Below are 55,715 nucleotides of genomic sequence, written 5' to 3' on the forward strand. Positions count from 1 at the left end.
TGCCGGCGCCAGTGGCCGTGCCCATGGCGGGCGCCGTGTCCGTGACGGTCGCCGACCCCCCGCCGTCCCCCGGCCCGCCGCAGGCCACCGCGACCCCCGCCAGCAACACCGCCCCCGCCAGCGCCCGCAGCCGCTCTCCGTGCATCCGCATGCCCCTATGGTCCCCCAGGCGATCCCGCGCGCGGCCGGTCAGGGCAGCGCAAGGCAGGTCAGGTCAGGTCAGGTCCCATGAGTGACGCGGATCTTGGACTGGCCGTGCGGGAGTTCCTCCCAGTCGTCCATGAAGTCGGCTCGCAGGCCGTGCTTCTCGGCCAGGGCCACGAGGGTGTCGGTGCGGTAGTAGAAGTCCTCGCGCAGCACCTGGTGTTCCTCGCCCTCCGTGCGGTCGAAGGTGAAGTCGAACCAGCCGCCCGGCGCGAGCACCCGCCCCACGTTGGCCAGGCACTCGTCGATGACCGGGAGCGGCGAGTGCGAGAAGACGCTGTGCGCGTGCACCACGTCGAAGTGGGCGTCGGGCAGGAACCGCAGTGTCAGGTCGCGCACCGGCGTCAGCGTCGGCAGCCGTTGCTGCAGCCCCATCTCCACGATCGTGTCCTGCGCTGCCACCAGAATGTCGGGCGAGATGTCGATGCCGTGGTAGTTGCCGGGTTCCAGGTGCCGGATGAACCGCCAGCCGCCCCGCAGGTTGCCGCAGCCTATCTCCAGCATGCGGTGCTCCGGACGCAGACCGTGTCCGAGCAGGTAGTCGAACTGCATGGCCCCGAGGGCGAGCCAGCGTTCACGGCTGCGGCTGCCGACCGCCGCGTCCGGATCGGCGCGGGTGTCGGAGCGCATGACCGCGCGGTAGTAGGAGACGTGATCCTGATGGCGGCGGCTCAGCCACAGGTCCCGCGCGGCGCGGGCTACATGGCGGGGCACCCGGTCCGGGTGGCGCAGGGCGTACCCGATGCGGTGACCGAGGGCCGCGCGGTTGACGGTGAGCTTCTTGGCAGGCATACGATTCCCGGCCTTTCCGAGCGGTGTTCTCGAGCTGCGTGACGTTCGTGACGTTGTCGGCGATCGCGCCGTCCCGGGCTGTGGCGCAGTCCCGGCAGAGGCGCGGTTCCCGGCGGTCGCACGGTTTCCGGCGGTCGCGCGGTCCTCGAACGGCGCCTCCCGCACGGTGCGGGATGCCTGTTTCCAGCCTCGCGTCGGTCCGGCGTGTCCGCCTCGTTCGACCGTCTCGGCCGGCCGGCCGGTTCGGGCGATCCGGATGTCAGCCGATCGGTTGATGCGATCGGGCGTCCGTCGCGTTAGACACGGAGGATGAGACACACCGATCCGGACGAGCGCTGGCTGGGCACCGTCGTTCACCTCGCGTTTTTCGTGCTGCTCGGCTCGTCGTTCGTCCGCTTCCTGAGCCGCGACCGGGGCGGAGCGCACACCGGCTGGGTGGTGGCGCTGTACGCGGCCTTCTGCCTGCTCTACGTCCTCGGACGGGTCCTGGCCCCGGCACCCCGGCCCGGTTCCGCGCCGTCCTCGCGCCATCTTGCGTGGCTGGGCTCGGTCTCGGCCGTCTGGGTGATTCTCCTGGTGCTCGCGCCGAGCGCGACCTGGTGCGCCATGCCGCTGCTCTTCGCCGGCCTGCACGCGTTGCCGACCCGGATCGCGGTGCCGCTCGCCGCCGTGCTCACCGCGCTGGTCGTGGTCTCGGAGGTGCGTGTGGCCGACGGCGCGCTCAATCCCAACATGGTCCTGGCCCCGCCGGCGGTCGCCGCGGTGGCCACCGCCGTGATGGTGCATCTGCAGCGCCAGGGTGCCCGGCAGCGGGTGCTGATCGACGATCTGGTCCGTACCCGCCGCGACCTCGCGGCCTCCGAGCGGCAGGCGGGTGTCCTCGCGGAGCGTCAGCGGCTGTCCACGGAGATCCACGACACCCTCGCGCAGGGCCTGTCCAGCCAGCGGATGCTGCTGCACGCGGCGGAGCGCGTCTGGGAGTCGGACCCGGACTCGGCCCGGAAGCACGTGCGCGAGGCCGCCGAGATCTCCTCCCGGGGCCTCGCCGAGGCCCGCCGGTTCGTGCACGACCTGGCGCCGGCCGACCTCGCCGCGCACACGCTCCCCGACGCGCTCGCGCTGCTCGCCGCACGTGAGAGCGGACCGGGTCTGGCCCTGGAATTCCGTCTCGACGGCGACCCGGGCCCGCTGCCCGAACGGGTCGAGGCGGCGCTCCTGCGCATCGCCCAGGGGGCGTTGGCCAACGTACGCGAACACTCGGCGGCGACCCGGGGTGTCCTGACCCTTACCTGCCTGGACGACCTGGTCTCACTGGACGTGGCCGACAACGGGCGCGGATTCGGGCCGGGACCGGGGCCGGGGCCGCAGCCGGGACCGGGGCCGGGGCCGCAGCCGGGACCGGGGCCGGGTCCGCAGCCGGAGCACGGTCCGGGGCCAGGCCCCGGCGAACCGGCCTGCCCACGCGGTGCCGTCGCCGGAGCGCCTGCCCCGGAACCCGCTCCGGTGCGGGAACAGGACGGCACGCGTGGGCACGGGCTGCCGGCCATGCGGATCCGGGCCCGGCAGGCGGGCGGCACGCTCAGCGTCGAGTCCACCCCGGGCGAGGGCACCGTCGTCACCGTCGCCGTGCCCTTGATCTCGTTCGTCCCCGATCTTCGCGAGGTGCCCATCCCGTGAGCGCGTCCGTACCCCCGCCGCCCGTCCGGCTGCTGCTGTGCGACGACCATGCCGTCGTCCGGGCCGGACTGCGTGCCCTGCTGTCCAGTGCCGACGGCATCGACGTGGTCGGGGAGGCGGGCACCGGCGAGGAAGCACTCGCCCTGGCCGCCCGGCTGCGCCCCGACGTGGTGCTGATGGATCTTCAGCTCGACGGCGGCATGGACGGCGTGGCGGCCACACGGCGCCTGACCGGCGGACCGGAGGCGGGTCCCCGGGTCCTGGTGCTCACGATGTTCGACACGGACGCCGACATCACCCGCGCCATCGAGGCGGGCGCCACCGGTTACCTGCTCAAGGCCGAGCGGCCGGACGAACTCTTCGCGGCGATCCGCAGCGCGGCGGCCGGCCGGACCGCACTGTCGGCGCCCGTCGCCGACCGTCTGCTGACCAGGATGCGCAGTCCGCGCCCCACCCTGTCCGCCCGTGAGCACGAGATCCTCGCCCAGCTGGCCCGCGGCCTGGGCAACCGGGAAATCGCCCGGGCGCTGTTCATCAGCGAGGCGACGGTCAAAACCCATCTCGGGCGGATCTACGGCAAGTTGGGGGTGGAGACGCGGTCGGGCGCGGTGGCGGTCGCCAAGGAGAGACGGCTGCTGTCGTGACGACGCGGCACGGCGAGGCCGGGATGCCCTCACCCGGCCCGCGCCATCGGCCGGGCACGGTCGACCACCCGCCGTCGACGCACCACCCTCCAAGGCCCGTCACCGGTCTGGCAGGTGACAAGCCTTGCAAGCTCTCATGTCACCTGTCAAGATGGTGACGTGAATCTGGACCATGTCTTCGTCTGCGGGAACCCGGCCCTCGACTTCGCCGCGACGCTCCGCGCGCGGCGGTCGCTCCGGTTCGAGATGTTCGCGACGCCGAGCCGCCTGGAGGCCTGGTACGTCGAGTCCGCGGTCGTCGACGCGGTGACCCCCAGCAGCGAGGCCGACGTGGCGCAGGCGATCGCGCTGCGGGAAGCCGTCTACGACCTGGTCACCACCCGCCGCCTGGGGGAGGCCTACCACCCCGAGGCGCTCGCCGCGGTGAACGGCGCGGCCCGCGGGACTCCCGCGACGCCCCAGCTCACCGAGACGGGGCGGTGGACGAACGCGACCCCGGAACAAGCGCTGGCCACCGTGGCGCGGCACGCCGTCGAGCTCCTGAGCGGGCCGGATGTGCCCCTGCTCAAGGAGTGCGGCAACCCCGAGTGCACCAGGATCTACATCGACCGCTCGCGCGGCATGCGCCGGCAGTGGTGCGGCATGGAATCCTGCGGCAACAAGCTCAAGGCCGCGGCCTATCGCGCCCGCAAGAAGCAGCCGCAGGCGACCGCCTCCCACTGAGCCGAACCGCCCCACCCGGTTGCCACGAGTCGCACCCGCCCCAACCGGTCGCACCGAGCGGACTCCGCACACACCGCGCACACCGAGCCTTCCCCGAGGCCCGCCACAGGCGCTCACCGGACCTCGCCGGACCTCGCCGCGAGAGCGTCGGCAGAGCCACTTCGACGTCGTGACCCACGTCATCCGCGCCGTCATCCGCGTCGCCATCCACCTCGTACCCGAACCCCAAGGGCCCGCCACCGGCGGGCCTTTCGTCATGCACAGGATCCTGCGTCACCGGTTTGACAGGTGACGCACGCCGTGTCAGTGTCGTGCCACGTTCGTGCCGCGTCCGACCGACGGAAAGGCTCCAGATGTTCACGAGGCGAGGTTTCGGCAAGGCCGTGGGGGTGGGCGTGAGCGCCGCCGGTGCGTCGATGGCGGGGCTGCCCACAGCCGCCGGGGCGGTCCCCACTCCCGGATCGCTTCCCACGACCGGGGGAACCTCCGCAGCCGAGGCGGCCTCCGGCCCCGGGGCGCCGGGCGGTTTCGGGCGGCTGAAGCAGGTCCGCGCCGGTGAGTTGGACATCGGCTACGTGGAGACCGGCCCCGCCCACGGACCCGCCGTCGTCCTGCTGCACGGCTGGCCCTACGACATCCACAGCTTCGCCGAGGTGGCCCCGCTGCTGGCGGCGCGGGGCCACCGGGTGATCGTCCCGTACCTGCGCGGTCACGGCACGACGACCTTCCTGTCGAGCACGACGTTCCGCAACGCGCAGCAGTCGGTGGTGGCGCTCGACATCGTCGCGCTGCTGGACGCACTGCGGATCGAGCGGGCGGTCCTCGCCGGTTTCGACTGGGGGTCACGGACGGCCGACATCATCGCCGCGCTGTGGCCGGAGCGCTGTCGGGCGCTCGTCTCCGTGACCGGCTATCTGATCACCAACCGCGAGCGCCAGCGGCTGCCGCTGGCCCCCAAGGCCGAGTGGGCGTGGTGGTACCAGTACTACTTCGCCACCGAGCGGGGCCGGCAGGGACTGCACGACAACACACGGGACCTGGCCCGGCTGGTGTGGACGTTCAACTCCCCGACCTGGCACTTCGACGAGGCCACCTTCGAGCGCACCGCGACCGCCTTCGACAATCCGGACCACGTCGACATCGTGATCCACAACTATCGCTGGCGGCTGGGCCTGGCCGAGGGGGACGGTCGCTACGACGGGCTGGAGCAGCGGCTCGCCGCAGGACCCGCCATCGCCGTACCCACCGTGACCCTCGACGGCGAGAAGGACCCCTTCACCCCCGCGGGCGACGGCACGGCCTACCGCGACAGGTTCACCGGCCCCTACGCGCACCACACCCTGACCGGGATCGGCCACAACGTGCCCCAGGAGGCCCCCGGGGCATTCGCCGAAGCCGTCCTCGAGGCGAACCGTCTCGCGGGCGCCTGACGCCGGGATCCCGGCACCCCCTCCGCCCTCCTCTCCCCTCTCCTCCCTTTCGGCAGACAGGACTGCAAGTGATGGACATGAAACTCGAGGTCGTCGTCGTGCCGGTCTCCGACGTGGACCGCGCCAAGCGCTTCTACCGGCAACTGGACTGGCGGCTGGACGCCGACTTCACCACCGACGACGGCCTACGGGTCGTCCAGGTGACCCCGCCGGGCTCCTCGGCGTCGGTCATCTTCGGCGCCGGGCTGAGCGCGGCCGCGCCGGGGTCCGCCGAAGGCCTGCATCTGGTCGTCCGGGACATCGAGGCGGCCCGGGCCGAACTGGTCGAACGGGGTGTGACGGTGAGCGAGGTGTTCCACGACGCGGGCGGCGTGTTCCACCGCGCCGGGACCGAGGGACGGGTGCCAGGCCCTGACCCGGAGCGCCGCAGCTACGCGTCGTTCGCCTCGTTCAGCGACCCGGACGGCAACGGCTGGGTGCTCCAGGAGATCACCACGCGCTTTCCGGGCCGGTGACGGAGACCGGCGCCCGCCGGACACAGGCAGGGGCGGCCTTGTTCGGTTCCGGACCACCACCTAGCCTGATTTTGTGCCGCAAATAAACAAAACCCGAACACGCGACGCGGCGCCGGGTCACGGCAACGACCTCACCCGGCTCCGTATCGCCCTGACCACGTTCTTCGCCCTCGACGGCTTCGTATTCGCCGGATGGGTCGTCCGCATCCCGGCCATCAAGGAACAGACCGGCGCCTCCCCCAGCACCCTCGGTCTCGCGCTCCTCGGGGTCTCCGCGGGCGCCGTGATCACGATGATGTTCACCGGGCGCCTGTGCAGCCGCTACGGCAGTCACCCGGTCACCGTGGTCTGCGCGGTGCTGCTCTCCCTCAGCGTGACCCTCCCCCCGCTCACCCACTCCGCCACCGCGCTCGGCGCCGTCCTGCTGCTGTTCGGCGCGGCGTACGGCAGCATCAACGTCGCCTTCAACAGCGCCGCCGTCGATCTGGTCGCGGCGCTGCGCAGGCCGGTCATGCCCACCTTCCACGCGGCCTTCAGCCTGGGCGGCATGATCGGCGCGGGTCTCGGCGGGCTGGTCGCGGGATCCCTGTCCCCCACCCACCATCTGCTGGGCCTCGGGATCATCGGCCTGCTCGTCACCGCGCTCACGGCACCCACACTGCTCCGACTGGAGCCGCCCCGGTCGCCGGAGCACACCCCGGCCGGGCATGAGCACACCCCGGACGGGCCCGAACACGCCACCGCCGGGCGCCGGCCCACCGCCGCCGGGCCCGAGCACTCCCCCGTCGATGACGAACACTCCACCCCCGAGCGCGCACCCTCCACCCCAGGTCTCGCCGATCCGGCGCCCGCGAAGGCGACCGCGCACCGGCTGACGCCCCGCACCCGTCGTCTCGTCGTCGTCTTCGGCCTGATCGCCCTCTGCACCGCCTACGGCGAAGGAGCCCTGGCCGACTGGGGCGCCCTGCACCTGCGGCAGGACCTGGGGTCCTCCGCAGGGGTCGCCGCGGCCGGGTACTCGTGTTTCGCGCTCGCCATGACGGTCGGCCGCCTCACCGGCACCACCCTCCTCGAACGGCTGGGCCGCACCCGTACGGTGGTCATCGGCGGCGGGGTGGCGGCTGCGGGGATGCTGCTCGGCGCGCTCGCCCCGGCCCTGTGGGCGGCGCTCGTCGGCTACTCGGTCGCGGGACTCGGACTGGCCAACCTCTTCCCGGTGGCCGTGGAACGCGCGGGCGCACTGGCCGGCCCGAGCGGCGTCGCCACCGCCTCGACGCTCGGTTACGGCGGCATGCTCCTGGGCCCGCCCGCCATCGGCTTCATGGCCGACTGGTTCTCCCTGCCCGCAGCCCTCACCAGCGTGGCCGTACTGGCCGGGGTGGCCGCGGCGATCGGCTTCGCCACCCGTCGCGCGACCGCCGGCTGACGACCTCCACCCTCCCCTCGACCGCGCTCCATCCGGCAGACTCCCCTCTCATGAAGACTGCCGAGTTCATCCACGCCCTCGACCGGGAAGGCCGGTCGCTCGCCGCCGCGGCGGCGGAAGCGGGCCCCGACGCGAAGGTGCCGACCTGCCCGGAGTGGCAGGTCAGGGACCTCCTGCGGCACACGGGCGCGGTGCACCGCTGGGCGACGTCGTTCGTCGCCGACGGCGACCCTTCGTTCCATCCGTTCGACGAACCGCCGGAGCTCGACGGCGACGCGCTGCTGGACTGGTTCCGCGAGGGCCATCTGCGGCTCGTCGACACCCTGTCCTGCGCCCCGCCCGACCTGCGGTGCTGGCACTTCCTGCCCGCGCCGTCACCGCTCGCGTTCTGGGCCAGGCGGCAGGCGCACGAGACGGCCGTACACCGCGTGGACGCGGAATCGGCCCGTGGCCGGGCTCCCGAGGAGATCGCCCGGGACATCGCCACCGGTTTCGCCGCGGACGGCATCGACGAGCTGCTGCGCGGGTTCCACGCCCGCGCCAAGAGCCGGGTGCGGACCGACCGGCCCCGGGTCCTGCGGGTGCGCGCGACGGACACGGCCGACGCCGTGTGGACCGTACGTCTGTCGGCGGAGCCGCCCGTGACGGAGCGGAACGGCGAGGCGGACGCCGACTGCGAGGTGTCCGGTCCCGCAGCACAGCTCTACCTGGCGTTGTGGAACCGGTTGCCGCTCCCGGCCGTCACCGGGGACGCCGCACTGGCGACACTGTGGCGGGAGAAATCCGCGATCGGCTGACAGGCCGTCATCGGCCGGCAGGCCCACCGCCAACCGGTGGGCCGTCTTCACCTCGCGGGCCGTCATCGGCCGACAGGCTCGCCGTCAACCGGCGGGCTGTCTTACCTCGCGGGCCGCCGTCCACCCGAAGACCGTCGTCAGCCCGCGGACCGTCGTCGACCGACAGTCCGCCGCGGTCAGTCCGTGAGCATCCGGGTCAACACCGCGCGCTGCACCGGCCGTACGTCACCGTGCAGCGCGCGCCCTTTCCCGGTGAGCGCGACCCGGACACCCCTGCGGTCCTCCGCGCACATGCCGCGCTCGACCAGACCGTCCTTCTCCAGACGGGCGACGAGCCGTGACAGCGCGCTCTGACTGAGGTGGACCCGCTCGGCGATCTCCTGGACCCGATAGCTGCACGAGCCGTCCGGCGCCGCCGACTCCGCGAGGACGTCCAGCACCTCGAAGTCGCTTCCGCACAGGCCGTGTTGGTGCAGTGCCCGGTCGAGTTCGCACTGGGTCCGCGCATGCAGCGCCAGCATGTCCCGCCACTGTTCCACGAGCGCCTGCTCGGCCTCGGCCTCACCCTTCTTCGCCGCCATGGGGCGCACCGTAGCAGAGAACACCAATTATTGCATCGGAATTAAATGCGCTTGCATTCGATGCACGCGCATGTAGTCTCTCCGTCATGACCTCTCCGCTCCCCTCCCCCGCGTCCCCTCTCGCCGAGGGCCGCTGGACCTCGCGGCTGTGGGGCACCCTGTTGGTGCTGTGCGCCGCGATGTTCCTGGACGCGCTGGACGTGTCGATGGTCGGCGTCGCCCTGCCGTCCATCGGCTCCGACCTCGGCCTCTCCACCTCGACCCTGCAATGGATCGTCAGCGGTTACATCCTGGGATACGGCGGCCTGCTCCTGCTCGGCGGTCGCGCGGCCGACCTGCTCGGCCGCCGTCAGGTCTTCCTGATCGCCCTCGGTGTCTTCGCGCTGGCCTCGCTGCTCGGCGGGCTGGTCGACTCGGGCCCGCTGCTGATCGCGAGCCGCTTCATCAAGGGCCTCAGCGCCGCCTTCACGGCCCCGGCCGGCCTGTCCATCATCACCACGACGTTCCCGGAGGGCCCGCTGCGCAACCGGGCGCTCTCCATCTACACCACCTGCGCCGCCACCGGATTCTCGATGGGACTGGTCCTCTCCGGCCTGCTCACCGAGGCGAGTTGGCGCCTCACCATGCTGCTGCCCGCGCCGATCGCCCTGCTCGCGCTGGCGGCCGGTCTGAAGCTGCTGCCGCGCAGCGAACGCGAGAAGGACCACAACGGCTACGACGTGCCCGGCGCCGTGCTCGGCACCGCGTCGATGCTGCTGCTGGTCTTCACCGTGGTCCAGGCACCGGAGTCCGGCTGGACCTCCGCCCGCACGCTGCTGTCGTTCCTCGCCGTCGCCGCCCTGCTGACCGTCTTCGTCCTCGTCGAGCGCCGCTCTGCCGGTCCGTTGATCCGGCTCGGCGTATTGCGCTCCGGCAGCCAGATCCGTGCCCAGCTCGGCGCGATGGCCTTCTTCGGCTCGTACGTCGGCTTCCAGTTCCTGGCCACGCTCTACATGCAGACGCTGCTCGGCTGGTCGGCGCTGCACACGGCACTCGCCTTCCTGCCGGCCGGCGCGCTGGTCGCGGTGTCCTCGACCAAGATGGGCTCGATCGTCGACCGGTTCGGCACTCCGCGGCTGATCGCGGCGGGCTTCGCCTTCATGGTCACCGGGTACGCGCTGTTCCTGCGCGTCGATCTCGACCCGGTGTACGCGGCGGTGATCCTGCCCACCATGCTGCTGATCGGCGCGGCCTGCGCGCTGGTCTTCCCGTCGCTCAACATCCAGGCCACCAACGGCGTGGCCGACCACGAGCAGGGCATGGTCTCGGGGCTGCTCAACACCTCCGTGCAGGTGGGCGGCGCGATCTTCCTCGCGGTGGTGACCGCGGTGGTGACCGCGGGCGCCCCGGCCGACCCCACCCCGCAGGCCGTCCTCGACAGCTACCGTCCCGGACTGGCGGTGGTGACGGCCATCGCCGCCGCGGGCCTGCTCATCACCCTCCCCGGGCTGCGCACCCGGCGCACCCGCGACTCGGTCGTGATCGCCAGGTCCACCGTGCCGGAGGCGGCAGCGGAAGCGGAGCCCGTGGGGGCCCGCGACTAGGGGCCCGATTCGACAGACGGGTCCTGAGGGGAAGCCGCCTCAGCAGTGCGCCCGGCGGGGCCGATTGCCCCGCCGGGCGCACACCTGTGAGACTCGCCGTATGAGCGGGTACGGGGGGCGGCGCACGCAGGCCGAGCGGGACATGATCACCGTCGAGATCGGATACGCGCTGTGCAGTGCGCTGTTCGCGGCGGCAGTACTCTTCGGGGCGGTGGCCGGTCCGGCGCTGCTCTTCGAACTGCCGGACCTGGCGGAGAAGTCGCTGCTCCGGGCGGGCCTGGCCCTCGCTCCCGTGGTGTTCGTGGTCCGGGTGGTCTCCGTCCTCCTCCGCCTCCGTAGGGGCGCTCAGCCCAGCCAGCCCGGCCGGACCAACCCCGACTCATAGGCCAGGACGACCAGTTGGGCCCGGTCCCGGGCGCCCAGCTTCACCATCGTGCGACTCACATGGGTCTTGGCGGTGAGCGGGCTGACCACCAGCCTGCGCGCGATCTCCTCGTTGGACAGTCCGATCCCGACCAGCGCCATCACCTCGCGTTCCCGCTCGGTGAGCCGGCTCAGCGCGTCGGCCGCGGCGGGCTCCTTGGAGCGGGCTGCGAACTCGGCGATGAGGCGACGGGTGACTCCCGGCGAGAGAAGCGCGTCCCCGGCGACCACCGCCCGCACGGCACGCAGGAGTTCCTCCGGTTCGGTGTCCTTGACCAGGAAGCCGGAAGCGCCCGAGCGGATCGCCTCGAAGACGTACTCGTCGAGTTCGAAGGTGGTCAGCATGATGACCTTGACCTGGGAGAGCGCCTCGTCGTCGGTGACCCGGCGGGTGGCGGCCAGACCGTCGAGCAGGGGCATCCGGATGTCCATCAGCACGACGTCGGGCCGCAGTTCGCGCACCGCACGCACCGCTTCCTCCCCGTCGGCGGCCTCGGCCGCCACCTCGATGTCCGGCTGCGCGTCCAGCAGCGCCCGGAACCCCGCCCGGACCAACGACTGGTCGTCGGCGAGCAGTACGCGGATCACCGTGCCTCCTTCGTCCACCGGTCGCCTGTCGTCCACCGGTCGCGTCCACCGGTTGCCTGTCGCCCACCGGTCCTGCCCCGTAGACCATTCCCGCCCGTTCGCCGGTCGCTCCGCATCCGCAGGTGCCGCCGCATCCGCCCCGTCCGCCGGTCCCGCCCCGTCCGCCGGTCCCGCCGCGTTCACCGGGTCTCGCCGGCCCTGGTGGGCAGCACGGCGAGGACCCTGAACCCGCCGTCGGGCCGCGGTCCCGCCTCGATCGTGCCACCCAGGGCCGCGGCCCGCTCCCGCATCCCGGCCAGACCGTTGCCGCTGCCGCCCGCGTCGGCTCCGGTCGCCGGACCGTCGTCGTCGATACGCAGCCGTAGCGTCCCGCCCCCCTCTTCGAGCCGCACGCGCGCGTGGCGCGAACCCGAGTGGCGTACGACGTTGGTGAGGGCCTCCTGGACGATACGGAAGGCCGCGAGATCCGTGTGCGGCGACAACCGGGGCGGCCGGCCCGAGACATCGACCGTGAGGCCCGCGCGCGCCGCCTGTTCCACCAGTTCGGGCAGCCGGTCCAGGCCGGGTGCGGGGGTACGCGGCGCGTCCCCCGGCGTGCGGAGGCTGTCGAGCACCTGGCGCACCTCGCCCAGCGCCTCCTTGCTGGCGGACTTGATGGTGGTGAGCGCGGTGCGCGCCTGCTCCGGGTCGGAGTCGAGGAGCGCGAGGCCCACACCCGACTGCACGTTGATCACCGAGAGGCTGTGCGCGAGGACGTCGTGCAGTTCGCGGGCGATCCGCAGCCGTTCCTCGTCGGCACGCCGCCGGGCGGCCTGGGCGCGCTCGGCCCGCTCACGGGCCCACTGTTCACGCCGTATCCGGGCCAGCTCCGCGACCGCCACGATTGCCACGGCCCATCCCGCGACGACGATCTCCTGCCCGTAGGAGGCCGCGTCGTCACCGGCGGGCGGCAGCCACCGGTACAGCCAGTGCGCGACCAGCAGATGGACGGCCCACAGCAGGCCCAGCGCCGTCCAGGCGGCCCGCCTGTGCCCGGCGATCACGGCGGTGAAGCAAGCCACGGCCACGGTCAGGAAGACCGGTCCGTACGGGTAGCCGGCGCCCAGGTAGAGCGCGGCGACGGAGGCCGTGCCGAACACGACGGCCACCGGGTACCGCTGCCGCCACAGCAGCAGCCCGGAGGCGAGCACCAGCAGCACACGCGCGAAGGCGTCGAGCGGTGCCCGCTCCCCCTCCTGCGCATGGGCCGCGAAGTTCGAGCCGACGAGGACGAAGGCGGTGAGCAGCACGGTGGAGCGCCAGGGCCACCGCGCGGCACTCGGCTCCGGGTCCGCCCCGCCCTCCCGGCCGTCCCCGTCCGCCCCCCGGCGGCGCAGCCGGCGCGGCGGCCCCTGCGACCACCACTGTCCCGGGCCACCGCGCCCCTGCGTCCGCTCCTCTGCCATGTCCGCCACGCTAGACGCCGCCGGCCGCGCGGGACGTCCGCCGGGCGAGGTGATCAGCCGTACTCCCCTGGAAGTACGCGTCGCCTCCGAGGACGGCCCGGCCCCTGGACCGACGGCCTTGCCGGGCAGCACCGGGCAGCACCAGGCAGCCCCGGACTTCACCGGCCGTCCTGCCGGGCGCGGGGCGGCCGGGACGCCCGGCCGGTCAGGACGCGGGGGCGACGGGGCGACGGTCGAGTGGCGGGCCGTCGACCGCGACGCCCCGGCTCGTCCGATGGGCCGTCCCGTACGGGAGGCTCCTACGGGAAGGCACCGCACTGAGCGGCTTCGACACCCGGGCCACGGCACTTCCGGCCCTGATGACCAGGCCGCGGCACTTGCAGCCCTGACGACCAGGCCGCGGCACTTGCAGCCCTGACGACCAGGTCACGGCACTTCCGGCCGGGCGCCCCCACGCTCAGCGACGCGCCCTAGCGGAGTCCCACTCCTTGGGCGAGGCGCGTGACCGCGTGCCGGAAGAACGGCTCGCGTTCCTCCACGACCCGGTTGAACTGCCCGAACAGCTCGAAGCCGACCAGTCCGTACAGCTGGGCCCACGCGGCCACCAGCGCCGTGACCGCCCCCGGCGGGAGGTCGGGGGCGAGGTCGGCCGCCAGCCGGACCGCCTCGGGGACCAGCTCGTCCGTCAGGAGCGGTACCTCCAGCGCGTTGCTCCGGTGTGCGTCGCGCACGATGCCGATGAGGAGCAGGCCGACTCGGGCGGCGGCCGGGACGGTCGTCTGCGGCGCGCTGTAGCCGGGCACCGGCGAGCCGTAGATCAGCGCGTACTCCTGCGGATGCGCCAGCGCCCAGCCGCGCACCGCCTCGCCGACCGTGACCCAGCGCTCGACGGGAGCGGCGTCGGTCACGGCCGCGTGCGCGGCTTCCGCGGCCTCGCCGAGGGAGTCGTAGGCGTCGATGATGAGTGCGGTGAGCAGGTCGTCGCGGCTCGGGAAGTACCGGTACAGCGCGGAGGAGACCATGCCGAGCTCACGGGCCACGGCGCGTAGCGAGAGCCTGGACGCGCCGTCCGACGCGAGCTGTCTGCGGGCCTCCTCCTTGATGGCGGCGGTGACTTCGATCCTGGCACGGGCGCGGGCCCCTCGAACGATGCTGCTCATGCGGGCCAGTGTCCCACGAACACAGAGCAGCGCACCCGGTGAGGATCGGTGCACAAAAAAGAGAGCACCGCTCTTGCTATGGAGCGGGTGCACACGGCAGACTCATCTCAAGCGAGAGCAGTGCTCACACTTTCCGTCCCGTTTTCGTTCAGGAGGCAGCAGCCATGTCCACCCACGTGCAGAAGCCCGGCTGGTTCACCGTCAACGTCTTCAACCGCGCCGTGGCCTGGCTGACCCGCCGGGGTCTGAGCGTGTGGGGGTCCCGGGTGCTGGCGGTCCGCGGCCGCAAGAGCGGCCAGTGGCGGACCACCCCCGTCAACCTGCTGACGGTGGACGGGCAGCAGTACCTGATCGCACCGCGGGGCCACGTCCAGTGGACGCACAACATGCGGGCGGTGGGCGGCGGTGAGCTGCGCCTCGGCAAGAACGTGGAGGAGTTCACCGCGGTCGAGGTCGCCGACGACGACAAGACGCCGTTGCTGCGCGCCTACCTCAAGCGCTGGAAGGCCGAGGTCGGCGTCTTCTTCAACGGGGTGGGTCCGGACTCCCCGGACGCCGAGATGCGCCGGATCGCCCCTGACCACCCGGTGTTCCGGATCACCGTCACGAACCGACGGTGATCCGCTCCCTTCGGGTCAGGCGCCGCTCTCCTCGGCCGCCGGGGTCGCCGGGGCCGCTGTCGCCGCCTGCCGCCGGTCCACCGCGGCCAGTGCCCGCTGGGCCATCGGATGCGAGCGGATCAGCTCGCCCAGGGTCGTCCGGCCGCGGGTGATGTCGGTGAACGCCCGCCAGGCCGGGCGGACCCCGGTGAGGGCCGCGTGGAAGAGTCCGGGACGACGCTCGAAGAGGGCGAGCAGCCGCTTGCCGACGCTCATCTCCACGCCGAGGCCCGCCTTGATCGCGAAGGCGTAGTTCAGCGCCTGCCGACGGGCGTCCACGGCGTCGTGCGCCTCGGAGACGCGGACCGCCCACTCGCCCGCGAGCCGGCCCGAGCGCAGCGCGAAGGAGATGCCCTCGCGGGTCCACGGCTCCAGCAGCCCCGCCGCGTCACCGCACACGAGGACCCGCCCGCGCGACAGCGGGGAGTCGTCGGCCCGGCAGCGGGTCAGGTGGCCGGAGGAGATGCTCGGCTCGAACCCGGCGAGACCGAGCCGCCCGATGAAGTCCTCCAGGTAGCGCTTGGTCGCCGCGCCCTCGCCGCGCGCCGAGATGACACCGACCGTCAGCGTGTCCCCCTTGGGGAACACCCAGCCGTAACTGCCGGGCATCGGGCCCCAGTCGATGAGGACCCGGCCCTTCCAGTCCTCGGCGACCGTCTCCGGCACCGGGATCTCCGCCTCCAGGCCCAGATCCACCTGGTCGAGCTTCACCCCGACATGAGCCCCTATGCGGCTCGCGCTGCCGTCCGCTCCGACCACCGCGCGCGCCAGCAGCGTCTCGCCGCCCTGGAGGACGACCGCGACCGTGCGCCGGTCCGGCACCGCCGAGCCGTGCTGCTCGACCCGCTGCACGGTGACTCCCGTGCGCAGCTCGGCGCCCGCCTTCTGGGCGTGCTCGACGAGCTGATGGTCGAACTCGGGCCGGTTGATCAGCCCGAACAGCATCTGCCGGGAGCGGCGGGTGCGGGTGAAGCGCCCGTTGTTCGAGAAGGTCACCGCGTGCACCCGGTCGCGGAAGGGCAGTTCGAAGCCGGGTGGCAGCGAGTCGCGGGAAGGCCCGATGATGCCGCCGCCGCATGTCTTGTAGCGGGGCAGCTCCGCCTTCTCCAGCAACAGCACCCGCCGTCCCGTGACCGCCGCCGCGTAGGCGGCCGAAGCCCCTGCGGGGCCCGCGCCGACCACGACGACGTCCCACACCTGCCGTGCGTCGTCCGCCGAAGAGTTCTCGTCGTCCGCCGGAGAGTTCTCGCTGCTCACGATGGTCTACTGCTCCTGATCAAGCCGCTTGCCGCACCTGTCCCCCGCATCCTACGGCGGAGATCGCCACGGTCCGCTGTGGGAGGATCGGCGGCGCGCGCGCCCCACATTCCGGCAGGCGCGTACGCTCGCACGGTCACCCGTACGGACCAGTACACACCAGTACAACGTCGCACCCACAAGGAGCGTGCCCATGTCGTCGAATCCGGTCGCCGAGACCGTCGCCTCGCTGCTGCCCAGGGCACGGGCGGAGCTCACCGAGCTGGTGGCCTTCAAGTCGGTGGCGGACTTCGACCGGTTCCCCCGGAGCGAGAGCGAGGCCGCCGCGAACTGGATCGCGGACGCGCTGCGCGCCGAGGGCTTCCAGGACGTGGCCCTGCTCGACACCCCGGACGGCACACAGTCGGTGTACGGGTGCCTGCCGGGTCCCGTCGGTGCCAGGACGGTCCTGCTCTACGCCCACTACGACGTCCAGCCGCCGCTGGACGAGGCCGGCTGGACCACCCCGCCCTTCGAGCTGACGGAGCGCGACGGCCGCTGGTACGGCCGCGGCAGCGCCGACTGCAAGGGTGGCGTGATCATGCACCTGCTCGCGCTGCGCGCCCTGAAGGCCAACGGGGGCGTCCCGGTCACCGTGAAGATGATCGTGGAGGGCTCCGAGGAGCAGGGCACCGGTGGTCTGGAGCGGTATGCCGAACAGCACCCCGACCTGCTGGCGGCCGACACCATCGTCATCGGCGACGCGGGCAACTTCCGGGTGGGTCTGCCGACCGTCACCTCGACGCTGCGCGGTATGACCATGATGCGGGTGCGGGTCGACACCCTCGCGGGCGATCTGCACTCCGGCCAGTTCGGCGGAGCGGCTCCGGACGCGCTGAGCGCGCTGATCCGGGTCCTGGACTCGCTGCGCGCCGAGGACGGCTCCACGACCGTGGACGGCCTCACCGGCGACGCGCACTGGGAGGGCCTCCAGTACGACGAGGCGCAGTTCCGCCAGGACGCCAAGGTGCTGGAAGGCGTCGGTCTGATCGGCTCCGGCACGGTCGCCGACCGCATCTGGGCCCGCCCGGCCGTCACCGTCCTGGGCATCGACTGCCCGCCGGTCGTCGGCGCCACCCCGTCCGTGCAGGCGGGTGCCCGTGCGCTGGTCAGCCTCCGGGTGCCGCCGGGCGTGGACGTGGCCGAGGCGACGAAGCTGCTCCAGGCCCATCTGGAGGCGCACACGCCGTGGGGCGCGCGCGTGAGCACCGAACAGATCGGCCAGGGCCAGGCGTTCAGCGCGGACACCACCAGCCCGGCGTACGCGGCGATGGCCGACGCGATGGCGATCGCCTACCCCGGCCAGGACATGCAGTACGCGGGGCAGGGTGGCTCCATCCCGCTGTGCAACACCCTGGCCGCCCTCTACCCGCAGGCGGAGATCCTCCTCATCGGTCTGAGCGAGCCCGAGGCGCAGATCCACGCGGTCAACGAGAGCGTGTCCCCCGAGGAGCTGGAGCGGCTCTCGGTGGCGGAGGCCCTGTTCCTGCGCAACTACGCGGCCGGCTGACCCGCTCCGCCGTCGGCAGAGGGCCTCGTCCACCGGGCGGGGCCCTCTCCGCGTTCGCCCCGTGGACCTCGACGAACTCCTCCCCCGCCCGCACCCGCTCCGCCTCCCGGTCGGCCAGGTCTTCCGCTCCACCTCCGGGTCGGCCAGGCCTTCCGCTCCGCCCCAGGGTCGGCCAGTCCTGTCTCCGGCCCGACGGCGACGAGTCGGCCCCGTCGACGCGGGGCCGCCCGGCTCCCGCGGGGGCCGTCGCGGCGGCTGTCGGGGCGCTCGGCTGCCTGCCCGGGGCCGTACGACGGGTCGTACTGCCCGGGGCCGTACGGCGAGTGGCCCTCACCCGCTTGCCTGCGGATCACGCAAGCGGCGCGGCCGAGTTCGCGAGGTTCGCGGGGCCGGAGATCACGGCGCACACGGCGGAGGCGGCCCTCCCGCGCGGCGAAGTCCCGGGACGGTCACCGCTTCGGGAGGGGTACGAGCGGAGGTCGCGGGAGGCGAGCCGGTCCGCTGCCTTCCCTCGCCTCCCTCGCCATCCCTCGCCTTCCCTGCGGAGGCGCTGCGGCGGATCCCGTCCCCCTCGCGGCGCTCACTCGGTCGGCACGCCCGCCTCCAGATACAGCGCCGCCCCGCGCTCGCGGGCGCGCAGCGCCCAGCGCAGTCGCTCGTAGCGGATTGGCGGCAGGAGGTCGGCCGCCTCCTCCTCCGTGACGAAGCGCCAGGCCCGCAGTTCGGGGCCGGGCAGCAGCAGCCCCGCCACGGCGGCGGCGTCGAGCCGTCCGCCGTCGAAGAGGAGGCGCAGCCCCCCGTAGGCGGGTGGGGCCGGCCGTTCCCAGTCGACGACCAGCAGCCGGGGTACGTCGTCCAGCCGGATCCCGGTCTCCTCCTCGACCTCGCGCACGCCCGCGCGCGCGGGCGCCTCGCCGGGCTCCACCACCCCGCCGGGGAACTCCCAGCCGGGCTTGTACGTCGGGTCCACGAGCAGCACCCGGTCCTGCTCGTCGAAGAGGAGGACACCGGCGGCCACCGTCTCGGCGGTGGGCTCGGGGGTCTGCACGATGTCGCACGCGGCCACGGCGCCGCTGCCCACGGCCTCGGCTATCCGGGCGGCCGTCTCCTGCGGAGTGAGGAGTCCGTTGTCGACGGGATGGGCGTCGGCGGTGAGCCAGGAGGCGAGGGCGGCGCGGTACGGCTCGATGTGGTCGTACGACCACTGACGGATGCGTATCTCGCCGTCAGGGAGGTCCGGCGGGACCTCACGGGCGGCTATTCGCTCGCGCAGGATCGTTTCCCCCGGGGCGAGGAGCACATGGCGGACGGGGATCCGACGGGCGGCGAGACCGCCGAAGATCTCGTCGCGGTACTCCTGGCGCAGCAGGGTCATGGGGACGACGAGGGTGCCGCCCAGCTCGGCGAGCAGCGCGGCCGCCGTGTCGATCACGAGCCGCCGCCAGATCGGCAGGTCCTGGAAGTCGCCGACCTCGGCGAGACGTTTGGGCGGCAGCAGGTACGGGAGAGCTCCGCCGATGACCTCGGGGTCGAAGAGCGTGCTGTTCGGGATCAGGTCGATCAATTCCCGTGCGGTGGTGGTCTTCCCCGCACCGAACGCGCCGTTGATCCAGACGACGGTCACGGTTCCCCCTCTTCTGTTGGCCCCCTGTGGCTTGCCCGCTCCACCCTGCCACGGAAACCAGTTCCCGTTGAGGGCGCACGAACGCCGTGGCGCCGGCCCCCTCGCGGTGGGGTGCCCGTGCCACGGCGTTCGTGATCGGTGCCCGGTCCGTCAGTCGTTCTGCCCCAGGGCGTCGTCGTCGATGGCCAGGCTGTCGCTGGAGATGGTGTGGTCGAGGGTGCTGAGGGTGTCGCCCACGTTCAGCCCGTCGAGGTCGGCACCGCCCACGCCGTGCGAGGGGGTGATCGCCGCGACGACGAAGCCGGTGGCGAGGGAGGCGATGGCGAGCATGCTGCGCTTCTTCATGCGGGGATCAACGGCGCCGGCGGGCACGGGGTCACGCGTCACCCGTAATCCCCGCGCACGATCCACCGGTCTGCGGCGAGAATGCCGTGGTCACCGACGGTTCGGAGGAGATTCGCCATGATCGGCCCGCAGCACGCCCACGCCTGCCTGGACGGTCTGGTGACGGGCGACGCCTTCGGCGACAGCTGGTTCACCCGCTCCGACGAGCCCGCCGAAGCACTGTGGGCGGCGCGGGAGCCGCGTCCCGCGCCCTGGCCGTGGACGGACGACTCGGCGATGGCGTTCGTCCTCTTCGCCCATCTGACGGAGCACGGGGAGGTCCGTCCCGGCGACCTGGCCCGGCAGTTCGCCGCCGAGTACCGCCGCGACCCGGGCCGCAAGTACGGCCCGTCCATGCACAGCGTGCTGCGGCGCGTCGGCGAGGGCGAGGACTGGCGGGCGGTGACTACGGGACAGTTCGGCGGACAGGGTTCGTACGGCAACGGCGCCGCGATGCGGGTCGCCCCGCTGGGGGCCTGGTTCCGGGACGACCTCACGGCCGCCCGCGAGCAGGCCCGGCTGTCGGCCCTGGCCACCCATGCCCACCCCGAGGCGGTCGCGGGCGCGGTGGCCGTGGCGGTAGCCGCCGCGCTGGCGGCAGCGAGCGCGGGCCGGGAAGCACCTGCGCGCGGCGCGTTCCTGCGAGAGGTCGCCTCGTACCTGCCGGACAGCGACGTCCGCTCCGGACTGCTGGTGGCCGCGGGCCTCCCCGAGCGCGCCTCGGTGCGCCACGCGGCGTCCGTGCTGGGCTCGGGGACGCTGATCTCGGCTCCGGACACGGTGCCGTTCGCCCTCTGGTGCGCCGCGGGGCACCTGGACGACCTGCCCGAGGCACTGTGGCAGACCGTCGGCGGGTGGGGTGACCGCGACACGACCTGCGCCATCGCGGGAGGCGTGGTCGCGTCCCGGACCGGCACGGACGCCGTCCCAGCCGGCTGGCGGCGGTCCTGCGAGGCCATCCCGGCCTGGAGCGGCTGGGACGCCGCCACGGCGACCGGGACGGCGGCCCGGCACATGGTCGAGTGACCGTCACACGGCCGGCCACCGGGGCCGGTACGGAAACCATGACGACAACCGGGACGGCAACCGGTACGGCAGGCAGGCCGCCACCTCGCCGAGTCACCGTCACACACCGGACCCTGCGACGGCCGCGCCCCGCCCGAGCCCGCGCCCGCGCCCGCGCCCGCGGATACGCCGAAACGCCGCCCGGGACGGCAGCCGGGACGACGGGCCGACACCTCGCCGAGTAACCGTCACACAGTCGGCCGACGAGGCCGGGACAGCAGCCGGGACGGCGGACCGGTATCTCGCCGAGCGACCGTCACACACCGGGCCCTACGACGGCTGGGCGGCACCGCCCGAGCCCGCGCCGCCCCGGCCACCCGGCGCGAGGGGCGGGCGGCACCCGCACGCCCCCTCACCCGGCACGGGTACCAGCGCAACGAAAGCGCAAGCACAACCACGCCCACCGGCATCCCGGTCCGCCGCCGCCCCGCTGACACCGCTCCGAGGCCGGAAACGTTCCTTCGAAGGGCCGTCCGCCGGGCGTCAGACCCCCGCCCGCGGGGCCGTCCGCCGGGCGTCAGACTCCCGCCGCCGTGGCGCCCGCCCCCGCTCCGGCCCCCGTGCTCGCCGACAGCGCCGCCGCGGCCGCTCCCACCAGACCCGCGTCCGTACCCATCTGCGCCGGCGTCACGGTCAGACGCTGGACGAAGGAGAGCGTGGCGTAGTCCCGGAGCGCCCGGCGCAGGGGGGCGAAGAGCACCTCGCCTGCCTTGCCCACGCCCCCGCCGATCACCGCGATGTCGATCTCGACGAGGGTCGCGGTGGCCGCGATGCCGGCGGCCAGGGCCTGGGCGGCCCGTTCGAAGGACGCCACGGCGACCGGGTCGCCCGCGCGGGCGGCGGCGGCCACCGCGGCCGCGGAGGTGTCGCCGTCGGGTCCGGGCAGCCAGCCGTTCTGCAGGGCCCGCCGGGCGATGTGCGGACCGCTGGCGATGCGTTCCACACAGCCTCGCCCGCCGCACGGGCACGGGTCCCCGTTGAGTTCGACGCTGATGTGGCCGATGTGTCCGGCGTTGCCGGTGGGGCCGGGGTGCAGTCGGCCGCCGAGGACCAGGCCGCCGCCCACGCCGGTGGAGACCACCATGCACAGCGCGTTGTCGTGCCCGCGGGCGGCGCCCTGCCAGTGTTCGGCCGCCGTGATCGCCACGCCGTCGCCGATGAGTGCGACCGGGAGGTTCCCCGTCACCGCCCGCACCCGGTCGACCAGCGGAAAGCCGCGCCAGCCGGGCACGTTCACCGGGCTGACCGTGCCCGCCGAGGCGTCCACCGGACCCGCGCTGCCGATGCCGACGGCTCGGACGCGCCCCCACAGCGGAGCCGCGGTCAGCTCCGCCAGCGTCTCCTCGACGGCCCGCATCACGGTGTCGCCGTTCTCCTGGGCGGGCGTGGGGCGCTGCGCGCGGGCCAGGATCGTGCCGTCGCCGTCCACCAGCGCTCCGGCGATCTTGGTGCCGCCGATGTCGAGCGCGGCCACGAGGTCGGTGTACATCAGTCTGGTTTCTCCCGGTCCACCATGGAAGGGCTGGCCGGTCCAGCGATTGGGGGACGCGGGCCGGAGATGCGGTGGACAGTCTCTCCCGCATCTGACAACGTTGTCCAGGCTCTATGCTCGACGCCACATCCTCATACACACCCTGGGACCCACGCATCCCCGTGCGCAACATGTTGTGGACGGCGTGCCTGGCCGACCTCCCGTGGACGACAGGACAGGACACAGCATCGTGCCCGAGACGCAGCGCCGGCCCGAGAGCCGCTACGGCAACCGTCCCACCATGAAGGACGTCGCCGCTCGCGCCGGAGTCGGCCTCAAGACGGTCTCGCGGGTGGTGAACGGCGAGCCGGGCGTCACGCCCGAGACGGAACGCCGTGTCCAGGAGGCCATCGACGCGCTCGGCTTCCGCCGCAACGACAGCGCCCGGGTGCTGCGCAAGGGCAGCACGGCCAGCATCGGCCTGGTCCTGGAGGACCTCGCCGACCCGTTCTACGGGCCGCTCAGCCGCGCGGTGGAGGAAGTGGCACGCGCCCACGGCGCCCTGCTCATCAACGGCTCCAGCGCCGAGGACCCGGACCGGGAGCAGGAGCTGGCGCTGGCGCTGTGCGCGCGCCGGGTGGACGGTCTGGTGGTGATCCCGGCCGGTGACGACCACCGGTACCTGGAACCCGAGATCAAGGCGGGCGTCGCCACGGTGTTCGTGGACCGGCCGGCCGGGCAGATCGACGCCGACTGCGTCCTGTCGGACAACTTCGGCGGCGCCCACGAGGGCGTGACCCATCTGGTGGCGCACGGGCACCGCCGGATCGGCTTCATCGGCGACATGCCCCGCATCCACACCGCCGCCGAGCGTCTGCGCGGTTACCGGACGGCGATGGAGGACGCCGGCATACCGGTCGAGGACGCCTGGATGTCGCTGGGTGCCACCGATCCCCTGCGGGTGCGCCGCGCGGCGGAGGAGATGCTGTCCGGGCCGGCCCCGGTGACGGCGATCTTCTCGGGCAACAACCGGGTGACGGTCACCGTGATCCGGGTGCTCGCCGAGCAGGTCCGACGGGTCGCCCTGGTGGCCTTCGACGACCTGGAGCTCGCCGACCTGCTCCAGCCGGGGGTCACGGTGGTCGCCCAGGACGCGGCCACGCTGGGCCGTACCGCCGCGGAGCGCCTGTTCGGGCAGCTGGACGGCACGCTGATCACCCCCGAGCGCATCGAACTGCCGACCCGGCTCGTCACGCGCGGCTCGGGCGAACTGCCGCCGGCCGACTGAGACGCCATGGACCCCCGCGACGAGCACCGCACACTTCGGGCACTGGGCCTGGCCGACGCGCCGCGCGACCACCCGCTGAGCTATCCCGGCGCCTGGCCGGCCGCGTCCGGGCTGCTGCACGGGGACGAGCTGCTGCCGCTGGACCGGCTGACGCATCCCGGCCGCACTCCGGTCGTGGCCGTCGGCTCCAACGCCAGCCCCGCCCAACTGCGGCACAAAATGGCCGGGTTCGCAGTCACCTCACCCATCCCCATGGTGAGGGCCCGGGTGACGGGCATCGACGTCGGCGTCTCGGCGCACATCAGCCGCGCGGGCTATGTGTCCGCCTCCCCCGTCGACGCCCCCGCCGTCACCCGGGAGCTGTTCGTCATCTGGCTGAACCCGGAGCAACTCGCCCTGATCGACGGTACGGAGCCGCACTACGACCGGGTGCTGCTGCCCGCGCCGGGATTCCGGGTCGAGCTGGAGAACGGCGAGGCACTCCTCGACCCGTTCGCGTACGTGAACCACCATGGTGTGCTGCACAACGGGGACGGCATCCCGCGCAGTCATCCCGGGCAACGTCCTCTGCTCACCGAACTCCTCGCACGGTCACAGGCGTTGCGGGAGCTGTTCGGGGCGACACCGGAGGAGTTCTGTGCCCGCGCCCGGGCCGACGCGCGGCGGTGCGAGCGGGGCACCCAGCTGTTCGCGGAAGAGAATCTGGTGACCGCTTCCGGCCTGGAACACCTGCACGTCCGATAGAATGATCGAACGGCGTCGCGTGTCGGTCACCGGCCGGGTGAGGCATGGAGGCGCCCGTGAGTTTGCCTTACGGAGGCATTCCACACATGTCAGTCGAGTTGAATCACACCATCGTCCACTCCCGCGACAACCGCGAGTCAGCCGAGTTCCTCGCCCGCATCCTGGGACTCGAAGTCGGCCCCGAATGGGGCCCGTTCGTCCCGGTGAGCACCAGCAACGGCGTCACCCTGGACTTCGCGAGCATCCCGGCGGAGTCCATCGTCATGCAGCACTACGCGTTCCTCGTCTCGGACGAGGAGTTCGACGCGGCCTTCGAGCGGATCGAGCGGGCGGGGATCACGTATTTCGCCGACCCGCACGGCAAGCAGCCGGGCGAGATCAACCATCACCACGGCGGCCGGGGCGTGTACTTCATGGATCCCGCCGGTCACGGCATGGAGATCATCACCCGTCCGTACGAGCTCCCGCAGCAGTAGTCACCGCTGAACAGAGGCCGGCGGGGCAGGGGTTGCGCGGTATCCGCAAAGCGGTGCCGGTCCTCGGCGAGGACACCCCGCTCCTCCGGCCGGCGCCTCCCCGGAAGAGGAGGCGGGCACCGGGCGCGGTCCGAAGGGGGCCGGGCAGCCGAGGTCCGGGCCGTGGGACGGTCAGGCCCCGGGGCCACCGCTCACCGGCCGCCGTTCCTCCTGCCCGGAGACCGTCAGATCCCCTCGGCGCGGCGTCGCGAAGCCCTCCAGCGCCTCCCGGCCGAGCCCGGTCGCGCCGGTCACCTCGGCGAGGTCGAGGGCGCCGCAGTCCAGGCCGCGCAGCAGGTAGCCGCTGAGCGCCTTGGCGGTCGCGGGCTCGTCCATCACATCGCCGCCGGCCCGGTCGGCGTAGCGCGCGAGCCGCTCGGCGGCCTGGGCGAAGCCCTCCCGGTAGAAGGCGTAGACGGCCGCGTAGCGGGTGGGGATGTGGCCGGGGTGCATGTCCCAGCCCTGGTAGTAGGCGCGGGACAGGGCGCGGCGGGTGAGTCCGTAGTGCAGCCGCCAGGCGGCGTGCACCTGTTCGGTGGGGCCGACCGGCAGCACGTTGGTGGAGCCGTCCGAGACGCGTACCCCGGTGCCGGCCGCCGCGACCTGCATGATCGCTTTGGCGTGGTCGGCGGCGGGGTGGTCGCTGGCCTGGTAGGCGGCGGACACGCCGAGACAGGCGCTGTAGTCGAAGGTGCCGTAGTGCAGGCCGGTGGCGCGGCCGCCGGCGGCCTGGATCATGCGGGCGACCGTCGCGGTGCCGTCGGTGGCGAGGATGGACTGGCTGGTCTCGATCTGGATCTCGAAGCCGAGCCGTCCGGCGTCGAGGCCCCGGGCCCGCTCGAAGGCCTCCAGGAGCCGGACCATCGCGGTGACCTGCTCCGGATAGGTCACCTTCGGCAGGGTCAGGACCAGGCCGTCGGGCAGGCCGCCGTTCTCCATCAGGCCGGTGAGGAAGATGTCGAGGGTGCGGATGCCCCGGTCGCGCACCGCGGCCTCCATGCACTTCATGCGGATACCCATGTACGGGGCCGCGGTGCCCTTGGCGCCCGCCTCGGCGATCAGCCGGGCCGCGCGGGCGGCCGTGGCGTCCTCCTCGGCGTCCGGGCGGGGGCCGTAGCCGTCCTCGAAGTCGACGCGCAGGTCCTCGATGGGCTCGCGCTCCAGCTTGGCCCGCACGCGCGCGTACACGGGCTCGGCGAGGTCCCGGGAGAGGCCGAGACAGGAGGCGAAGGAGGCAGCGTCGGGCGCGTGCTCGTCGAGGGCCGCGAGGGCCCGGTCGCCCCAGGAGCGGATGGTGTCGGCGTCGAAGGCGTCGGCGGGGACGTAGACGGTGTGGACGGGCTGCCGGGTGCCGGGGTCGCCGGGGTAGCGGCGGTCGAGCTCGGCGTCGACCGGGGCGAGGGAGGCGCTGATCTCCTCGCTGACGGCGCCCGCGAGGCTCGTCGTGACCGTCTCCTGCTGGCCCTGACCCATTCCACACCCTCCGGTTTTTCCGCTGTACGGAATCAACAATCCGTAGAGCGAAGTTATCCGTGCGGCTTCCGGCAGGTCAACACCCTGTCCACGGCGCGGTCCCGCGCTCACCGCCACACCGTCTCCCTCTTCCGCACGACCGTCCTCACCTTCATCCTGTCTCACAAGGGAGGAAACATATGACCGGCACCACGGGGCCGACCCGGCGGGCGGGGCTGCGCACGGCCTTGGCCGCGCTGGCGACCGTGCCCGTGCTGGGCACGGCAGGATCGTCCGCCACCCGGCACGAGAGCCCGGCGCGCCGGGCGCTCCGGCCCGCGGCCGTGCCGCCGTTGAAGGTCATGACCTTCAATCTGCGCTACCCGGGCGCCAAGGACGCGCACACCTGGACGGTCCGCCGTCCGGTGATGCGGGCACTGCTGCGCCGGGCGGCTCCGCACGTCGTCGGCACCCAGGAGGGCCTGCCCGCCCAATTGCGCGACATCGAGGCCGACTTCGGTGCGCACTACGACTGGATCGGCAAGGGCCGCAGCGTGGAGGACCCGGAGGCGGTGGCCGTCTTCTACGACACCCGTCGGCTCGCCCCCGTCGAGCACGCGCACTTCTGGCTCTCCGACACGCCGGACGTGCTCGGCTCCAACACCTGGGGGGCGAACTACCCCCGCATGGTCACCTGGGTCCGCTTCCGTGATCTGCGCGCGCGGCAGGAGTTCTACGTCCTCAACACCCATCTCGACAACGCCAGCCAGTACGCGCGCGTGCGCTCCGCCGACCTGATCGCCGCCCGGATCGCCCGCCTGGACCGCTCGCTGCCGCTGCTGCTGACCGGCGACTTCAACGCCGTCGCCCATGTCAATCCGGTCCATGACAGGCTGCTGGCCGCCGGGCTGGTCGACACCTGGGACACGGCACGCGCGCGTGACGCGGCCTATGGGACGTACCACGGGTACAGGACGCTCACGCCGAACGGGGACCGCATCGACTGGATCCTGGCGACGCCGGGCGTCACCGTCCACCGCGAGTGGACCGACACCTTCCGCCTGGACGGCCAGTACCCGAGCGATCACCTGCCGGTGCAGGCCTCGATGACCCTGGAATGAGCCGAGGCCCCCGTGACCGTACAGGTCACGGGGGCCTCGGACAGTCCTGCGACTGCCGGGTGATCAGCCCTTGCGGGTGTTGATCTCCTCGGTGAGCTGCGGGACGACGTCGAACAGGTCGCCGACCACGCCGTAGTCGACCAGGTCGAAGATCGGGGCCTCGGCGTCCTTGTTGACGGCCACGATGGTCTTCGAGGTCTGCATGCCGGCACGGTGCTGGATGGCGCCGGAGATGCCGTTGGCGATGTAGAGCTGCGGCGAGACGGACTTGCCGGTCTGGCCGACCTGGTTGGTGTGCGGGTACCAGCCGGCGTCCACCGCGGCACGGGAGGCGCCGACGGCCGCGCCGAGGGAGTCGGCGAGGGACTCGATGAGGGCGAAGTTCTCGGCGCCGTTGACGCCGCGGCCGCCGGAGACCACGATCGCGGCCTCGGTCAGCTCCGGACGCCCGGTCGACTCACGCGGCGTACGGCCGGTGACCTTGGTGCCGGTGGCCTGGGCGGAGAAGGTCACCGCGAGGGCCTCGACGGCACCGGCGGCCGGGGCGGCCTCGACGGCGGCCGAGTTCGGCTTCACGGTGATGACCGGGGTGCCCTTGGAGACGCGGGACTTGGTGGTGAAGGACGCGGCGAACACCGACTGGGTGGCCACCGGGCCCTCGTCGCCGGCCTCGATGTCGACGGCGTCGGTGATGATGCCGGAGCCGATGCGCAGCGCCAGACGGGCGGCGATCTCCTTGCCCTCGGCGGAGGACGGGACGAGGACGGCGGCCGGGGAGACCGACTCGACCGCGGCCTGGAGCGCGTCGACCTTCGGTACGACGAGGTAGTCGGCGTACTCGGACGCGTCGTGGGTCAGCACCTTCACGGCGCCGTGCTCGGCGAGCGCGGCGGCGGTGTTCTCGGCGCCCGCGCCGAGGGCGACGGCGACCGGCTCGCCGATGCGGCGGGCCAGCGTCAGCAGCTCCAGGGTGGGCTTGCGGACGGCACCGTCCACGTGGTCGACGAAGACGAGGACTTCAGCCATGGGATTGCTCTCCTGCGAAACGAAGTTGAGGGGCGGTCGGCGAAGGGCCTTTAGATGAACTTCTGGCCCGCGAGGAACTCAGCGAGCTGCTTGCCGCCCTCGCCCTCGTCCTTGACGATCGTGCCCGCGGTGCGGGCCGGACGCTCGGTCGCGCTGTCGACCGCGGTCCAGGCACCCTCGAGGCCGACCTCTTCGGCCTCCAGGTCCAGGTCCGACAGGTCCCAGGACTCGACCGGCTTCTTCTTGGCCGCCATGATCCCCTTGAACGACGGGTAACGCGCCTCACCCGACTGGTCGGTGACCGACACGACGGCCGGCAGGGAGGCCTCGAGCTGCTCGGAGGCGGCGTCGCCGTCCCGGCGGCCCTTGACGGTGCCGTCCTCGACGGAGACCTCGGAGAGCAGGGTGACCTGCGGGACGCCCAGGCGCTCGGCCAGCAGGGCCGGCACGACGCCCATGGTGCCGTCGGTGGAGGCCAGGCCGGAGATGACCAGGTCGTAGCCGGCCTTCTCGATCGCCTTGGCCAGCACCAGGGAGGTGCCGATGGCGTCGGTGCCGTGCAGGTCGTCGTCCTCGACGTGGATCGCCTTGTCGGCGCCCATGGAGAGGGCCTTGCGGAGCGCGTCCTTGGCGTCCTCGGGGCCCACCGTCAGGACGGTGATCTCCACGTCGTCGTCGGAGTTCTCGGAGATCTGCAGCGCCTGCTCGACCGCGTACTCGTCGAGCTCGGAGAGCAGACCGTCCACGTCGTCCCGGTCGACGGTCAGGTCATCGGCGAAGTGCCGGTCGCCAGTGGCGTCGGGCACGTACTTCACAGTGACAACGATCCTCAAGCTCACGCCGGCTCTCCTACTGCATCGTCAGTTCTCGGCTGCCTTCTTCCAGGCAGCATAGGCGCCACAAGCGGCCGATCCCGGTCGGGGCGGCCCGCGCTCCGACCGAAATATTACTCGTCAGTACACCCAGTTCGTTCCCGCTAAGCAAGCGCTTTGAACTGTGACCTTTGCAACGCAGCGTAATCGGAACTCGACGAGTTCGCAGGAGAGCCGGGCGTGATCAATCCCGCAGGGCGGTGAACCGCCCCTGGTGGTAGAGCAACGGGCGGCCCGCGCCCTCCGGGTCGCCCAGGACCACCTCGGCCAGCACGATGCGGTGATCGCCCGCCGGGACCCGCGCGACGACCCGGCACACCAGCCACGCCAGCACGTCGTCCAGGACGGGAACACCCTGCGGCCCGTCGCGCCAGACGGTCGGCGCGCCGAAGCGGTCGGCGCCGCTCCTGGCGAAGGTCGCGGCCAGCTCCTGCTGGTGCTCGCCGAGTATGTGAACGCCCACGTGGGTGGCCCGGGACAGCACGGGCCAGCTGGAGGCTCCGGTGCCGATGCCGAAGGAGAGCATCGGCGGCTCGGCGGAGACGGAGCTGAGCGAGGTGGCGGTGAAGCCGACCGGGCCGCCCTCGCCGGACGCGGTGATCACGGCGACCCCCGCGGCGTGCCGGCGGAAGACGGAGCGCAGGAGGTCGGGAGAGGCCAGTCGGGCGGAGCCGAGGCCGGGTATGACCGTCATGGGGTTGTCCTTCTGCGGGAAGTGGCGAGCCGGGCCGTGGGTGCTCAACGGGCCGGACAGCGCGCGCTCGCGGTACGGACCAGGTCCACGTGGACCCGTCCGTGGAGAAGGAGTTCCTCAGGCATACGGTCAGGCTGACGATAGGTGGCGCGCACAGTCAAGTACGTTCCGGTATCTGGGAGATGCCTCACCGTCCCCCACGGACCGCTCACACGGCCTCCCCCAGGGCCGCGATGACGTCCGCCTTGCGGGGCTGGCCGGTGGCCCGTCGCACGACGCGGCCGTCGGCGTCGAGCACCAGGACGGTCGGGGTCTTGAGGATGTCGAGCTCGCGTACGAGGTCCAGGTGCGCCTCGGCGTCGATCTCTATGTGGGTGACGCCGGGGACCGCGCCGGCCACCTCGCCGAGGACCCTGCGGGTGGCCCGGCACGGCGCGCAGAAGGCGCTGGAGAACTGCACGAGCGTGGCCCGCTCGCCCAGTTCGCCGCCCAGCCTGTCGGCTCCCAGCCGTTTGCCGTCGTCGCGCCCGCGCACCCGCACCCTCCCGCTCCGCCGCTTGTGCAGCACTCCGTAGGCGCTCGCCGCCGCGAGCACCGCCACGCACACCAGCAGTCCTGCCATCAGGTCCTCCAGCGTTCACGAGACTGCAAAGATTCCCGGCCCAAGGAATCGTTTCCGTTGCGGAATGCTTGATTCATGGACATCGATGCGAGGGGCCCGCGCTTCGGGGCCGCCGTGACGACCGTAGTACTCGCGGTCGTGCTGATCAGCGGCAACGCCTGGCTGCTGGCGTGGCAGACGCTGGCGTTCGCGCTCGGCGCGGCGGGCGGGGTGGGCCGCTCACCGTACGGCTGGGTGTTCCGCAGGGCCGTACGGCCGCGGATCGGGCCGCCGACCGAATTCGAGGCGCCGGAGCCGCCGCGGTTCGCGCAGGCGGTGGGTCTGCTGTTCGCGGGCACCGGACTCGTCGGCCTGACCCTGGGTCCTGGCTGGCTGGGCCTCGCGGCGACCGGGGCGGCGCTCGCGGCCGCGTTCCTCAATGCCGCTTTCGGGTACTGCCTCGGATGCGAGATGTACCTGCTCGTACGGCGGGTCGCGGTGCGCGCGGAGTAAAGGCGGCTTAAAAGCCCGAGGTCGATCAAGGGGGTTGACGTGACGAGGATCTCGCCGTTCCCGGGCGCTGGGGCTGGCTCCCCGGCCGTTATTCGGGCACGATCTGCGAGATGCCGTAAACCTACGGCTGCGTAACTTTGCCGCCGGGAGCCCCTCCCCGGCAAAGAGAAGGAAGGGTCCGCCCCGCCCATGGCAGAGATTGTCTACCGCCCCGTCGTCGGCCTCGCCCAGACATTGTTCAAGGCCTGGGACCTCAAGATCGACTGCAAGGGTTCGGAGAACATCCCGCGCTCGGGTGGAGCCGTGCTGGTGAGCAATCACATCAGCTACCTCGACTTCATCTTCGACGGTCTGGCCGCGCTCCCGCAGAAGCGTCTCGTGCGTTTCATGGCGAAGGAATCCGTCTTCCGCCACAAGATCTCCGGCCCGCTGATGCGCGGGATGAAGCACATCCCCGTCGACCGCAACCAGGGCGAGACGGCCTACGCGCACGCCCTCGAGTCGCTGCGCTCGGGCGAGATCGTCGGGGTCTTCCCCGAGGCCACCATCTCGCAGTCGTTCACCCTCAAGAGCTTCAAGTCGGGCGCGGCCCGGATGGCCCAGGAGGCGGGCGTCCCGCTGATCCCGGTGGCCCTGTGGGGTACGCAGCGGCTGTGGACCAAGGGCCACCCGCGCAACTTCAAGCGCAGTCACACCCCGGTCACCATCCGCGTCGGCGAGGCCATCGAGGCCTCCCGCGACAAGTACGCGGGCGCGATCACCCGGCAGTTGCGCGAGCGCGTCCAGGAGCTCCTGGAGGCCGCTCAGCGCGCCTACCCGGTCCGCCCCAAGGACGCGAACGACACCTGGTGGATGCCGGCCCACCTGGGCGGCACGGCTCCGACGCCGGAGCAGGTCCGCGCGGCCGAGGCCCGCTGACGCGGTTCACACGCCTCCTACGGGCCTCGGTCGGCATATGCCCGGCCGGGGCCCGTTCGCCCGACCCCGCGCCCGGCTCGCGCCGCCGCGGCGGCAGGGGTCCCGGCCACCGCGGGAGGCCGGATGCCCGGGGCGGTCACAGTGCGGCGGGGAGGGTCTTCCACAGGTGCGGCCGGTCGGGGGCGGCCCGCAGGGCTGCGAGCACGCCCGGATGCGGTGTCGCGTAGAGGCCCGGGTAGTCCAGCTCGCCCGCCGCGGCGTCGGGCAGGAAGGCCAGGCGTTCGCCGTCCAGGGAGAACCGCGCGTCCACACCCGGTTTGTTGCCGCGCGGGTCCTGGCGGTGCCAGGCGCCGTTGAAGCGCACGGCGACGAGCCCGTGGAGGGCGTGTCCCTCACCCGCGTCGTGCGCGAACCGCTGGTAGCACAGGGCGGTCGGGATGTCCTCGGCCCGCAGCAGGGCGGCCAGGGCGTGGGCCTTGGCGTAGCAGACGCCCGTGCCCTGCTCGAGCACGTCCGAGGCGCGCCAGGTCACGCGCGGGTCATCGGCGTCCTGCGAGTGGGGAATGGTGTCGCGCACGAATTCGAAGGCGAGGCGCGCATAACCATACGAGTCCCTCGCGTCCTTGGCGAGGCGTGCGGCAGTGTCCCGCACGAGCGGGTGGTGATGGTCGATGACGTCGTCAGCAGCCAGATAGGCCGAGAGGTCGGGGTTCTCCTGGATCAGCTCCATGACGGGAGAGCATAGGAAAGCGATCACCCGTGAGTCAATGACTTTCCAGGTGACCGCATACCTATGCAACCGCAGTTCTCGCTACCGCGCCATCTCCTCCTTGACCGCGGCGACGAACGTGTCCACGTCCTCCTCGGTGGTGTCGAACGCGCACATCCAGCGCACGACACCCGCCGCCTCGTCCCAGAAGTAGAACCGGAACTTCTTCTGGAGCCGTTCGCTCACCTCGTGCGGGAGCCGCGCGAACACACCGTTGGCCTGCACGGGGTACAGGATCTCCACACCGTGCACGGCCCGGACGCCCTCGGCGAGCCGCTGGGCCATCTCGTTGGCGTGGCGGGCGTTGCGCAGCCACAGATCCTTGGCCAGCAGGGCCTCCAACTGCACCGACACGAAGCGCATCTTCGAGGCGAGCTGCATGGACAGCTTGCGCAGGTGCTTCATGTGGCGGACGGCGTCCTGGTCGATGACGACGACCGCCTCGCCGAACAGCGCGCCGTTCTTCGTCCCGCCCAGCGAGAGGAGGTCGACGCCGACGGCGTTGGTGAACGTCCGCATCGGGACGTTCAGCGAGGCCGCGGCGTTGGCTATCCGGGACCCGTCCAGATGCACCTTCATGCCGTGCGCGTGAGCGTGGTCGCAGATCGCGCGGATCTCCTCGGGCGTGTAGAGCGTGCCCAGCTCCGTGCTCTGGGTGATCGAGACGACCTGCGGCATCGCGCGGTGCTCGTCCTCCCAGCCCCAGGCCTGCCTGTCGATCAGCTCGGGGGTGAGCTTGCCGTCCGGGGTGGGTACGGTGAGCAGCTTCAGGCCGCCCATGCGCTCGGGCGCGCCGCCCTCGTCGACGTTGATGTGCGCGCTCTCGGCGCAGATCACCGCCCCCCAGCGGTCGGTGACCGCCTGGAGCGCGACGACGTTGGCGCCGGTGCCGTTGAAAACCGGGAACGCCTCCGCCGTGGCCCCGAAGTGGCTGCGGATGATCCCCTGGAGGTGCTCGGTGTAGTCGTCCTCGCCGTACGCCACCTGGTGGCCGCCGTTGGCCAGGGCCAGGGCGGCCATCACCTCCGGGTGGGCCCCGGCGTAGTTGTCACTGGCGAAACCGCGGACCTCCGGGTCGTGATGGCGCCGTGCGTCGGTCTTCGGAGGGTTCACGGCTTCTCGGTGAGCCACAGACGTTGTCCGTTCACTTCGGGGGCGGGCTTCTCCCAGACTCCGGTGATGGCCTCCGCCAGATCCTTGACGTCGGTGAAGCCCGCGAACTTCGCGTTGGGGCGGTCGGCGCGCATCGCCTCGTGCACCAGCGCCTTCACCACCAGGATCGCAGCCGCGGAGGTCGGGCCCTCGGCGCCCCCGGCCTTGCGGAAGGCGTCGGCGAGCGCGAGCGTCCAGGCCTCGGCGGCGGCCTTCGCGGCGGCGTACGCGGCGTTGCCCGCGGTGGGGTTCGAGGCGCCGGCCGCGCTGATCAGCACGTACCGGCCGCGGTCGCTGCGCTGGAGGCCCTCGAAGAAGGCGAGCGAGGTGTGCTGCACGGTCTTGACGAGCAGCAGCTCCAGGAAGTCCCAGTCGTCCAGGCTGGTCTTGATGAACGTCTCGCTGCCGCGCCAGCCGCCGACGAGGTGGACCACGCCGTCGATCCGGCCGAAGTCCTTCTCGACGCGCTGCGCCCAGTCCCGGGTCGAGTCCAGGTCCAGCAGGTCCACCGGCTCACCGGTGACGGTGGCGCCCCCGGCCCCGTAGCGGGCCGCGTCGACGGCCTCCGCCAGGCGCTCGGGGTCGTTGTCCGCGCCGGCGACGATCGCGCCGGCCTCGGCGAGTCGGAGCAGCGCCGCCCGGCCGGCCGGTCCGCCCGCACCGGCCACCGCGATCACCGCACCGCTGAGAGCCCCGTTCCCCATGGTCTTCGCCTCCTGAGCAGTGTTCTCGGTACGCAGGTCGCTCACGCGGCGATCCGCTCGGCGCCGTCCGCCGTGATGCCCTTGGTGGAGGCGATCACGTTCTTCAGCTTCTTGGACAGTGCCTCATAGAACATGCTCAGCGGAAACTCGTCCGCAAGCACGTCGTCGACGAGTTTGCGGGGCGGCTGGGTCAGGTCCAGGGCGTCGGGGCCCTTGGCCCACTTGGATCCCGGGTGCGGGGCGAGGTAGCCGGAGACCAGCTCGTGGGCGGCGAACCAGTGGACGAGCTTGGGGCGGTCGATGCCGTCGCGGTACAGCTGCTCGATGTCGGCGCACAGCTGGTTGGTGACCTGCGGGGCGCGCTGCCAGTCGATGTGCAGCTTGTTGTCGGTCCAGCGGACGACGTCGTGCTTGTGCAGGTAGGCGAAGAGCAGCTGGCCGCCGAGTCCGTCGTAGTTGCGCACCCGGTCCCCGGTGACCGGGAAGCGGAACATCCGGTCGAAGAGGACCGCGTACTGCACGTCACGGGCCTGCGGGACGCCGTCGGCCTCCAGCTTCACGGCCTCCTTGAAGGCGGTGAGGTCGCAGCGCAGCTCCTCCAGGCCGTACATCCAGAACGGCTGGCGCTGCTTGATCATGAAGGGGTCGAAGGGCAGGTCGCCGTGGCTGTGGGTGCGGTCGTGGACCATGTCCCACAGGACGAAGGCCTCCTCGCAGCGCTTCTGGTCGTGGACCATGGCGGCGATGTCCTCGGGCAGCGAAAGGCCCAGGACCTCGACGGCCGCGTCGGTCACCCGGCGGAAGCGGGCGGCCTCGCGGTCACAGAAGATGCCACCCCAGGAGAAACGTTCCGGCGCCTCGCGGACGGCGATGGTCTCGGGGAAGAGGACGGCCGAGTTGGTGTCGTAGCCGGCCGTGAAGTCCTCGAAGGTGATGCCGCAGAACAGCGGGTTGTCGTAGCGGGTGCGCTCCAGCTCGGCCAGCCACTCCGGCCAGACCATGCGCAGCACGACCGCCTCCAGGTTGCGGTCCGGGTTGCCGTTCTGCGTGTACATCGCGAAGACGACCAGGTGCTGGAGTCCGTCGCGGCGGTTCGCGGCGGGCTGGAAGGCCAGCAGCGAGTCGAGGAAGTCCGGCACCCCGAAGCCGCCGTCGGCCCAGACCCGCAGGTCCTTGGCGAGCGCCCGGTGGTAGTCGGCGTCGTGCGGGAGCAGCGGGGACAGCTCCTCGACGGCCTCGATCACCGCGAGGACGGCCTGCTCGGCGTCCGTGCGCAGCGGTGCGCCCTCGGCCGCGAAGTCGATCGACCCGTCCTTCGACTGCCAGGGCCGGATCCGCTCCACCGCATCCTTGAGCACGCGCCACGCCGGGTGCTCGACCACCCTGTCCGCCGGAGGAACCTGCTCCCCCGTAGCCGCCTGCACAAGAATTTCCGTCATGTCCCATCCTTCACTGGAGAAGCTCGCGTCAGGACACCGTATGCATATGAGGATTCTTCCAGCAAGTGGGGCCTCCGGAAATTATCCTGCGCTCCCTCATCTTCACCGCACTTTTTCCTGCCTGACACCGAAGATGCGGCTACTTCCGCTAGCGCCAGTCCAGCGGGTCGGATCTCCGGCCCGGGCGGGTAGAGGAACCCTCGGTGCACGCTCATGTCCTTGACGGCCTCCGGGCCACTAGGCTGCGTGCTCCTCCGGACCAAGCCGTCGACGGAAGCGGGTCGTGTCTTGAACTTCCTCACCATCGGTCACCGCGGAGTCATGGGTGTCGAGCCCGAGAACACCCTGCGTTCCTTCGTCGCCGCCGAGCACGGCGGCCTGGACGTCATCGAACTGGATCTGCATCTGAGCAAAGACGGTGCTCTGGTGGTCATGCACGACGCCGAGGTGGACCGGACGACCGACGGGACCGGGCCCATCGCCGACCAGACGCTCGCGGAGCTGCGCACCCTCGACGCCGGCCGCGGCGAGCGCGTGCCGTTCTTCGAGGAGGTCCTGGACGCCGTGAAGCTCCCCCTCCAGGCCGAGATCAAGGACGTCCAGGCCGCGCGGGCGCTCGCCGAGGTGATGCACGCGCGCGACCTGGTGGACCGCGTGGAGGTGTCCTCCTTCCACGACGAGGCCGTCGCCGAGATCGCGCGCCTCGTCCCGGGGGTGCGCACCGCGCTCATCGGCAGCCGCTACGGCATCGACATCGTCGACCGCGCCGTGGAGGCCGGCGCGGCGACGGTCTGTCTCAACCTGCGCCGGCTCACCCTGGAGATCGTCGAGGAGGCGCGGAAGCGGGACCTGCGGATCATCGGCTGGGTGGTCAACACCCAGGACCAGCTACGGCTCGTCCGCGCCCTGCAACTCGACGGCGCGACCACCGACTACCCGGAGATCAGGCGCACGGGCCGCTTCACGGCCTAGGCCGGGTCCTGACGGTCAGACGAGTTCCTTGACCAGCAGCTCGAACTGGAGGTCGTCGCGCTGCGGAATGCCGAAGCGCTCGTCGCCGTAGGGGAAGGGGGTCATGCGACCGGTGCGCCGGTAGCCGCGGCGCTCGTACCAGGCTATGAGGTCCTCGCGCACGGAGATCACGGTCATGTGCATCTCGGTGACGCCCCAGTCCTCGCGGGCCTGCCGCTCGGCCTCCGCCATGACCGTCTTGCCGAGGCCGCCGCCCTGGACCGTGGGACTGACGGCGAACATGCCGAAGTAGGCGTGGCCGCCGCGGTGTTCCAGCTGGCAGCAGGCGACGATCCGGCCCTGCCGCTCGACGGTCAGCAGCCGGCTGTCCGGCGCCTTGATGACCGCGAGCACACCGTCGGGGTCGGTCCGCTGCCCCTGGAGGATGTCGGCCTCGGTCGTCCACCCGGCCCGGCTGTCGTCTCCGCGGTAGGCCGACTCGATGAGCGCGACGAGCGCGTCCACGTCGGCGTCGACGGCGTCGCGGAAGGTGAATGCGGTGGCGGCGGTGTCCATGCGGGCGTTCTCCGGTCTCTGACTCGGCTGGGGCACCGACGAGCGTAGACCCTGCGCCGGTAGGCTCCGGCTGCATGGTGCACGTACTCAGCAGTAGGACCCTGCTCCGGCCGACCGACCCCGAGCGTTCCCGTGTCTTCTACGGCGAGCGGCTTGGCCTGGCGGTCCACCGGGAGTTCGGGACGGGGCCGGAGCGCGGGGTCGTCTACTTCCTGGGCGGCGGCTTCCTGGAGGTCTCCGGCCGGTCGGAGACGCCGCCGGATCCCTCCGTACGGCTGTGGCTGCAGGTGCCGGACCTGGCGGCGGCGCACGACGAGCTGCGTGCCCGGGAAGTGGAGATCGTCCGGCCGCCGGTGCGCGAGCCGTGGGGCCTCCTCGAGATGTGGATCGCCGATCCGGACGGCACGCCGATCGTCCTGGTGGAGGTACCGGCGGACCATCCGATCCGGTACCGGCCGGGAATCTGAGCCGGTCGGCCACGGCGGGGGGGCCGGGAGTGGGGCACCCGAGTCGACCCGTGCCTGCCGGCGACCGGAGGCGATCCGGTACTCCGTCGATCGGAGGCGATCCGGTACTCCGTGCCAGCCGGCGATCGGAGGCGATCCGGTCTCCGGCCGGGGAAACCGGGGGGAACGGGTACCCGACGGCTGTATCTGAGCAGAACGGTCCGGTCGGTCCGGTTGTGCGGGTCGGTCCTCCCCGTCGGTCGGCTGTGGGTCGGCGGGCCGCACGCTCTGCCGGCCGCAGCCGGGCGTGCCGAGGGTTCAGCGGCGGGGTGTCGTGGCCATCGGGCCAGGCCGGGCCCTGTTTCGGGGCCTCGGCGGCCACCGGATGCCGTAGCGCGGACCGAGGCATAGCGTGCTGAAGGGGGCCCCTTTCGGAAGGAACGCCATGAAGCTCGACGCGCCCGTGCCCGGCGGGCCCTGCTGGGCCGAGCTGGGGACCAGTGACCTGGAGGCGGCAAAGCGGTTCTACGCGGCGCTCTTCGGCTGGCGCGCGCAGACGGACCCGCGCCAGGAGGCGGGCGGCTACACGGTCGCGCACCTCGGCGAGGCGGCCGTCGCCGCGCTCAGCCCCCTGTACCAGGAGGCACAGCCGTGCGCCTGGAACGTGTCGTTCGCGGTGACCGACGCCGACGTGAGCGCGCGGCTGCTCACGGAGGCCGGGGGCAAGGTGCTGGTCGGCCCGATGGACGTCTTCGACGTGGGTCGTTTCGTGGTCGCCCTCGATCCCGGTGGGGCCGCGTTCCAGTTGTGGCAGGCGCGGACCTTCCCGGGCGCCGGGCTGTTCAACGCGCCCGGCTCGCTCGGCTGGGTCGAGCTGCTGACCCGCGATCGCCACCGGGCGGAGACCTTCTACACCACGGTGTTCGGCTGGACCGTCCGCTCGTCGGAGAACTACCTCCAGTGGGGCGTCGGCGGCGCGGACTTCGGCGGCATGATCGCGATGGACGAGAAGTTCCCGCCCGAGGTGCCCCCGCACTGGCTGCCGTACTTCGCGGTGACGGACGTCGAGGAGTCCACCAGGACGGCGGTGGAGGCGGGCGGCACCGCCCTCATGGAACCGACCTCGGTGCCGGACGGTCCACGGATCGCCGTGCTGCGGGACCCGCAGGGCGCGGTCTTCGGCGTGTACCGGGCGGGCGACGAGGGGTGAACGCCGACGGATCGCGATCATGCCGTCCGCTCCCGTGCGGACCCGGCGCTCAGACCCGCAGGGTCCGCATGTGCCCCTCGAGTCGGCTCAGCAACTCGCCCAACAGATCCGCCAGTTCGCCCTGCCGGTCGTCGTCCAGGGCGGACAGCACGGCACTCTCGTAGACAAGCTGCTCGGGCATGATGCCGTCGACGAGGTCCCGCCCGGCGTCCGTGAGGCGGAGGTGGGCGACCCGGCGGTCCCGGCTGTCGACGCGACGCCCCACCAGCCCGCGCTCGGTGAGCTGCTTGAGCCGCTTGGTGACGGCGGCCCCGGAGGAGAAGGTCTCCCGGGCCAGTTCGCCGGGCGTCAGCTCATGGCCGGTGCGGCGCAGCGCGCCGAGCAGGTCGAACTCCGCTCGGCTCAGGCCGGCCCGCCGCAGGGGGGCGTCCTCGGCCTGCTGGAGCAGCGCGGCGCAGCGGTTGACGCGGCCGATGATCTCCATGGGGCCGGTGTCGAGGTCGGGCCGGACCGTCTGCCACTGCCGTACGACAGCGGCGACGGTGTCGGCCCGTACCGGCCCCGCGGACTGTCCCGGCTCTGTCGGCCTCACGGGGTCGCCGCTGCCCCGCGAGCCACCGCTGCGCTGCTGTTCCCCGCTGCCCTGCCGTCCCCCGCTCCGCCGCCCGTCGTTGCTCCTCGGACGGTCGCCGGTGGTACCGGGGCCGCCGGCCGCCGATTCCGCCTCGGTCGCCGGATCTCCACCCGACCCGGTCGCCGCCCCTTCCCCCGTCCCGTTCCCGGCCGCCGCCCGTCCCTGCGTCGCCGTCATCGCCGTACGTCCTCCGCTCCCGTGCTCGCCTCCCGGTCCAGGAGCAGCCCCTGGCGCCGTACCGTCGCCGCGAGCGTACGGTGTCCGGACTGTTCGACCGCGACGACCCGCTCCTCGGGCAGCGCCCGCTGCCACCACTCGCCGGACGCGGCGTCGGCGGTGGCGCGCAGGTCGACCAGCGCGGCGGCGAGGCCGCGGCGGGCGGACTCCAGGGCGCCGGGGGCGGGACGCGGCTCCGCCAGGAGGCGGGCGGCCTGCTCGCGGGCCCGTTCGGCGGCCGTCAGAGCGTGCCCGAGGCGGTCGCCGGCCCGGCGGTTGGTGACGGCGAGCGCGGCGACGAAACCGACCACGGCGCCGACGAGGGTGTCCGCCAGCCGCTCGGTGATCAGTCGGCCCGAGTCCTGGACCTGCGCGAACTCGGTGATGAGCAGCGCCATCGGGGTCACGCAGACGCTGCCGAGCCAGTAGTTGCGGCTGATCAGCGCCTCGGCGCCGAAGTTCAGCGCGAGGCAGATCAGGACGAGGGCGGCCTGGGTGAGATGGGCGAGCGGGGCGAGCGCGGCGAAGGCGAGCACGCCGACCAGGTTGCCGACGACGCGCTGGACTCCGCGGCTCCAGGTGAGCGTGATGTTCGCCTGGTAGAGGGACGCGGCGGTGACCAGGGCCCAGTAGGGGCGCCCGACTCCGACGGCGAGCGAGGCGTACCCGGCGAGGGCGCAGCCGAGGGCGGTGCGCGCGGCGATCGGCGCGAGAGGGCCGAGGCGGAGCCACAGCGGCGGTCGTCCGGTGGCGAGTTCGGCGTCGACGCCGAGGAGTTCGTCGTCGTCCACCAGGTCGCGCGGGTGCGGTACCGGGCCGGTGCCGCGCAGGGCGCGGGCCCAGTCGCGCAGCAGCTTCGGGTCGGTGTCGGCGGGGGCGGCGAGGGCGATCTCGGCGCGGACGACGAGACGTTCCAGGGTCCGCCGGGTCTCCGTGGCGCGAGCCGCCAGCAGGGTCTGCCAGGCGGCGTGCACGGCGGCGGCCGCGGCGGCGCGGGTCCGGGCGTGGCCGTCGCCGGGGCCGTCCGTGTTGGCGTGGGCGGCGTGGGCGGCGGCCGCGTCGAGGGCGTGGGCGGTGGCGCGGCGCTCGGGGCCGTGGGGCCGCAGCAGGCCGGGCGCCATGCCGATCAGCCAGGCCCAGGCGCCCGCGGCGAGTGCCAGCCCCAGGTGACCGGGGACCTGCCCGAGGGTCTGCGGGGTGAACAGAGCGGCGGAGCTGATGAAGGTGAGGACGACGTTGGCGGGCGGGCCGAGGCGGGTCGCGTCGCAGAGGGCCTTCTGCGCGGCGGCGAGCAGCGCGCCGACGGTGACCAGGGCGACGGCGTCGTCCGTCAGCGAGGCCGCGAGCAGGGCGAGGGCCAATCCGGTGGTCATGCCCAGCACCACCCAGGCCAGGACGCGGGCCCGGGCCGCGTAGGGGCGGTTGTGGGCGTACAGGGCGCACAGGGATCCGGCCATCGTGTACATCGCCAGGTCCAGCCGCCCGAGGGCCAGCAGGATCAGGTTCGGCGGGGCGACGGCGGCGATCACGCTCAGGGCGGGCTTGAACCAGATGTCGGAGGGCCGGCCCAGGCGCAGCACTCCGGCGATCGGGAGACGGCGCCCCGGGCGCTGCCCGCGCCGACGGCCGTGCCGGCCGCCGCGCGGTTGCGGGCGGGCTTCGGGGCTGGGGTGCTGCGGGGTCGCACTGCTCATACCAACTAATTTAGCATGTGTTTTACCCGTGAAATATTTCCGTGCTCCGTCGAATGCCCCCCGTGTACACCCTTGCGCCCGCGTGCGCACGGTGTGCCGTGGGCATCGCAACCCTCGATTGCGAACGTCGAGCGGGGAGGTGCGCGTGCACGGACCGGCTTCGCCCGGCTGGCTGCTGGTGGCGCTGTGTGCGGCGACCGGGGCCTACTGCCTGCTGCGGATGCGCAGCGCGGTCGAGGAGCAGCGCAGGGCCGCGGGCGGCGAGGCGCTGATGGGCTTCGGGATGGCCGCGATGGCGGTGCCCGCGGCCGCGTTCACCCCGCCCGCGTGGGCCTGGCCGGCCTTCGCGGCGGTCTTCGGAGCGGCCGCGTTACGGGCCCTGTGGGCGGCCCGTGTCAGCGCCCACCACCTGCACCATCTGGTCGGCGCAGGGGCCATGGTCTACATGGCGGCCGCGATGGCCGCCGCGCCCGCCCACGAGCACGGGCACGGGGGCTCGGGCGTCCCCGTGCTGACGGGGGTGCTGCTCCTGTACTTCACGGGATACGTCCTGCTCGCCGGGGTCCGGCTGCTGCCGGTGGCCGGGGCGGGTGGCGGGGCCGTGGCCTGGAGCGACCGGCCCGAGGTGGCGCGGGCGTGCCGGCTGTCGATGGGGATCGGGATGCTCGCCATGCTGCTGACGATGTGAGCCCAACTCGCGCGTGGTCTACGTCACTTCGCCGCGAGAAGGCGTACCCCTGAGCGGTGCGCCGCTCATAGGCTGCTGCCCATGATGGTCCCCGCGGTACTGCTGCTGCTCGGTGCCCTGACCGCCGTGATCGCCCCCCGGCTGATCGCCCGGGCCGACTGGCCGGACCGCGAACCGGTGGTGGCGCTGTGGGTGTGGCAGTGCGTGGTGGCCGCGGTCCTGCTGTGCTGTGCGCTGTCGATGACGCTCAGCGCGGCGGCGGCCTGGCAGGCGGTGCGCGGTCATGTCTTCGCGCCGGCCCCGCGCTCGGTGGTGGAGGCGTACGCGCTGGGCGCGACGGGCCCCTGGGCGGCCGCGACAGCGGTGGCGCTGGCGTGCGGCGGTCTGTGGAGCGGGGCGATGCTCGTACGGGAGGTGCTGCGGAGCCGGGCCGGGCGCCGGTCGCGGCACGCCGAACTCCGTTTGCGCGCACCGCTGTTGCCGGGCGAGGAGTCCGCGTCCGGCCGACTGCTCGTCCTGGAGGGCGAGCGGCCCGACGCCTGGTGGCTGGCGGGCACGGCACCCCAACTGGTCGTCACCACGGCCGCGTTGCAGCGCCTGAAGGGGCATCAGCTGGATGCGGTGCTGGCGCACGAGCAGGGGCACGTCCAGGCACGTCACCACTGGTTGCTGAACTGTTCCACCGCACTGGCCACGGCCTTTCCGCAGGTGCCGGTGTTCGCCGCGTTCCGCGACGAGATGCACCGGCTGGTCGAGTTGTCGGCGGACGACATGGCCTCCCGGCGCTTCGGCCGGCGGACGACCGCGCTGGCGCTGGTCGAACTCAACGAGGACCGGGGGGTGTTCGGCCCCTCCCCCGCCCCGCAGGCCCATGTCCCGCAGCGCGTGCACCGGTTGCTCACACCGCCCGACCGCCTCACCGTGGCCCGCAGACTACGACTGACGGCGGGAGCCTCCCTCGTACCGGTGATCCCGGTACTGGTGACCCTGGTCCCCGCCCTGCGGACCCTGGGCTGAACCTGAACCCCACGGCCCGAACCACCGCCCCGGAACCAGAAGCAGCAGCTCCAACGACAGCCGGGCAACCCCACCGGCGCTCGACCACCCCGGAGGCCCGGCCCACCCGAGGTCCCGGCCACCGCGGAGACCCGACCATCGAGGCCCGGCCACCCGGGGGCCCTGCCCACCCGGGGTCACTGCCCACCCGGGGTCACTGCCCACCCGAGGTTCCGGTCCCCCTGAGGCCCGACCACCCGCGACCCCGGCCACCCTGCGTTCCCCACCACCCCGGAGGCCCGGTCGGCCGCTCCGCCTCCCGTGGGGCGTCCACACCAGCTGCCGGAACACCACCCGAAGAGGCCGACCAGCCACCCCGGGGCCACGGTCGGCAGCGCTCCGGAGGCACCGCCTCCCGACCCCACCCGACCCACCCGACCCACCCAACCCGCCGCCCGCCTGCGGACCTGACCCGAACAGCCGCGGACCCGATCCGGCCAGCCCTCGACCCGACCGGCGGCCAGGCCATACCCGCCGCACCCGGACCGACCACCGGACCGAAGTGACCAGTTCGCGGGAGGGGAGCACGAGCACCGGTCACCTGCGGCCTCACCAGCGGCTCCGGGCAGCGCGCGCGACCCCACCCGGCCGACCCGACCACGCCGGACCTCACCTCACCCGCCCCTCGACCGGGCCGACCACACCGGCCCCCCTCACCCGCCCCTCGACCGGGCCGACCACCCACGACCAAGGCGGACACCCCTCGCACGACAGCGGGCGGCCGCCGCCCCGGCCGCCAAGGCAGCTGTCGTCGGCGGTGGAGGCCGCCGCGTCAGCTGCCGCCACCGGCTCCGGGGCCGGGCCGACGCCCTCGGATCCCGGACCGAGCGCCCCGGGTTCGCATCCGGGCCCACCGTTCGGCGAGGATCTCCCTATGCCCCGTCCGACCGTCGACTCCCAGCCCCGCCGCCCGGCCCTGCGCACGCCGCTCCGGACCGCACTGGTCCTGGGGCTGTGTTCGGCCCTGCTGCTCGCTCTGGTCGCGGCCGACTGGCATCCCCTGATCTCCGCGGACGGCGACATCTCCCGGACCACCCACCGGTGGGCCGTCGCCGACCCCGACGTCACCCAGGCCTGCCGCATCCTCACGGACTGGGTCTGGGACCCCCTGACCATGCGTCTGCTGGGCGCGGCGGTCGCGGTGTGGCTGGTGTGGCGGCACGGGGCCTGGTGGACGGCCGGGTGGCTGGTCGTCACGTCGGCGGTCGGCACACTGATCCAGCAGTCCCTCAAGGCGGGGGTGGGCCGTTCCCGCCCGGTGTGGTCCGACCCGGTCGATTCGGCCCACTACGCGGCGTACCCCTCCGGGCACGCCCTGACGGCCACGGTGGTGTTCGGCCTCCTGCTGTGGCTGCTGCACCGGCACGGCGTCGCCCCTGGCGTGTGGCGTGCGGCGCTGGCGGTGTCGGTGGTCTCCGTGGTGGGCGTGGGACTGACCCGGATCTGGCTGGGCGTGCACTGGCCCTCGGACGTCCTGGCCGGCTGGCTGCTGGGCGCCCTGCTGGTGGCGCTGGCGATCGCGGCACATCTGCGCTGGCGCCCGTGACCCTGCCGGGACGAGGCGGCGATGGGGGCGATGGGGGCGACGGTGACGGTACGGCGGATTCATAGACTCGGGGCCATGCACAGGACAGCAGTGTTGTTCGACTTCTCCGGGACCCTCTTCCGCATCGAGTCCGCCGAGTCCTGGCTGCGGGCGGTGCTTGAGGCGGCGGGCGTCGCGCTGCCCGCCTCGGAGCTCGCCGAGAAGGCGCGGGCACTGGAGACGGCCGGCGCGCTGCCCGGCGGGGCGAGTCCGGTCCGGCTGCCCGCCGGGGTCGCCGAGGTGTGGCGGGTGCGGGACGAGAGCGCGGAGCTGCACCGGGTCGCGTACACCGGTCTGTCCCGTCAGGTGGCGCTGCCGGATCCCGCGCTGCACGACGCCCTGTACGAACGGCACAGGGTCCCGGCGGCCTGGGCGCCGTACCCCGACGCCCTCGACGTGCTGAGCGGGTTGCGCGAGCGCGGGCTCCGGGTCGGCGTGGTCAGCAACATCGGCTGGGACCTGCGGCCGGTGTTCCGGGAGCACGGCCTCGACCGGTACGTCGACACGTACACGCTGTCGTACGAGCACGGGTTCCAGAAGCCGGACCCCCGGCTGTTCACGGCCGCGTGCGAGGCGCTGGACGTCGATCCCGGCCGGACCCTGATGGTGGGCGACGACCGGCGCGCGGACGGCGGGGCGGCGGCGCTGGGATGCGCGGTGCACTTCGTGGACCATCTGCCGACGGCCGAACGTCCGGACGCGCTGCGGACGGTGCTGGACCGGGTGGGGTGACCCGTCCGACGGCGACAGCCTCGGACCGCCCCCTTCCGACGGTCGCCTGAGGCCACCATTACGGGAAAAGCGCGCCCACTCTGGGCGATCCCCCGCGTCGCCCAGAGCAGGCGGCAGCCCGGTGTGCTCCGAAGCGGAACCCCACCGGGTTGCCCCTGAGTATAGTTGGCTGCCAGCCAGTCAACGCAGGAGTTCCAGGATGTCCCCGCGCAGCGCCTCGGTCAATGAAGAATTGCGGCGGCGTTCCCGGGAACGCCTCCTTCAGGCCGCGGTGGAGCTGGTGAGCGAGCACGGGTACGAGGCGACGACCCTCGGTGACATCGCGGACCGGGCCGGCTCGGCGCGCGGTCTGGTGTCGTACTACTTCCCCGGCAAGCGGCAGCTGGTCCAGTCGGCCGTGCACCGGCTGATGCACCGCACGCTGGAGGAGGCGCTGGAGCGGGAGCCGCGCACCGAGGACGGCCGGGAGCGGATGGCGCGGGCCATCGACGCCATTCTGGGCCTGGCCCGGGACCGTACGGTGCTGATGCGCCAGCACATGGCGGGTCTTCTGCAGGCCGAGGGGTTCGTGCAGTGCCCGGAGCAGCAACGGCTGGCCGAGATGCTGCGGGAGACCGCGGCCCGGCACGGGTCGCAGGACGTCGACCACGACTACCCGATGCTGCGCTCGCAGCTGATGGGAGCGGTCTACGCGATGGTGCTGCCGAACGTGCCCCTGCCGCTCACGACGCTGCGCGCCGAACTGTTCGCGCGCTACCGGCTCGACTGGGAGCAGGGGGTCCCGCCGGACGCCGAGGCGCCCGGCGGGAGGAGTGACACCGATCTGTCGCGCTTCTTCGCGACCGACCCGACGACTCCGCGGAGCGAGGGTCAGTCGAAGTAGTCCGGCTGGGTCTGGACGTTGAGCTCGTGGAGACGGACCCGCTTGGCCGGGTCGGTGCGCCGGTCGCTGAGCTTCAGCACGTCGAAGCCCTTGGCGATGTCGTTCGAGTAGATGTAACCGTTGTAGTAGTACGCCGACCAGGAGCCGCCGCCCCTCAGCACCTGGGTGTCGAGCGGACCGCGTTCGAAGTAGGCGATCTCCTTCGGCTTCGACGAGTCGGTGAAGTCCCAGACCGAGACACCGCCCTGGTACCAGGCCTGCACCATGATGTCCTTGCCCTTGACCGGGATCAGCGAGCCGTTGTGGGCCACGCAGTTCTCGGTGTCCGCCTGGTGGCGGGGGATCTTGTAGTAGCTGCGGAAGACCAGCTTGCGCTTGTCGCCCTTGCCGACGATGTCGTAGATGCCGTCGGCGCCCTTGTCCGGCCCGGTCGCCGCGTTGCAGGTGGCCGCGCCGCCGCCGCCGAGTTCGTCGGTGAACACGACCTTGTTCGCCTTCTGGTTGAAGGTCGCCGAGTGCCAGAACGCGAAGTTCACGTTGTCCTGGACCTGGTCGATGACCTTCGGGTGCTCCGGGTCCTTGATGGAGAACAGGATGCCGTCGCCCATGCAGGCGCCCGCCGCCAGGTCCTTGGAGGGCAGGACCGTGATGTCGTGGCAGCCGGTCGTCTTGGAGACCCCGGGGTTGGTGGGCGAGCCCGGGTTGCCGCCGCCGTCCGGCCCCTCCCCCGGGAACAGTACGGGGAAGCTCACGATCGCGGCCTTCTCCGGCGTCTTGCGCGGCACCTTGATGACCGAGATGCCGTCGTGCGGCGGCTGGCAGTCCGGGTAGGCGGCGTTCGGCGAGTACGAGGAGACGTAGATGTAGACGTTCTTGCGCTCGGGCACCAGGGTGTGGGTGTGCGAGCCGCAGGCGGTCTCGACGGCGGCGACGTACTTGGGGTTCGCCTTGTCGCTGATGTCGAAGACCTTCATGCCCTCCCAGGAGGACTTCTCGGTCACCGGCTGCGTGGTGCTGTTGCAACTGCTGTCGCTGCGCGAGGAGTCGGTGGACAGGAAAAGCAGGTCGCCCGAGACCGAGATGTCGTTCTGCGAGCCGGGGCAGAGCACCTGGGCGACGGTCCTGGGGGACTTCGGGTTGCTGATGTCGAAGATCCGGAAGCCGTCGTAGTTCCCGGAGAAGGCGTACCTGCCCTGGAAGGCGAGGTCCGAGTTGGTGCCCGGCAGGGCGTCCTTCGGGATGTTCGTCAGGTGCTCGATGTTGTCGGAGTGGACGATCTCGTCCTGTCCCGGTATCTCGCCGTCGGCGATCGCCGCCGCCGCCTCGGCCCGGGCGCCCTCGGACACCTTCTGCTGCACGGCCGGCCCGTCCCCCGGGTCGGGGGTCGCGGCTGCCGGAACGGCCGTCAGCAGCGCGGCCAGCAGTCCGGTGCACGCGGCGGCCACCCCCAGCCGTCTGCGTCGCGTTCGAAGGTCGTTCAACAGGGTCACTGCGTCCTCCCTTGTCGCCGTTCACGCGGAACGGTTCGCGGTGCTCCGAAGTATCGTCTTCATCATGCACATATCAAAGGCTGGCAACGCACTCGTCATGAATCTTTCGGTTCAGTAGTGCGACTCATGGTGCGAAGATCCAGACGAGGACGGCGCCCCGTCCTCGACTCACCTGCTTCAGGAGGTCGTTGTGCTCGTCCGCCGCGCGCCCCTCGTCTCAGCCTCACTGCTGCTCGCCCTCGCCCTCGCGGGGTGCGACTCCGGGCCGGACACCAAGTCGGGTGCGGCGAGCGGCCCTTCGGTGATCGCACCGGGCAAGCCGGGCGAGTCGAACCGGACTCTCTCCGCCCAGGACGCGGCCGGGCAGCGCGCCGATGACGACACGCCCAACTCCGCCGACGTGGCGTACGCGCAGATGATGATCCGGCACCACGCCCAGGCCCTGGAAATGACCGAACTCGCGCCGAAACAGGCCGCGTCGAAGGCCGTGAAGGGTCTCGCGTCGCGGATCGGCGCCGCGCAGGGACCGGAGATCGAAGCCATGAAGGGCTGGCTCACGACCTACGGCGAGGACGAGACGGGCGGAGAGCACGACCACACGGCGATGCCCGGCATGGCCACCGAGGCGCAGCTGACCCAGCTGCGCGCGGCCCGCGGCAAGGCGTTCGACGCCCTGTTCCTGTCCCTGATGATCACCCACCACGGGGGCGCCCTCACCATGGCCGCGGACGTCAAGGCGCGGGGCAACAACGTGCGGATCGAGGAGATGGCGGACGATGTGATCGCGCAGCAGACGAGCGAGATCACCCGGATGCGCGGGATGCAGTGACCCCCGGTCCCACTGGACCTCGCAGGCAGGCCCCGGAGCCCCGTCACAAGCCCCGGAACCCCGCCTCAGGCTTCAGAACCCGTCTCAGGCATCGACGGCTGACCGGCCAACGGGACCGGCCGAACAGGTCGGTCCAACGGGCCTGTGAAACAGGCGAGTTCAGCGGGTCATGCCACCGACCCTCGGCAATGAGCCGTGTCAGCGACGGGCGTGACGTGGGCTCAGGTATCCCGCGTCACGCGCCTGCGCGATCAGCCTGAGCGACCTGCGTCGGCTGTGTCCCGTGGCGCACATGACCGCGAGGACGGGGTCCGCCCCCTCCTCCTGGGCCGCGCGGTACTCCTGCGCCACCAGCCACCGCCCCTCGACGCCGCGCGGCCAGGCCGGACGGGCCCGCCGAGGGGCGAACGCCTCGCCGGCATCCCCGGCGACGGCCGGTTCCCGCGCGTCTTCCGCGTCGAACCCGCCGTCCACGTCCGCCATGTCGGCCATCTCGGCCATGGACGGCGGGTTCAGCATGTCCGCCGCGTCCCCGCCGCCCTGCCCGTCCGCCGCTTCGAGGGCGCCGCCTTCGTCGCACCTCTCGAACAGCGGCCCCTCGATCCAGTCCGCGAGCACCGTCAGGTCCACGAGCGACAGGGGCGGCTGGGCGCGGACGTCCTCGACGGAGACACGCCCCCCGCAGACGACGGCCAGCAGCTCCACGCGCGCACCGTCCACGAACCCCAGCCGCACATGGAACCAGGACGTGGCGCCCCCGGCTTCCTGGACCTCCCACGCGGGCCATACGGACACCGTGCCGTCCTCGGCGGAACGATCAGAAAGATTAAGAAACGATGCTTCTAGCACACACGCAACGTAACCGAATGATCACTTTCCATACGAACGGACACGCGCGCACCGAGCACGCACAGCACCCTGTCAGCGGAGCCGCGCTGATGCGATGCTGGAGACACCAGCGATCTCCTCCGTCCCCTTGGGTAAGGAGTTCCGCGTGCTGCGTGTCGCCGTCGTCGGCTCGGGGCCGAGTGGGGTCTACACCGCCCAGAGTCTGGTCCAGCAGGACCCCGAGGTGCTCGTCGACGTCCTGGACCGGCTGCCGTGCCCGTACGGGCTGGTGCGCTACGGCGTCGCCCCGGACCACGAGAAGATCAAGTCGCTCCAGAACAATCTGCGCGCGGTGCTCGAGCACGAGCGGGTGCGCTTCCTCGGCGGGATCCGGGTCGGGACGGGCGGGGTGCCGACGGCCCGGCTGCGCGAGCTGTACCACGCGGTCGTGTACTGCGTGGGCGCCGCGACCGACCGGCACCTCGGCGTGCCCGGCGAGGAGCTGCCGGGCAGCTGGTCGGCGACGGAGTTCGTGTCCTGGTACAGCGCGCACCCGGACACCGTCGCCGGCGGGTTCCTGCGGGACGTCCGCTCGGCGGTGGTGGTGGGCGTGGGGAACGTGGCGGTGGACGTCACCCGGATCCTGGCCCGGCAGACGGCCGAGCTCACCCCGACCGACATGCCCCAGGCGGCGCTGACCGCGCTGGCGGCGAGCGAGGTCGGCGAGATCCACATGGTGGGGCGGCGGGGCCCGTCGCAGGCCCGCTTCACCACCAAGGAGCTGCGCGAACTGGCCGGCCTGCCGGACACCGAGGTGCTCGTGGACGAGACCGAGCTGGCGCTGGACCCGGCGTACGGCGACCCCTCCGCGCTGCCGGCGGCACAGCGGCGCAACGTGGAGGTGCTGCGCGGCTGGGCGGCGAACACGCCGACGCCCGGTTCACGGCGGCGGATCCGGCTCCGGTTCTTCCTGCGCCCCGTCGAACTGCTCGCCGACAAAGGCCGGTTGGGCGCGGTGCGTTTCGAGCGGACCGTTCCGGACGCGCACGGCGGAGTGACCGGCACCGGGCGGTACGAGGACATCGGGGCACAACTGGCGCTCCGGTCGGTGGGCTATCGCGGGGTGCCCCTGGAAGGGCTGCCGTTCGATCCGGAGCAGGGCACGGTGCCGCATCTCGCGGGGCGGGTCCTGCGCGAGGGCGTGGTGGCGCCGGGCGAGTACGTGGCGGGCTGGATCAAGCGTGGGCCCACCGGGGTGATCGGCACCAACCGGCCGTGCGCGAAGGAGACGGCGACCTCCCTGCTGGAGGACGCCCCCGTCCTCGCAGGGCGGGAGCTGCCGGGTGATCCGCTCGACCTGCTGCGGGCCGCCGGGGCCGAACCCGTCGAGTGGGCGGGATGGCTGGCGATCGAGCGGGCCGAGGCGGCACTGGGCGCCTCACTCGGGCGGGGTGTGGTGAAGCTGCCGGACTGGGCGGCGCTGTGGACGGCGGTGGATCCCACCAGGATCGGTGTACAGGACACACAGCAGCAACCTGAATGAAATCAACAAACTGTTTAAGTCCCGTACGTTCTCGTGCTGTTCGACCTGACGCCCTACCCCGTGCCGTCCCGTCCGTTCGGCCCGGCCCGCCAGTCCTGGCCGTTCGGCCCGACCGGCCTGCCCTGCCCTGCTCGGATGCCCCCGCCGCCCTGGAGTGCCCATGACCATGACCGCCCCCGTTCACCCCGTCGACGAGGTGCCACCCGCACGGCAGTTGGCCGCGTTCGGCCTCCAACACGTGCTCGCCATGTACGCGGGCGCGGTGGCCGTGCCCCTGATCGTGGGCGGTGCGATGAAGCTGTCGCCCGCCGACCTGGCGTATCTGATCACCGCCGACCTGCTGGTGTGCGGCATCGCCACACTGATCCAGTGTGTCGGCTTCTGGCGGTTCGGCGTACGGCTGCCGATCATGCAGGGCTGCACGTTCGCGGCGGTGTCCCCCATGGTGCTGATCGGGACGACGGGCGGCGGACTGCCCGCGATCTACGGGTCGGTGATCGTCGCCGGGCTCGCGATCATGCTGCTGGCGCCATTGTTCGGCAGACTGCTGCGCTTCTTCCCGCCGCTGGTCACGGGCACCGTCATCCTGATCATCGGCATCTCGCTGCTGCCGGTCGCGGGCAACTGGGTCGCGGGCGGGGCCGGTTCGGCGGACTTCGGGGAGCCGAAGAACATCGGACTCGCCGCGTTCGTCCTCGCCGTGGTGCTCGCCGTGCAGCGGTTCGCGCCGCCGTTCCTGAGCCGGATCGCGGTACTGATCGGCATCGTGGTGGGGCTCGCGGTCTCGGTACCGTTCGGGTTCACCGACTTCGACGGGGTCGGGGACGCGGACTGGGTCGGGATCAGTACCCCGTTCCACTTCGGCGCGCCCGCCTTCGAGGCGTCGGCGATCATCGCGATGCTGGTCGTCGCGCTGGTCACGATGACCGAGACCACGGGTGACCTCATCGCGGTCGGCGAGATGACCGGCCGCAAGGTCGAGCCGCGCAGCCTCTCCGACGGCCTGCGCGCCGACGGGCTGTCGACCGTCCTCGGCGGTGTCTTCAACACCTTCCCCTACACGGCGTACGCGCAGAACGTCGGCCTGGTGGGCATGACCCGGGTGCGCAGCCGCTGGGTCGTCGCCGCCGCGGGCGGCATCCTGGTGCTGCTGGGCCTGCTGCCCAAGCTGGGCGCGGTGGTGGCCGCCGTTCCGGCGCCGGTCCTCGGCGGGGCGGGCCTGGTGATGTTCGGGACGGTCGCCGCGAGCGGTCTGCGGACGCTGGCCGAGGTCGACTTCAAGGGCAACCACAACCTGACGGTGGTGGCCGTGTCGGTCGCGATGGGCGTACTGCCGGTCGGCGTGCCGACGATCTACGAGCAGTTCCCCGACTGGTTCCGGACAGTGATGAACAGCGGCATCAGCGCGGGCTGTCTGACGGCGATCGTCCTGAACCTGCTGTTCAACCACCTTGCCGCTGGGGCCGGTTCGGCACCGCAGGCGGTCGCCCCGCCGACCGGCGGCGGCGAGGAGCCGGTCGGGGACGAGCCGCAGAAGTCGAGGGAAGAGGTCGTCTAGACGGCCGCGGGCGGCCGGTGGACCCGGCCGCCCACGAATCGTCAACTCGCGGCGCAGGTGGCCCCGTTGAGCGTGAAGGCAGCGGGCGCCGCACTGTTGCCGGTGTGGTTCGCCTGGTAGCCGATGGTGACGCTCGCCTGCGGGGCGAGCGTGCCGTTGTAGGTGGCGTTGGTCGCCGTCACCGCTCCGGAGGCCGGTGCGTAGGTGGCGCCCCAGCCGTTGGTGATGGTCTGGCCGGAGGGCAGCGTGAAGCCGAGCCGCCAGCCGTCGACCGTGGTGGTTCCGGTGTTGGTCAGGGTCACGGAGGCGGTCAGACCGGTACTCCAGGCGTTGGTCGTCGCGGTCACCCGGCACCCGCCGGGCTGGGGCTGCGGGGTGGGGCCGGCGGCGTCCAGGCCGAAGAAGGTGATCACGCGGGCGGCCATGCCCCAGGCGTACAGGTTGTGGCCGACGCCCTGGAGGCTGACCGCCTCCACGGGGGCCTGGTCACCCGAGCCGCCGTACCGGGTGCGGGTCCAGCCCGCGACGGGCGAGTCGGTGGCGGCCGGGGTCTGGCCCACCCCCCGCACGTTGGTCCACTGCTTGATCTCCTCACCGAAGTTGGGGTAGCGCAGCACGTCGTCCTCGGTGCCGTGCCACACCTGCATCCGCGGCCGGGACCCGGTGTAGCCCGGGTAGGCCGCACGGACGAGGTCGCCCCACTCCTGCGCCGTGCGGATCACGGTGCCACCTGAGCAGGCGCTGTTCCACTCGGAGCCGTCGGTGGTGGCGAAGCAGCCGAAGGGGACCCCGGAGAAGGCGGAACCGGCGGCGAACACGTCGGGATAGTCGCCGAGCAGGACGTTGGTCATCATCGCCCCGGAGGAGATACCGGTGGCGTAGACGCGGCCGGTGTCGGCCCCGTAGGCGGCGGTCACCCAGTCGATCATCGACTTGACGCCGACCGGGTCGCTGCCGCCGCCGCGCCGGAGCGCCTGGGGCGAGGAGACGTCGAAGCACTTGCTGCTCCGGGTGACGGACGGGTAGACGATCACGAACCCGTACCGGTCGGCGAGTTGGGAGTACTCGGTGCCGGAGTACATCGCGGGCCCGGAGCCGCCGCACCAGTGCACCGCGACGAGCACCGGCGGGTGGGCGGTGACGCCGGCCGGTGCGTAGACGTACATCTGCAGGTTGCTGGGGTTGGCACCGAAGCCGGTGACCTCGGTCAGGGTGGCCGCGGGGACCGGCGCGGCGGCCTGTGGCCGGGCGAAGGCGGCGGGAGCGGTGAGGAGAGCGGCGGTGAGCAGGAGCAGCAAAGCCCCGCATAACGAACGCAAGGCTTTCCCAGGGGAGTTCGACACGCGCTTGTCCCTTTCTGGTAGCGGCTCGGGGGACGTCGTACGTGGGGTGCGCGGGAGGAAGGCGGCGGCTCGGCAGGTGGCGCGGGTCCGCGTGGACAGACCCGGACGCATGCCCCTCTCCGACACTGACGAGGGGGACGTCCGCACCGCATGGTGACATGCACACGCTTGCCATGGAAGCGCTCCCACGGCAACTCGCGGCAAGCCCTTACTGGTTGGCCGGAGCCTGGCCGAGTGGCCGAATGTGTTCTGCGCAAAGCGTTGACTAGAAAGCGCTTGCCCCCTACGTTCCGTTCAGCAGTGTGACCGAGCCGCTCGGATCGACCGGCAAAGGACCGCGGTGTCCGCGCAGGTCGTTCAACAGGGCACGCGACATTCAGATACCTGACCATCCTCCCTCCCCCGAAGGGACGCACCCGCATGCGCACAGGGCCCCCACGCACACCGGCGCAAAGGTCCGCCCCCGTCGCGCACGGCCGCACCACCGAGGCCGCCCGGAACACTCCGGCGACCCGGAGCACCCCCACCATCCCCCACCTGGAAGAAGGCATCGGGACATGACTTCACCAGTACCGCCGCGCCGACGGCGCACCCTGACCGGCGCTCTCGCCGCCCTCACACTCTCGGTTGGCATGATCATGACTACCGGAGCACTGACTCCGGCGGACGCCGCCACCTGGCCCAGCGCGACCGGCAGCCAGGCGGTCTCCTCCACCATCGCGGTGTCCGGCACCAAGGACTACGGGATGATCCGCCTCTACGGCACCGGCGACCTGGGCAGCGGCAGCCAGGACGAGGACCAGGGGCCGATCCTGGAACTGGCCGCGGGCGCGGTGCTCAAGAACGTCATCATCGGCGCCCCCGCCGCCGACGGCATCCACTGCAAGGGCGCCTGCACCCTGCAGAACGTCTGGTGGGAGGACGTCGGCGAGGACGCGGCGACCTTCCGCGGCTCCTCGTCGTCCAACGTGTACACCGTCTCGGGCGGTGGCGCGCGGTCGGCCAGCGACAAGGTGTTCCAGTTCAACGGCGCCGGCACGCTGAACGTCTCCAACTTCGCGGTGCAGACCTTCGGCACCTTCATCCGCTCCTGCGGCAACTGCTCGACGCAGTACAAGCGGACGATCAACCTCAACACCATCGAGGCCACCTACTCGGGCAGCAAACTCGTCGGCATCAACACCAACTACGGCGACAGTGCGACCCTGAAGAAGATCACGATCGTCGGGGACAGCAGCAAGAAGATCATCCCGTGCCAGAAGTACATCGGCAACAACACCGGTGCCGAGCCGACCACCAACGGCACCAGTGCGGACGGGACTTACTGCAAGTACGCGTCCTCCGACATCACCTACAAGTAACCCCCTCCCCACCGGTCCCCCCACGGTAGGCAGGCGGCCGTACGAAGCGTCCCCGCACGGCGCTTCGCACGGCCGCCGTACCTATGCGCCCGCTCCCGACGCCGTGGCGACGAGCTCGCGTCGGTGGTGACCGTAGGCGGTGCGCAGGGCCGGCCCCGGCCAGTCGGCGGGCAGCAGCGCGGCCGGCAGCACGGGGTCGGCGAGGAGGTGCCGTACGACCGCCGCGAGGGCCGTGAAGCGGTCGGCGGGCCGCCGGGTCCGCTCGACGTGGGCCAGCAGGACCCGGG

Annotated in this window: 56 protein-coding genes (2 of these 56 cut by a window edge); 30 read left to right on the forward strand and 26 right to left on the reverse strand. The window is 72.3% G+C overall.

All coding sequences use genetic code 11. The annotated features are described in order from the left end of the window. Nucleotides 1-151, reverse strand: partial view of a hypothetical protein gene (locus ASD48_RS32245; RefSeq protein WP_242432800.1) — the start only. Its footprint begins 500 nt before the window's first position; the window shows 151 of its 651 coding nt (coding positions 1-151); it begins with the start codon at nt 149-151; the stop codon falls past the left edge of the window. A gap of 68 nt (nt 152-219) precedes the next feature. Beyond that, nucleotides 220-996, reverse strand: a complete 777-nt coding sequence (locus ASD48_RS32250) for a class I SAM-dependent methyltransferase (protein WP_057605341.1) — start codon at nt 994-996, stop codon at nt 220-222. 309 nt (nt 997-1,305) lie between these two features. On the opposite strand from ASD48_RS32250, the gene ASD48_RS32255 reads away from it, so the two are divergent. The 7 genes from ASD48_RS32255 (at nt 1,306) to ASD48_RS32285 (ending at nt 8,208) form a co-directional block, all read left to right on the forward strand. Beyond that, nucleotides 1,306-2,673 (forward strand): histidine kinase, encoded by a 1,368-nt coding sequence (locus tag ASD48_RS32255; protein ID WP_057605342.1) that lies wholly within the window; start codon nt 1,306-1,308, stop codon nt 2,671-2,673. Beyond that, nucleotides 2,670-3,317, forward strand: a complete 648-nt coding sequence (locus tag ASD48_RS32260) for a response regulator transcription factor (protein ID WP_057605343.1) — start codon at nt 2,670-2,672, stop codon at nt 3,315-3,317. The genes ASD48_RS32255 and ASD48_RS32260 overlap by 4 nt, the downstream gene beginning before the upstream one ends. A gap of 159 nt (nt 3,318-3,476) precedes the next feature. After that, nucleotides 3,477-4,040 carry a CGNR zinc finger domain-containing protein gene (locus tag ASD48_RS32265; protein ID WP_057605344.1) on the forward strand — a complete coding sequence of 188 codons (564 nt, stop codon included), beginning with the start codon at nt 3,477-3,479 and terminating at the stop codon, nt 4,038-4,040. Nucleotides 4,041-4,393: 353 nt separating this feature from the next. Further along, nucleotides 4,394-5,470, forward strand: a complete 1,077-nt coding sequence (locus ASD48_RS32270) for an alpha/beta hydrolase (protein WP_057605345.1) — start codon at nt 4,394-4,396, stop codon at nt 5,468-5,470. A 71-nt stretch (nt 5,471-5,541) separates the two neighbouring features. After that, nucleotides 5,542-5,985 (forward strand): VOC family protein, encoded by a 444-nt coding sequence (locus ASD48_RS32275; protein ID WP_057605346.1) that lies wholly within the window; start codon nt 5,542-5,544, stop codon nt 5,983-5,985. 73 nt (nt 5,986-6,058) lie between these two features. Next, on the forward strand, nt 6,059-7,411 hold the full coding sequence (locus tag ASD48_RS32280; protein WP_057605347.1) for an MFS transporter: 1,353 nt from the start codon (nt 6,059-6,061) through the stop codon (nt 7,409-7,411). 50 nt (nt 7,412-7,461) lie between these two features. Then, entirely contained in the window at nt 7,462-8,208 is a 747-nt protein-coding gene (locus ASD48_RS32285) for a maleylpyruvate isomerase family mycothiol-dependent enzyme (RefSeq protein WP_057605348.1), read from the forward strand. 176 nt (nt 8,209-8,384) lie between these two features. Here the strand turns inward: ASD48_RS32285 and ASD48_RS32290 are convergent, their stop codons facing one another. Beyond that, nucleotides 8,385-8,789, reverse strand: coding sequence for a MarR family transcriptional regulator (locus tag ASD48_RS32290; protein WP_057605349.1), 405 nt, complete (start codon nt 8,787-8,789; stop codon nt 8,385-8,387). Nucleotides 8,790-8,875: 86 nt separating this feature from the next. On the opposite strand from ASD48_RS32290, the gene ASD48_RS32295 reads away from it, so the two are divergent. After that, entirely contained in the window at nt 8,876-10,372 is a 1,497-nt protein-coding gene (locus ASD48_RS32295) for an MFS transporter (RefSeq protein WP_057605350.1), read from the forward strand. A gap of 100 nt (nt 10,373-10,472) precedes the next feature. After that, a complete protein-coding gene (locus ASD48_RS32300) occupies nt 10,473-10,757 on the forward strand; it encodes a DUF6332 family protein (RefSeq protein WP_057605351.1) in 285 nt (94 codons plus the stop codon). Here ASD48_RS32300 and ASD48_RS32305 read toward each other — a convergent pair. The 3 genes from ASD48_RS32305 to ASD48_RS32315 all read right to left on the reverse strand — a co-directional run bounded on the left by ASD48_RS32305 (nt 10,718) and on the right by ASD48_RS32315 (nt 13,988). Beyond that, nucleotides 10,718-11,383 (reverse strand): response regulator transcription factor, encoded by a 666-nt coding sequence (locus ASD48_RS32305; protein WP_057605352.1) that lies wholly within the window; start codon nt 11,381-11,383, stop codon nt 10,718-10,720. The two genes, ASD48_RS32300 and ASD48_RS32305, sit on opposite strands and share 40 nt — an antisense overlap. 179 nt (nt 11,384-11,562) lie before the next feature. Beyond that, nucleotides 11,563-12,828, reverse strand: a complete 1,266-nt coding sequence (locus tag ASD48_RS32310; RefSeq protein ID WP_057605573.1) for a sensor histidine kinase — start codon at nt 12,826-12,828, stop codon at nt 11,563-11,565. Between the two features lie 470 nt (nt 12,829-13,298). After that, entirely contained in the window at nt 13,299-13,988 is a 690-nt protein-coding gene (locus tag ASD48_RS32315) for a TetR/AcrR family transcriptional regulator (RefSeq protein WP_057605353.1), read from the reverse strand. Nucleotides 13,989-14,152: 164 nt separating this feature from the next. Here ASD48_RS32315 and ASD48_RS32320 point away from each other — a divergent pair, with 164 nt between their 5' ends. Next, nucleotides 14,153-14,608, forward strand: coding sequence for a nitroreductase family deazaflavin-dependent oxidoreductase (locus ASD48_RS32320; RefSeq protein ID WP_057605354.1), 456 nt, complete (start codon nt 14,153-14,155; stop codon nt 14,606-14,608). 15 nt (nt 14,609-14,623) lie between these two features. On the opposite strand, the gene ASD48_RS32325 is transcribed toward ASD48_RS32320, so the two are convergent. Beyond that, nucleotides 14,624-15,904, reverse strand: a complete 1,281-nt coding sequence (locus ASD48_RS32325; protein ID WP_057605355.1) for a geranylgeranyl reductase family protein — start codon at nt 15,902-15,904, stop codon at nt 14,624-14,626. 193 nt (nt 15,905-16,097) lie between these two features. Here ASD48_RS32325 and ASD48_RS32330 point away from each other — a divergent pair, with 193 nt between their 5' ends. Beyond that, entirely contained in the window at nt 16,098-17,453 is a 1,356-nt protein-coding gene (locus ASD48_RS32330) for a dipeptidase (RefSeq protein WP_057605356.1), read from the forward strand. A 580-nt stretch (nt 17,454-18,033) separates the two neighbouring features. Here the strand turns inward: ASD48_RS32330 and ASD48_RS32335 are convergent. After that, a complete protein-coding gene (locus ASD48_RS32335; protein ID WP_057605357.1) occupies nt 18,034-19,077 on the reverse strand; it encodes an NUDIX hydrolase in 1,044 nt (347 codons plus the stop codon). A gap of 150 nt (nt 19,078-19,227) precedes the next feature. Beyond that, on the reverse strand, nt 19,228-19,422 hold the full coding sequence (locus ASD48_RS32340; protein ID WP_057605358.1) for a hypothetical protein: 195 nt from the start codon (nt 19,420-19,422) through the stop codon (nt 19,228-19,230). A gap of 117 nt (nt 19,423-19,539) precedes the next feature. On the opposite strand from ASD48_RS32340, the gene ASD48_RS32345 reads away from it, so the two are divergent. Then, complete coding sequence (locus ASD48_RS32345) at nt 19,540-20,487, forward strand: ADP-ribosylglycohydrolase family protein (RefSeq protein ID WP_057605359.1); 948 nt, start codon at nt 19,540-19,542, stop codon at nt 20,485-20,487. Nucleotides 20,488-21,043: 556 nt separating this feature from the next. Here ASD48_RS32345 and ASD48_RS32350 read toward each other — a convergent pair. Beyond that, nucleotides 21,044-22,015, reverse strand: coding sequence for an ROK family protein (locus tag ASD48_RS32350; RefSeq protein WP_057605360.1), 972 nt, complete (start codon nt 22,013-22,015; stop codon nt 21,044-21,046). Between the two features lie 232 nt (nt 22,016-22,247). Between ASD48_RS32350 and ASD48_RS32355 the strand changes: the two genes are divergently transcribed. The 3 genes from ASD48_RS32355 (at nt 22,248) to ASD48_RS32365 (ending at nt 24,505) form a co-directional block, all read left to right on the forward strand. After that, the gene (locus tag ASD48_RS32355) at nt 22,248-23,285 is read left to right on the forward strand and encodes a LacI family DNA-binding transcriptional regulator (RefSeq protein ID WP_057605361.1); all 1,038 of its coding nucleotides are present in this window, start codon (nt 22,248-22,250) and stop codon (nt 23,283-23,285) included. A 6-nt stretch (nt 23,286-23,291) separates the two neighbouring features. Then, on the forward strand, nt 23,292-24,029 hold the full coding sequence (locus ASD48_RS32360) for a hypothetical protein (protein WP_057605362.1): 738 nt from the start codon (nt 23,292-23,294) through the stop codon (nt 24,027-24,029). Nucleotides 24,030-24,115: 86 nt separating this feature from the next. Next, on the forward strand, nt 24,116-24,505 hold the full coding sequence (locus ASD48_RS32365; RefSeq protein WP_057605363.1) for a VOC family protein: 390 nt from the start codon (nt 24,116-24,118) through the stop codon (nt 24,503-24,505). A 171-nt stretch (nt 24,506-24,676) separates the two neighbouring features. On the opposite strand, the gene ASD48_RS32370 is transcribed toward ASD48_RS32365, so the two are convergent. Then, on the reverse strand, nt 24,677-26,017 hold the full coding sequence (locus ASD48_RS32370; RefSeq protein WP_057605364.1) for an aldolase/citrate lyase family protein: 1,341 nt from the start codon (nt 26,015-26,017) through the stop codon (nt 24,677-24,679). Between the two features lie 179 nt (nt 26,018-26,196). Here ASD48_RS32370 and ASD48_RS32375 point away from each other — a divergent pair, with 179 nt between their 5' ends. After that, a complete protein-coding gene (locus ASD48_RS32375; RefSeq protein ID WP_057605365.1) occupies nt 26,197-27,117 on the forward strand; it encodes an endonuclease/exonuclease/phosphatase family protein in 921 nt (306 codons plus the stop codon). Between the two features lie 63 nt (nt 27,118-27,180). Here ASD48_RS32375 and ASD48_RS32380 read toward each other — a convergent pair whose 3' ends face one another. The 4 genes from ASD48_RS32380 to ASD48_RS32395 form a co-directional block, all read right to left on the reverse strand. Next, nucleotides 27,181-28,143: an electron transfer flavoprotein subunit alpha/FixB family protein gene (locus ASD48_RS32380; RefSeq protein ID WP_057605366.1), complete on the reverse strand. Its 963-nt coding sequence runs from the start codon at nt 28,141-28,143 to the stop codon at nt 27,181-27,183. 50 nt (nt 28,144-28,193) lie between these two features. Then, nucleotides 28,194-28,982, reverse strand: a complete 789-nt coding sequence (locus ASD48_RS32385; RefSeq protein WP_028806184.1) for an electron transfer flavoprotein subunit beta/FixA family protein — start codon at nt 28,980-28,982, stop codon at nt 28,194-28,196. A gap of 217 nt (nt 28,983-29,199) precedes the next feature. Then, on the reverse strand, nt 29,200-29,709 hold the full coding sequence (locus ASD48_RS32390) for a flavin reductase family protein (protein WP_057605367.1): 510 nt from the start codon (nt 29,707-29,709) through the stop codon (nt 29,200-29,202). Between the two features lie 208 nt (nt 29,710-29,917). Continuing rightward, nucleotides 29,918-30,331 (reverse strand): thioredoxin family protein, encoded by a 414-nt coding sequence (locus ASD48_RS32395; protein WP_057605368.1) that lies wholly within the window; start codon nt 30,329-30,331, stop codon nt 29,918-29,920. A 75-nt stretch (nt 30,332-30,406) separates the two neighbouring features. Here ASD48_RS32395 and ASD48_RS32400 point away from each other — a divergent pair, with 75 nt between their 5' ends. Both ASD48_RS32400 and ASD48_RS32405 read left to right on the forward strand, forming a co-directional pair. Then, the gene (locus ASD48_RS32400; RefSeq protein WP_057605369.1) at nt 30,407-30,823 is read left to right on the forward strand and encodes a DUF4395 domain-containing protein; all 417 of its coding nucleotides are present in this window, start codon (nt 30,407-30,409) and stop codon (nt 30,821-30,823) included. A gap of 189 nt (nt 30,824-31,012) precedes the next feature. Continuing rightward, complete coding sequence (locus ASD48_RS32405) at nt 31,013-31,741, forward strand: lysophospholipid acyltransferase family protein (protein WP_020125921.1); 729 nt, start codon at nt 31,013-31,015, stop codon at nt 31,739-31,741. A gap of 136 nt (nt 31,742-31,877) precedes the next feature. On the opposite strand, the gene ASD48_RS32410 is transcribed toward ASD48_RS32405, so the two are convergent. The 4 genes from ASD48_RS32410 to ASD48_RS32425 form a co-directional block, all read right to left on the reverse strand. After that, a complete protein-coding gene (locus ASD48_RS32410) occupies nt 31,878-32,471 on the reverse strand; it encodes a transglutaminase domain-containing protein (RefSeq protein WP_057605370.1) in 594 nt (197 codons plus the stop codon). An 81-nt stretch (nt 32,472-32,552) separates the two neighbouring features. Then, entirely contained in the window at nt 32,553-33,623 is a 1,071-nt protein-coding gene (locus ASD48_RS32415) for a low specificity L-threonine aldolase (RefSeq protein ID WP_057605371.1), read from the reverse strand. Then, entirely contained in the window at nt 33,620-34,366 is a 747-nt protein-coding gene (locus tag ASD48_RS32420; RefSeq protein ID WP_057605575.1) for an SDR family NAD(P)-dependent oxidoreductase, read from the reverse strand. The genes ASD48_RS32415 and ASD48_RS32420 overlap by 4 nt, the downstream gene beginning before the upstream one ends. 41 nt (nt 34,367-34,407) lie before the next feature. Continuing rightward, on the reverse strand, nt 34,408-35,805 hold the full coding sequence (locus ASD48_RS32425; protein WP_057605372.1) for a DUF6421 family protein: 1,398 nt from the start codon (nt 35,803-35,805) through the stop codon (nt 34,408-34,410). Nucleotides 35,806-36,093: 288 nt separating this feature from the next. On the opposite strand from ASD48_RS32425, the gene ASD48_RS32430 reads away from it, so the two are divergent. Continuing rightward, the gene (locus ASD48_RS32430; RefSeq protein ID WP_057605373.1) at nt 36,094-36,777 is read left to right on the forward strand and encodes a glycerophosphodiester phosphodiesterase family protein; all 684 of its coding nucleotides are present in this window, start codon (nt 36,094-36,096) and stop codon (nt 36,775-36,777) included. Between the two features lie 15 nt (nt 36,778-36,792). Here the strand turns inward: ASD48_RS32430 and ASD48_RS32435 are convergent, their stop codons facing one another. Next, nucleotides 36,793-37,332, reverse strand: coding sequence for a GNAT family N-acetyltransferase (locus ASD48_RS32435; protein WP_057605374.1), 540 nt, complete (start codon nt 37,330-37,332; stop codon nt 36,793-36,795). Nucleotides 37,333-37,406: 74 nt separating this feature from the next. Here ASD48_RS32435 and ASD48_RS32440 point away from each other — a divergent pair, with 74 nt between their 5' ends. Next, the gene (locus ASD48_RS32440; RefSeq protein WP_057605375.1) at nt 37,407-37,799 is read left to right on the forward strand and encodes a VOC family protein; all 393 of its coding nucleotides are present in this window, start codon (nt 37,407-37,409) and stop codon (nt 37,797-37,799) included. A 424-nt stretch (nt 37,800-38,223) separates the two neighbouring features. Beyond that, nucleotides 38,224-38,988: a VOC family protein gene (locus ASD48_RS32445; protein ID WP_057605376.1), complete on the forward strand. Its 765-nt coding sequence runs from the start codon at nt 38,224-38,226 to the stop codon at nt 38,986-38,988. A gap of 49 nt (nt 38,989-39,037) precedes the next feature. Here ASD48_RS32445 and ASD48_RS32450 read toward each other — a convergent pair whose 3' ends face one another. Together ASD48_RS32450 and ASD48_RS32455 are read right to left on the reverse strand one after the other, a co-directional pair. Beyond that, entirely contained in the window at nt 39,038-39,580 is a 543-nt protein-coding gene (locus ASD48_RS32450; RefSeq protein ID WP_057605577.1) for a MarR family winged helix-turn-helix transcriptional regulator, read from the reverse strand. 215 nt (nt 39,581-39,795) lie between these two features. Continuing rightward, a complete protein-coding gene (locus ASD48_RS32455; RefSeq protein ID WP_057605377.1) occupies nt 39,796-41,418 on the reverse strand; it encodes an FUSC family protein in 1,623 nt (540 codons plus the stop codon). A gap of 259 nt (nt 41,419-41,677) precedes the next feature. Here ASD48_RS32455 and ASD48_RS32460 point away from each other — a divergent pair, with 259 nt between their 5' ends. The 5 genes from ASD48_RS32460 (at nt 41,678) to ASD48_RS32480 (ending at nt 46,476) form a co-directional block, all read left to right on the forward strand. Continuing rightward, complete coding sequence (locus ASD48_RS32460) at nt 41,678-42,220, forward strand: DUF5134 domain-containing protein (protein ID WP_057605378.1); 543 nt, start codon at nt 41,678-41,680, stop codon at nt 42,218-42,220. An 81-nt stretch (nt 42,221-42,301) separates the two neighbouring features. After that, nucleotides 42,302-43,237 carry a M56 family metallopeptidase gene (locus ASD48_RS32465; RefSeq protein WP_057605379.1) on the forward strand — a complete coding sequence of 312 codons (936 nt, stop codon included), beginning with the start codon at nt 42,302-42,304 and terminating at the stop codon, nt 43,235-43,237. Between the two features lie 913 nt (nt 43,238-44,150). Further along, nucleotides 44,151-44,822, forward strand: coding sequence for a phosphatase PAP2 family protein (locus ASD48_RS32470; protein ID WP_057605380.1), 672 nt, complete (start codon nt 44,151-44,153; stop codon nt 44,820-44,822). A 75-nt stretch (nt 44,823-44,897) separates the two neighbouring features. Then, a complete protein-coding gene (locus ASD48_RS32475) occupies nt 44,898-45,593 on the forward strand; it encodes an HAD family hydrolase (RefSeq protein WP_057605381.1) in 696 nt (231 codons plus the stop codon). A 199-nt stretch (nt 45,594-45,792) separates the two neighbouring features. Continuing rightward, entirely contained in the window at nt 45,793-46,476 is a 684-nt protein-coding gene (locus ASD48_RS32480) for a TetR/AcrR family transcriptional regulator (RefSeq protein WP_057605382.1), read from the forward strand. Here ASD48_RS32480 and ASD48_RS32485 read toward each other — a convergent pair. Continuing rightward, complete coding sequence (locus tag ASD48_RS32485) at nt 46,464-47,966, reverse strand: hypothetical protein (RefSeq protein WP_057605383.1); 1,503 nt, start codon at nt 47,964-47,966, stop codon at nt 46,464-46,466. The two genes, ASD48_RS32480 and ASD48_RS32485, sit on opposite strands and share 13 nt — an antisense overlap. A gap of 190 nt (nt 47,967-48,156) precedes the next feature. Between ASD48_RS32485 and ASD48_RS32490 the strand changes: the two genes are divergently transcribed. Continuing rightward, nucleotides 48,157-48,795 (forward strand): DUF305 domain-containing protein, encoded by a 639-nt coding sequence (locus tag ASD48_RS32490; protein ID WP_057605384.1) that lies wholly within the window; start codon nt 48,157-48,159, stop codon nt 48,793-48,795. 198 nt (nt 48,796-48,993) lie between these two features. Here ASD48_RS32490 and ASD48_RS32495 read toward each other — a convergent pair whose 3' ends face one another. After that, the gene (locus tag ASD48_RS32495; protein ID WP_057605385.1) at nt 48,994-49,590 is read right to left on the reverse strand and encodes a DUF6214 family protein; all 597 of its coding nucleotides are present in this window, start codon (nt 49,588-49,590) and stop codon (nt 48,994-48,996) included. A 199-nt stretch (nt 49,591-49,789) separates the two neighbouring features. Here ASD48_RS32495 and ASD48_RS32500 point away from each other — a divergent pair, with 199 nt between their 5' ends. After that, nucleotides 49,790-51,166, forward strand: a complete 1,377-nt coding sequence (locus tag ASD48_RS32500; protein WP_057605386.1) for an FAD-dependent oxidoreductase — start codon at nt 49,790-49,792, stop codon at nt 51,164-51,166. A 160-nt stretch (nt 51,167-51,326) separates the two neighbouring features. Next, the gene (locus tag ASD48_RS32505) at nt 51,327-52,724 is read left to right on the forward strand and encodes a nucleobase:cation symporter-2 family protein (RefSeq protein ID WP_057605387.1); all 1,398 of its coding nucleotides are present in this window, start codon (nt 51,327-51,329) and stop codon (nt 52,722-52,724) included. Between the two features lie 41 nt (nt 52,725-52,765). On the opposite strand, the gene ASD48_RS32510 is transcribed toward ASD48_RS32505, so the two are convergent. Continuing rightward, nucleotides 52,766-54,022 (reverse strand): PHB depolymerase family esterase, encoded by a 1,257-nt coding sequence (locus ASD48_RS32510; protein ID WP_242432801.1) that lies wholly within the window; start codon nt 54,020-54,022, stop codon nt 52,766-52,768. A gap of 602 nt (nt 54,023-54,624) precedes the next feature. Here ASD48_RS32510 and ASD48_RS32515 point away from each other — a divergent pair. Further along, entirely contained in the window at nt 54,625-55,428 is an 804-nt protein-coding gene (locus tag ASD48_RS32515) for a pectate lyase (protein WP_057605389.1), read from the forward strand. Nucleotides 55,429-55,509: 81 nt separating this feature from the next. Here the strand turns inward: ASD48_RS32515 and ASD48_RS32520 are convergent, their stop codons facing one another. Then, a protein-coding gene (locus ASD48_RS32520) for a PaaX family transcriptional regulator C-terminal domain-containing protein (RefSeq protein ID WP_057605390.1) crosses the window boundary here: on the reverse strand, nt 55,510-55,715 show its final stretch. The gene runs 547 nt beyond the window's last position; the window shows 206 of its 753 coding nt (coding positions 548-753); its start codon lies beyond the right edge, outside the window; the stop codon is at nt 55,510-55,512.

The sequence above is a fragment of the Streptomyces sp. Root1310 genome, assembly GCF_001426425.1.
In the GTDB taxonomy this organism is placed as follows: Bacteria; Actinomycetota; Actinomycetes; order Streptomycetales; family Streptomycetaceae; genus Streptomyces.

Excerpts from the sequence above, each read along its gene's own strand:
- ASD48_RS32250 (WP_057605341.1), bottom strand. The coding sequence starts at position 996 with ATGCCTGCCAAGAAGCTCACCGTCAACCGCGCGGCCCTCGGTCACCGC.
- ASD48_RS32255 (WP_057605342.1), top strand. The coding sequence starts at position 1,306 with ATGAGACACACCGATCCGGACGAGCGCTGGCTGGGCACCGTCGTTCAC.
- ASD48_RS32270 (WP_057605345.1), top strand. The coding sequence starts at position 4,394 with ATGTTCACGAGGCGAGGTTTCGGCAAGGCCGTGGGGGTGGGCGTGAGC.
- ASD48_RS32275 (WP_057605346.1), top strand. The coding sequence starts at position 5,542 with ATGGACATGAAACTCGAGGTCGTCGTCGTGCCGGTCTCCGACGTGGAC.
- ASD48_RS32285 (WP_057605348.1), top strand. The coding sequence starts at position 7,462 with ATGAAGACTGCCGAGTTCATCCACGCCCTCGACCGGGAAGGCCGGTCG.
- ASD48_RS32290 (WP_057605349.1), bottom strand. The coding sequence starts at position 8,789 with ATGGCGGCGAAGAAGGGTGAGGCCGAGGCCGAGCAGGCGCTCGTGGAA.
- ASD48_RS32295 (WP_057605350.1), top strand. The coding sequence starts at position 8,876 with ATGACCTCTCCGCTCCCCTCCCCCGCGTCCCCTCTCGCCGAGGGCCGC.
- ASD48_RS32300 (WP_057605351.1), top strand. The coding sequence starts at position 10,473 with ATGAGCGGGTACGGGGGGCGGCGCACGCAGGCCGAGCGGGACATGATC.
- ASD48_RS32310 (WP_057605573.1), bottom strand. The coding sequence starts at position 12,828 with ATGGCAGAGGAGCGGACGCAGGGGCGCGGTGGCCCGGGACAGTGGTGG.
- ASD48_RS32315 (WP_057605353.1), bottom strand. The coding sequence starts at position 13,988 with ATGAGCAGCATCGTTCGAGGGGCCCGCGCCCGTGCCAGGATCGAAGTC.
- ASD48_RS32320 (WP_057605354.1), top strand. The coding sequence starts at position 14,153 with ATGTCCACCCACGTGCAGAAGCCCGGCTGGTTCACCGTCAACGTCTTC.
- ASD48_RS32330 (WP_057605356.1), top strand. The coding sequence starts at position 16,098 with ATGTCGTCGAATCCGGTCGCCGAGACCGTCGCCTCGCTGCTGCCCAGG.
- ASD48_RS32340 (WP_057605358.1), bottom strand. The coding sequence starts at position 19,422 with ATGAAGAAGCGCAGCATGCTCGCCATCGCCTCCCTCGCCACCGGCTTC.
- ASD48_RS32345 (WP_057605359.1), top strand. The coding sequence starts at position 19,540 with ATGATCGGCCCGCAGCACGCCCACGCCTGCCTGGACGGTCTGGTGACG.
- ASD48_RS32350 (WP_057605360.1), bottom strand. The coding sequence starts at position 22,015 with ATGTACACCGACCTCGTGGCCGCGCTCGACATCGGCGGCACCAAGATC.
- ASD48_RS32360 (WP_057605362.1), top strand. The coding sequence starts at position 23,292 with ATGGACCCCCGCGACGAGCACCGCACACTTCGGGCACTGGGCCTGGCC.
- ASD48_RS32365 (WP_057605363.1), top strand. The coding sequence starts at position 24,116 with ATGTCAGTCGAGTTGAATCACACCATCGTCCACTCCCGCGACAACCGC.
- ASD48_RS32370 (WP_057605364.1), bottom strand. The coding sequence starts at position 26,017 with ATGGGTCAGGGCCAGCAGGAGACGGTCACGACGAGCCTCGCGGGCGCC.
- ASD48_RS32375 (WP_057605365.1), top strand. The coding sequence starts at position 26,197 with ATGACCGGCACCACGGGGCCGACCCGGCGGGCGGGGCTGCGCACGGCC.
- ASD48_RS32380 (WP_057605366.1), bottom strand. The coding sequence starts at position 28,143 with ATGGCTGAAGTCCTCGTCTTCGTCGACCACGTGGACGGTGCCGTCCGC.
- ASD48_RS32390 (WP_057605367.1), bottom strand. The coding sequence starts at position 29,709 with ATGACGGTCATACCCGGCCTCGGCTCCGCCCGACTGGCCTCTCCCGAC.
- ASD48_RS32395 (WP_057605368.1), bottom strand. The coding sequence starts at position 30,331 with ATGGCAGGACTGCTGGTGTGCGTGGCGGTGCTCGCGGCGGCGAGCGCC.
- ASD48_RS32400 (WP_057605369.1), top strand. The coding sequence starts at position 30,407 with ATGGACATCGATGCGAGGGGCCCGCGCTTCGGGGCCGCCGTGACGACC.
- ASD48_RS32405 (WP_020125921.1), top strand. The coding sequence starts at position 31,013 with ATGGCAGAGATTGTCTACCGCCCCGTCGTCGGCCTCGCCCAGACATTG.
- ASD48_RS32410 (WP_057605370.1), bottom strand. The coding sequence starts at position 32,471 with ATGGAGCTGATCCAGGAGAACCCCGACCTCTCGGCCTATCTGGCTGCT.
- ASD48_RS32420 (WP_057605575.1), bottom strand. The coding sequence starts at position 34,366 with ATGGGGAACGGGGCTCTCAGCGGTGCGGTGATCGCGGTGGCCGGTGCG.
- ASD48_RS32425 (WP_057605372.1), bottom strand. The coding sequence starts at position 35,805 with ATGACGGAAATTCTTGTGCAGGCGGCTACGGGGGAGCAGGTTCCTCCG.
- ASD48_RS32435 (WP_057605374.1), bottom strand. The coding sequence starts at position 37,332 with ATGGACACCGCCGCCACCGCATTCACCTTCCGCGACGCCGTCGACGCC.
- ASD48_RS32440 (WP_057605375.1), top strand. The coding sequence starts at position 37,407 with ATGGTGCACGTACTCAGCAGTAGGACCCTGCTCCGGCCGACCGACCCC.
- ASD48_RS32445 (WP_057605376.1), top strand. The coding sequence starts at position 38,224 with ATGAAGCTCGACGCGCCCGTGCCCGGCGGGCCCTGCTGGGCCGAGCTG.
- ASD48_RS32465 (WP_057605379.1), top strand. The coding sequence starts at position 42,302 with ATGATGGTCCCCGCGGTACTGCTGCTGCTCGGTGCCCTGACCGCCGTG.
- ASD48_RS32470 (WP_057605380.1), top strand. The coding sequence starts at position 44,151 with ATGCCCCGTCCGACCGTCGACTCCCAGCCCCGCCGCCCGGCCCTGCGC.
- ASD48_RS32475 (WP_057605381.1), top strand. The coding sequence starts at position 44,898 with ATGCACAGGACAGCAGTGTTGTTCGACTTCTCCGGGACCCTCTTCCGC.
- ASD48_RS32480 (WP_057605382.1), top strand. The coding sequence starts at position 45,793 with ATGTCCCCGCGCAGCGCCTCGGTCAATGAAGAATTGCGGCGGCGTTCC.
- ASD48_RS32505 (WP_057605387.1), top strand. The coding sequence starts at position 51,327 with ATGACCATGACCGCCCCCGTTCACCCCGTCGACGAGGTGCCACCCGCA.
- ASD48_RS32515 (WP_057605389.1), top strand. The coding sequence starts at position 54,625 with ATGACTTCACCAGTACCGCCGCGCCGACGGCGCACCCTGACCGGCGCT.